At 61.9% G+C, this 43,671-nt stretch carries 46 protein-coding genes and 2 pseudogenes; 22 read left to right on the plus strand and 26 right to left on the minus strand.

Features of this window, described 5'->3' with window-relative positions:
• Positions 1-225 precede the first annotated feature (225 nt).
• A complete protein-coding gene (locus tag CCR95_RS02200; protein ID WP_201091457.1) occupies positions 226-1,050 on the minus strand; it encodes a phosphodiester glycosidase family protein in 825 nt (274 codons plus the stop codon).
• Complete coding sequence (locus tag CCR95_RS02205) at positions 1,047-1,646, minus strand: SOUL family heme-binding protein (RefSeq protein WP_201091458.1); 600 nt, start codon at positions 1,644-1,646, stop codon at positions 1,047-1,049. The genes CCR95_RS02200 and CCR95_RS02205 overlap by 4 nt, the downstream gene beginning before the upstream one ends.
• Positions 1,647-2,328: 682 nt before the next feature.
• Between CCR95_RS02205 and CCR95_RS02210 the strand changes: the two genes are divergently transcribed.
• The 4 genes from CCR95_RS02210 (at position 2,329) to CCR95_RS02225 (ending at position 5,208) form a co-directional block, all read left to right on the plus strand.
• Positions 2,329-2,907: a translesion error-prone DNA polymerase V autoproteolytic subunit gene (locus tag CCR95_RS02210; protein WP_201091459.1), complete on the plus strand. Its 579-nt coding sequence runs from the start codon at positions 2,329-2,331 to the stop codon at positions 2,905-2,907.
• Between the two features lie 531 nt (positions 2,908-3,438).
• Entirely contained in the window at positions 3,439-3,807 is a 369-nt protein-coding gene (locus CCR95_RS02215; protein WP_201091460.1) for a helix-turn-helix domain-containing protein, read from the plus strand.
• Positions 3,804-4,331: an RES family NAD+ phosphorylase gene (locus CCR95_RS02220; RefSeq protein ID WP_201091462.1), complete on the plus strand. Its 528-nt coding sequence runs from the start codon at positions 3,804-3,806 to the stop codon at positions 4,329-4,331. Before CCR95_RS02215 ends, CCR95_RS02220 begins: the two co-directional genes overlap by 4 nt.
• Before the next feature lie 31 nt (positions 4,332-4,362).
• On the plus strand, positions 4,363-5,208 hold the full coding sequence (locus CCR95_RS02225) for an OST-HTH/LOTUS domain-containing protein (protein ID WP_242523009.1): 846 nt from the start codon (positions 4,363-4,365) through the stop codon (positions 5,206-5,208).
• Positions 5,209-5,753: 545 nt separating this feature from the next.
• Here the strand turns inward: CCR95_RS02225 and CCR95_RS02230 are convergent.
• From CCR95_RS02230 to CCR95_RS02245, 4 genes are read right to left on the minus strand one after another with little or no spacing between them, the layout of a single operon-like run.
• Positions 5,754-6,017, minus strand: coding sequence for a hypothetical protein (locus CCR95_RS02230; protein ID WP_201091463.1), 264 nt, complete (start codon positions 6,015-6,017; stop codon positions 5,754-5,756).
• 43 nt (positions 6,018-6,060) lie between these two features.
• A complete protein-coding gene (locus CCR95_RS02235) occupies positions 6,061-8,148 on the minus strand; it encodes a site-specific integrase (RefSeq protein WP_201091465.1) in 2,088 nt (695 codons plus the stop codon).
• Position 8,149: 1 nt separating this feature from the next.
• The gene (locus CCR95_RS02240) at positions 8,150-9,961 is read right to left on the minus strand and encodes a hypothetical protein (RefSeq protein WP_201091467.1); all 1,812 of its coding nucleotides are present in this window, start codon (positions 9,959-9,961) and stop codon (positions 8,150-8,152) included.
• Positions 9,958-11,262: a tyrosine-type recombinase/integrase gene (locus CCR95_RS02245; protein ID WP_201091469.1), complete on the minus strand. Its 1,305-nt coding sequence runs from the start codon at positions 11,260-11,262 to the stop codon at positions 9,958-9,960. The genes CCR95_RS02240 and CCR95_RS02245 overlap by 4 nt, the downstream gene beginning before the upstream one ends.
• Before the next feature lie 172 nt (positions 11,263-11,434).
• Here CCR95_RS02245 and CCR95_RS02250 point away from each other — a divergent pair, with 172 nt between their 5' ends.
• The 4 genes from CCR95_RS02250 (at position 11,435) to CCR95_RS02265 (ending at position 14,290) form a co-directional block, all read left to right on the plus strand.
• Positions 11,435-12,700: a Y-family DNA polymerase gene (locus CCR95_RS02250; protein ID WP_201091471.1), complete on the plus strand. Its 1,266-nt coding sequence runs from the start codon at positions 11,435-11,437 to the stop codon at positions 12,698-12,700.
• A gap of 57 nt (positions 12,701-12,757) precedes the next feature.
• Positions 12,758-13,468 carry an SOS response-associated peptidase gene (locus CCR95_RS02255; RefSeq protein WP_201091473.1) on the plus strand — a complete coding sequence of 237 codons (711 nt, stop codon included), beginning with the start codon at positions 12,758-12,760 and terminating at the stop codon, positions 13,466-13,468.
• 69 nt (positions 13,469-13,537) lie between these two features.
• Positions 13,538-13,870 carry a YebG family protein gene (locus tag CCR95_RS02260; RefSeq protein WP_201091475.1) on the plus strand — a complete coding sequence of 111 codons (333 nt, stop codon included), beginning with the start codon at positions 13,538-13,540 and terminating at the stop codon, positions 13,868-13,870.
• Positions 13,871-13,873: 3 nt separating this feature from the next.
• Positions 13,874-14,290, plus strand: a complete 417-nt coding sequence (locus CCR95_RS02265) for an NINE protein (protein WP_201091476.1) — start codon at positions 13,874-13,876, stop codon at positions 14,288-14,290.
• Here the strand turns inward: CCR95_RS02265 and CCR95_RS02270 are convergent, their stop codons facing one another.
• The 3 genes from CCR95_RS02270 to CCR95_RS02280 all read right to left on the minus strand — a co-directional run bounded on the left by CCR95_RS02270 (position 14,291) and on the right by CCR95_RS02280 (position 16,050).
• The gene (locus CCR95_RS02270) at positions 14,291-14,635 is read right to left on the minus strand and encodes a phenylpyruvate tautomerase MIF-related protein (protein WP_201091477.1); all 345 of its coding nucleotides are present in this window, start codon (positions 14,633-14,635) and stop codon (positions 14,291-14,293) included. It lies immediately after the preceding gene.
• 168 nt (positions 14,636-14,803) lie between these two features.
• The gene (locus CCR95_RS02275) at positions 14,804-15,352 is read right to left on the minus strand and encodes a DUF2939 domain-containing protein (protein ID WP_201091478.1); all 549 of its coding nucleotides are present in this window, start codon (positions 15,350-15,352) and stop codon (positions 14,804-14,806) included.
• A complete protein-coding gene (locus tag CCR95_RS02280) occupies positions 15,349-16,050 on the minus strand; it encodes a 3'-5' exonuclease (RefSeq protein WP_207188492.1) in 702 nt (233 codons plus the stop codon). The genes CCR95_RS02275 and CCR95_RS02280 overlap by 4 nt, the downstream gene beginning before the upstream one ends.
• A gap of 133 nt (positions 16,051-16,183) precedes the next feature.
• Here CCR95_RS02280 and CCR95_RS02285 point away from each other — a divergent pair, with 133 nt between their 5' ends.
• From CCR95_RS02285 to CCR95_RS02330, 10 genes are all read left to right on the plus strand, one after another.
• Entirely contained in the window at positions 16,184-16,357 is a 174-nt protein-coding gene (locus CCR95_RS02285; RefSeq protein ID WP_201091479.1) for a type II toxin-antitoxin system antitoxin, read from the plus strand.
• Positions 16,358-16,433: 76 nt separating this feature from the next.
• Positions 16,434-17,765: a TerD family protein gene (locus CCR95_RS02290; protein WP_201091480.1), complete on the plus strand. Its 1,332-nt coding sequence runs from the start codon at positions 16,434-16,436 to the stop codon at positions 17,763-17,765.
• A gap of 29 nt (positions 17,766-17,794) precedes the next feature.
• Positions 17,795-18,388, plus strand: a complete 594-nt coding sequence (locus CCR95_RS02295; protein WP_201091481.1) for a DEAD/DEAH box helicase family protein — start codon at positions 17,795-17,797, stop codon at positions 18,386-18,388.
• 323 nt (positions 18,389-18,711) lie between these two features.
• Positions 18,712-19,530: a DEAD/DEAH box helicase gene (locus tag CCR95_RS02300; RefSeq protein WP_201091483.1), complete on the plus strand. Its 819-nt coding sequence runs from the start codon at positions 18,712-18,714 to the stop codon at positions 19,528-19,530.
• Between the two features lie 73 nt (positions 19,531-19,603).
• Entirely contained in the window at positions 19,604-20,155 is a 552-nt protein-coding gene (locus CCR95_RS02305; protein ID WP_201091485.1) for a hypothetical protein, read from the plus strand.
• Between the two features lie 10 nt (positions 20,156-20,165).
• Positions 20,166-20,966, plus strand: coding sequence for a restriction endonuclease (locus CCR95_RS02310; protein ID WP_201091487.1), 801 nt, complete (start codon positions 20,166-20,168; stop codon positions 20,964-20,966).
• Positions 20,960-21,346, plus strand: coding sequence for a hypothetical protein (locus CCR95_RS02315; RefSeq protein ID WP_201091489.1), 387 nt, complete (start codon positions 20,960-20,962; stop codon positions 21,344-21,346). Before CCR95_RS02310 ends, CCR95_RS02315 begins: the two co-directional genes overlap by 7 nt.
• A gap of 76 nt (positions 21,347-21,422) precedes the next feature.
• Entirely contained in the window at positions 21,423-21,638 is a 216-nt protein-coding gene (locus CCR95_RS02320) for a hypothetical protein (RefSeq protein ID WP_201091491.1), read from the plus strand.
• Positions 21,625-21,846 (plus strand): DUF2283 domain-containing protein, encoded by a 222-nt coding sequence (locus CCR95_RS02325; protein WP_338115331.1) that lies wholly within the window; start codon positions 21,625-21,627, stop codon positions 21,844-21,846. Before CCR95_RS02320 ends, CCR95_RS02325 begins: the two co-directional genes overlap by 14 nt.
• A 190-nt stretch (positions 21,847-22,036) precedes the next feature.
• Positions 22,037-22,324, plus strand: a complete 288-nt coding sequence (locus CCR95_RS02330) for a hypothetical protein (RefSeq protein WP_201091493.1) — start codon at positions 22,037-22,039, stop codon at positions 22,322-22,324.
• A gap of 176 nt (positions 22,325-22,500) precedes the next feature.
• Here CCR95_RS02330 and CCR95_RS02335 read toward each other — a convergent pair whose 3' ends face one another.
• The 4 genes from CCR95_RS02335 to CCR95_RS02350 all read right to left on the minus strand — a co-directional run bounded on the left by CCR95_RS02335 (position 22,501) and on the right by CCR95_RS02350 (position 26,909).
• The gene (locus CCR95_RS02335) at positions 22,501-22,740 is read right to left on the minus strand and encodes a hypothetical protein (protein ID WP_201091495.1); all 240 of its coding nucleotides are present in this window, start codon (positions 22,738-22,740) and stop codon (positions 22,501-22,503) included.
• A 605-nt stretch (positions 22,741-23,345) separates the two neighbouring features.
• Positions 23,346-23,663: a chaperone modulator CbpM gene (locus CCR95_RS02340; protein WP_201091497.1), complete on the minus strand. Its 318-nt coding sequence runs from the start codon at positions 23,661-23,663 to the stop codon at positions 23,346-23,348.
• A 5-nt stretch (positions 23,664-23,668) separates the two neighbouring features.
• Entirely contained in the window at positions 23,669-24,616 is a 948-nt protein-coding gene (locus tag CCR95_RS02345; RefSeq protein WP_201091500.1) for a DnaJ C-terminal domain-containing protein, read from the minus strand.
• A gap of 271 nt (positions 24,617-24,887) precedes the next feature.
• Positions 24,888-26,909: a TIGR03768 family metallophosphoesterase gene (locus CCR95_RS02350; protein WP_201091501.1), complete on the minus strand. Its 2,022-nt coding sequence runs from the start codon at positions 26,907-26,909 to the stop codon at positions 24,888-24,890.
• Between the two features lie 306 nt (positions 26,910-27,215).
• Between CCR95_RS02350 and CCR95_RS02355 the strand changes: the two genes are divergently transcribed.
• Positions 27,216-28,367: a ligand-gated ion channel gene (locus tag CCR95_RS02355; protein ID WP_201091502.1), complete on the plus strand. Its 1,152-nt coding sequence runs from the start codon at positions 27,216-27,218 to the stop codon at positions 28,365-28,367.
• Between the two features lie 520 nt (positions 28,368-28,887).
• Here CCR95_RS02355 and CCR95_RS26245 read toward each other — a convergent pair.
• From CCR95_RS26245 to CCR95_RS02395, 7 genes and pseudogenes are all read right to left on the minus strand, one after another.
• A pseudogene (locus CCR95_RS26245) lies at positions 28,888-29,972 on the minus strand (autotransporter outer membrane beta-barrel domain-containing protein).
• Between the two features lie 206 nt (positions 29,973-30,178).
• Positions 30,179-31,810 (minus strand): HD domain-containing phosphohydrolase, encoded by a 1,632-nt coding sequence (locus CCR95_RS02370; protein ID WP_242523011.1) that lies wholly within the window; start codon positions 31,808-31,810, stop codon positions 30,179-30,181.
• Between the two features lie 21 nt (positions 31,811-31,831).
• Entirely contained in the window at positions 31,832-33,172 is a 1,341-nt protein-coding gene (locus CCR95_RS02375; RefSeq protein ID WP_201091511.1) for a diguanylate cyclase domain-containing protein, read from the minus strand.
• A 2-nt stretch (positions 33,173-33,174) separates the two neighbouring features.
• Positions 33,175-33,783 (minus strand): chemotaxis protein CheB, encoded by a 609-nt coding sequence (locus tag CCR95_RS02380; RefSeq protein ID WP_201091512.1) that lies wholly within the window; start codon positions 33,781-33,783, stop codon positions 33,175-33,177.
• Between the two features lie 50 nt (positions 33,784-33,833).
• Entirely contained in the window at positions 33,834-34,652 is an 819-nt protein-coding gene (locus tag CCR95_RS02385) for an alpha/beta fold hydrolase (RefSeq protein ID WP_201091513.1), read from the minus strand.
• Positions 34,653-34,712: 60 nt separating this feature from the next.
• Complete coding sequence (locus CCR95_RS02390; RefSeq protein WP_201091514.1) at positions 34,713-36,059, minus strand: PQQ-dependent sugar dehydrogenase; 1,347 nt, start codon at positions 36,057-36,059, stop codon at positions 34,713-34,715.
• Entirely contained in the window at positions 36,059-36,217 is a 159-nt protein-coding gene (locus tag CCR95_RS02395; RefSeq protein ID WP_201091515.1) for a DUF3309 family protein, read from the minus strand. Before CCR95_RS02395 ends, CCR95_RS02390 begins: the two co-directional genes overlap by 1 nt.
• A gap of 293 nt (positions 36,218-36,510) precedes the next feature.
• On the opposite strand from CCR95_RS02395, the gene CCR95_RS02400 reads away from it, so the two are divergent.
• Entirely contained in the window at positions 36,511-37,035 is a 525-nt protein-coding gene (locus CCR95_RS02400) for a hypothetical protein (protein WP_201091516.1), read from the plus strand.
• A gap of 89 nt (positions 37,036-37,124) precedes the next feature.
• Here the strand turns inward: CCR95_RS02400 and CCR95_RS02405 are convergent, their stop codons facing one another.
• The 6 genes and pseudogenes from CCR95_RS02405 to CCR95_RS02430 all read right to left on the minus strand — a co-directional run bounded on the left by CCR95_RS02405 (position 37,125) and on the right by CCR95_RS02430 (position 42,357).
• On the minus strand, positions 37,125-37,343 hold the full coding sequence (locus CCR95_RS02405; protein WP_201091517.1) for a hypothetical protein: 219 nt from the start codon (positions 37,341-37,343) through the stop codon (positions 37,125-37,127).
• Between the two features lie 118 nt (positions 37,344-37,461).
• The gene (locus tag CCR95_RS02410; protein ID WP_201091518.1) at positions 37,462-39,489 is read right to left on the minus strand and encodes an Hsp70 family protein; all 2,028 of its coding nucleotides are present in this window, start codon (positions 39,487-39,489) and stop codon (positions 37,462-37,464) included.
• Positions 39,467-40,561, minus strand: coding sequence for a hypothetical protein (locus tag CCR95_RS02415; protein ID WP_201091524.1), 1,095 nt, complete (start codon positions 40,559-40,561; stop codon positions 39,467-39,469). Before CCR95_RS02415 ends, CCR95_RS02410 begins: the two co-directional genes overlap by 23 nt.
• 244 nt (positions 40,562-40,805) lie before the next feature.
• Complete coding sequence (locus tag CCR95_RS02420) at positions 40,806-41,555, minus strand: MBL fold metallo-hydrolase (RefSeq protein WP_201091525.1); 750 nt, start codon at positions 41,553-41,555, stop codon at positions 40,806-40,808.
• A gap of 186 nt (positions 41,556-41,741) precedes the next feature.
• A pseudogene (locus CCR95_RS25775) lies at positions 41,742-41,849 on the minus strand (TusE/DsrC/DsvC family sulfur relay protein); the annotation flags it as partial.
• A gap of 94 nt (positions 41,850-41,943) precedes the next feature.
• A complete protein-coding gene (locus CCR95_RS02430) occupies positions 41,944-42,357 on the minus strand; it encodes a DUF1523 family protein (protein WP_201091526.1) in 414 nt (137 codons plus the stop codon).
• Positions 42,358-43,002: 645 nt separating this feature from the next.
• On the opposite strand from CCR95_RS02430, the gene CCR95_RS02435 reads away from it, so the two are divergent.
• Complete coding sequence (locus tag CCR95_RS02435; protein ID WP_201091527.1) at positions 43,003-43,167, plus strand: CsbD family protein; 165 nt, start codon at positions 43,003-43,005, stop codon at positions 43,165-43,167.
• Positions 43,168-43,184: 17 nt separating this feature from the next.
• Positions 43,185-43,671 (plus strand): hypothetical protein (locus tag CCR95_RS02440; RefSeq protein ID WP_201091528.1); only part of this gene is annotated, 487 nt, incomplete at its 3' end.

The raw sequence follows: 43,671 nt of genomic DNA on the forward strand, positions 1-43,671 counted from the left end.
ACGACCTAGGTCGGCACTACAGAGGGGCTTCGGGTTCGCGGGTCTGGTGCATCAATAGCTTGAGCGCCATCGGGCGCCAAAATACGCCGAAAATCGGCCTAAGCGAGGTCGAATAGTCGAAGTCGGGCTAGACCTCCTGGATCCAGTGACCGCTTTGGGGCGCAGATCCGTCACTGGGCAAGGTGGCTCGACTGACAGGAATCCGCGTCAAGCGGTAGCTCTGTATCAACGCGAGACGATTCCCAACAGGTGACGGACCCGTTTCCAGGGCGTCAGCGTCACGGGCGCTTGGTCCGCTCCCCGCTCAAAGAAGAAACCGCTCGACGATCCCCCGTCGAGGTTGATGGCGCGATCGACCCGCCAGGGCGTCAGCGTGTCCGGCGACGCGAGAGACTCCGCCAGATCGGCGAGGGTCACCCGGTTCAGGGTCGCGCCCAGCACCCAGTGCCCGCGCCAATCGGTGGCGATGAAGGTGCGGCGGTCGGCGGCGGACGTGGACAGACCTCGCACCGTGCGGCCGTCCTCGACCAGGTAGGGTCCGGTCTGTAACAGGGCGGTGATGCCCGGATGGTCCTGGAAGCGTGACCGCCGGACGAGATGAAGACCCCGGTCATCGCTGTAGATCACCCCGCTGAGGAGTTTCGCGGTCTCGAACCGGTTGATCCGTCGTCCCTGGGCGATGACCAGCCCTAACGGCTGCCCGTTCGCGTGGAAGTAACCGCCGTTGACGCCGGCCAGGCAGGCCGCGGACCGGAACGCTTCCGCCAGTGTCGGGGTCGCGGCGTTGGTCCCGGCCCCGAGATCGATCACCGTCAGGCGGTACGCCCGCGAGGTGAAAAAGGCGAGGTGCGCGGTGACCTCCTGGCCGTCGGCGGGTCGCACCGCCACACGCTTGGCATACAGCAGCGCCGGGCCGATCGCGGACCGCTCCGCTTCTCTTACGAGCTGCCAGTCGGCGGCAACGGCATTCGCGGCCACCGTCAGCAAGACCAGGAGCAGGCTCCATGGCGACCCTGGGATGCGCGTCGGGCGCCGGGGACGTGGACTCATGGCAAACCCGGCTCCGCGACCTCCACCATCACCTCGTTGCGGCGCAGGAAGGGGAGCGAGAAGGGCGAATTGTAGCGGGCATAGATCGGGTCGCCGAGCGGCGTCAGTCCCGCGGCCCGGACGGCGGCGAGTAGCCGTTCCTCATGCTCGCGATAGCGGGACTCGGCCCAGCTCCCCGAGTAGCGCAGCACCGCCATGAGACGGGCCGGCTCCTCGCGGAGCATCACCCGCGAGTCATTCGGGCGGGGGAGTGTCGTCAGGGTGAAGCGCGCGGGCATCAGGAAGCTGATCACATAGGCGTTGCGCGTCGGATCCGTGAGTCGCTGGGTCACGGGAGCGGTCATCTCGATGCGGGTGCCGGAGCCGGGTTCCGTGCTGTCGGCCGGGCGCTGACTGACCGGCGCGGTCATGGCGATGGATTCGCGGGTCTGGTTGTTGCCGAAGATATAATCGGCCAGAATCCGGAAGGCCGTGCCGCCGACGGCGTCGAAGTCGCCGCTGACCTGGGTCTCGGCCAGCAGGGTGGGCCGATACCGTCGCAGTTCAACGACCGGTCCCTGACGGATCGTCTCATAGGCCGGTTCCTCGCTCGCCATCGTCTCGCCTCCGGGTAGGGTCAGGAGCAGCGCGACCAGGGCGGCGGGGACAGGTCATCCTGACAGTGTCGACATGAATCACCTCCATTTGGAATGCGGTTGAAGCGCGACCCGCGCGCGGGCAGACGCTGGGCGATCCACCTGGATCGCCCTGGAGCGAAAGAGATGGGGCCGTTTATCCCCGCCGACAGCCATTGTCACGAGAATCGTCTCTGTCATCCTTGCGCTGATGCCTTTTTCAACGAAGGTCATCGGCTCTGCAGGATCTGACCGCGCGACGCAACGACCTGACAGCCGATCCGCAAACCGCCTGGCTCTTGGATATCTCGAACCGTCCTGCGGCGCTGGAATCATGAGGTCGCCTGGTGGTGTACGCCGATATGAGCCCCCTGGTCTTTGGCCGCCCCTTGGCCGGGGTTGGTCTTCGGGGGTGGCGGTCGAGTAAGGCTGCCTGGTGGCGGGTCTGGTCGGGCTATTCGGACGAGTCGGCGGGTTGACTGTCGCCCGGTTTCGCGCGCGGGCCGACCTTGGCGTGGAGCAGTCGCCCCGCTGACCGTTGCCGGTGTCCCGCGCGGCCCCGCTCCGTTCGGTCGCGCGGGATGCCAGGCAGCGAGCCTTGCACGTTGCCTGACGTGACGTTTTTGATTACTGTGCGGCTTTCAATTGCTCTCCGAACCGCGCCATGTCCACTCCCATCCCTCAGTCACGCGGCGGCGCCCGCCCCGGCGCCGGCCGCAAACCGGGCAGCGGCCCGCATGGCGAGCCGACCCAGCCGATCCGCCTGCCGGTCAGCGCCATCCCCGCAGTCCGCGCCTGGCTCGCGGCGCGTCTCCCGCTCCCGGAGGACGCGCTGACCGTCTCCCCGTGCCCTGCGGCGCTCGCTCTGCCGCTGTACGGCTCGCGGATCTCCGCCGGCTTTCCCTCGCCCGCCGACGATGACCTGGAGGGCACCCTCGATCTCAACGAGCATCTGGTCCAGCATCCCGCCGCGACTTTCTTCGTGCGGGTCCAGGGCGATTCGATGATCGGCGCCGGGATTCACCACGGGGATCTGCTGGTGGTGGATCGTGCCCTGGAGGCCAAGTCGGGCTCGATCGTGGTGGCGGTGGTCGATGGCGAACTGACGGTGAAGCGCCTCAAGGTCGCAGGCGCGCGGGTGTGGCTGATGGCCGAGAACCCAGCCTTTCCGCCGCTGGAACTGCGCGACGGTCAGGCGCTGCACCTCTGGGGCGTGGTGGCTCATGCCGTGCGCTCGTTCTGAGCGCCATGTTCGCGCTGGTCGATTGCAATAATTTCTTATATGGACTTCTAGTTGTCTCAGTTTGGAAAGGTCCTGAAAATCGAAGGCTTGCGCAGCGAAACAGACGCAGGCTGTCTCGCTGGCTGGCGACAGGCAAGAAACTGGACACTCCCAGGCAGCCGATTGGCCATCACGCGCTAAAGAACGTTCGGACAACTTAGGGTGTGAGGCGCTAGACATCGGCGGGGTCGCTCGGCACCGACTCGCGCGCATGAACGATGACGGCACGGCGCGCGGCAAAGGTCTAGCGCTGGTTGCGACGTCTGCACACGGGGAGTTTTCACTTGCAGCGCTGAGCAGCAGCGGACGGAAACGACCCAGAGCGTTCAGTCAGCGGGATAAGGATACGGGACCGCAGTCGGGCATACAGCTGACACTCGAAGGGGCCGCCAGGGCGTGTCGGAACAGCTGCGGGGACGGGCGGCGACTGGAGCGATGCCTCTACTGTGCGTAGAATGTGCATTTCTGAAGAGCCACCTCAGGAGAAACGTCATGGTCGCCATCTTCGCAGACGTACTCGAATCGACCCGGGAGCCGGGTACGTCGCGGTTTTCAGCATCGGGCGTTGCCGACATCCTCGGCCTGCAACAACAGGATCTGGCCGAACTGGCGGGGGTCCATCGCAACACCCTGCGTACCCATCCGGAATCGCCAAGACTGCAATCCGTACTGCGTGACCTGATGCGCGTGTTGTCGGCCGCCACGGCGGTACAGCCGGACCCGCAACGCGCCATCTTCCTGGTTAAGAACGAGCCCATTCCCGCGTTTCGCCACAAGACCCTGTTGCAACTGATCCAGGAAGGGCGAACCGAGGACGCGATCGGCTACCTGGAGTCGATCAGTGCCGGGTTCGTCGGATGATCCTGTTCGACCTGCCCCCTGGCACCACGTTGTTCCGGGCGCATACCCCGCGGTGGGCCAGCCGACCCACCAGCGGCGCCGGGGCCGCAACCCGAGGGGGACGATTCAACCGGGAGGGCGTGGAGGCGCTGTACCTGTCGCTGGATGAGATGACCGCCTTGCGCGAGTACCAGCAGACCTCACCCTTCCTACCACCCTGCACGATGTGCTCGTACACCGTGACCCTGTACGATCTAGTCGACCTGCGCCAGCTCCACGACGGCGCGCCCTGGGACGACCTCTGGCACGACTGGCGCGAGGACTGGCGTTACCTGAAGTTCGAGCGGCACATCGAGCCCCCAACCTGGGTTCTCGCCGATCTGGTGCTGGCGCACGGATACACCGGCATCCTCTTTCCGAGCCAGGCGCATGAGGGCGGAACGAACGTGGTCGTTTACTCAGAGCGGCTCAAGGATGGCAACTCGGTCACCGTCAACGACCCCGACGGGCGACTCCCCCGCGACCTGTCCAGTTGGGCGCGATGATCTCCCTCGGGTTGCCGGTTTCCAGCCCACGATGAACGACGGGGACGTGCAGACACAACAGCGCGAGGTCCAACGTTTACTGGGCCGGTGCCTGCTGCGCCTACAGCAGTACGAGCGACTGATGAAGGCGATCGTCGCGCACAGCGACCTTTCGGGGCCAGCGCATGCGCTGGAGGAAATCCGCGCGGCGCGCGTCGATGAGGCTTTCACGAAGACGCTCGGCACCCTGGTGGGGCGGTTGTTCGGATCGTGCATCGTGGCCGAGGGGGCCAACACCGCCGCCGATGCCACGGCGAACGAGCCCGAGGACGTTCCGCATATCGCAATGCGGATGCAGTTGAGCCTGTTTCCCGAGGACTACGTCCGGACACAAAGCGACCTGAAGGAACTGGTGCAGTTGCGAAATAACCTGGTTCACCACTTCATCGACCAGCACGATCTCTGGTCGACAGACGGATGCCTGACCGCACGTGATGCCCTCGTTGCCGCTTACGAGCGCATCGACAAGAGCTATGAACAGCTTCGGGGCTGGGCCGAACACATGGATGAGGTCAGGCGCCAGGCAGCGGAGTTCGCACAGTCCGATGCGTTCTACGACTTCATGGTCAATGGCATCTTCCCGGACGGCACCGTGAACTGGCCAGCCGCAGGCATCGTCCGCGTCTTGCGCGAGGCGGCAAATGTGCTTGCCGTGGACGGTTGGACGCCCGTTGCAGCGGCTGGGAGATGGATCACGGAACGGAGTCCGGAACAGATGCCCACCAAGTACGGATGCGCCAGCTGGCGACAGGTGCTGCATGAGTCTCGGCTATTCGAGCTGCTCTACCGTAACGTGGATGGACAGCGAGCCGCCTGCTACAGGGTGCGCGCCGAGTAGTTCCATACGGGTTTCCTCATCCATCGGGAGCACTGGCGTCGCCAATGACCTGTTCCAATGGGCGAGGGCAGGCGCTGGCCAGTTAGCCGCGACCGACCGCTCAGCGCATTGCATCGGACGCTTAGGTCGGACAAGCCAGTGACCGGAACTGGCCGACTTGAGTCAGTTCGAGCGCGGTGAGCCAGTCTTGAGTGACCCACTCCAAGCGTCGCAAAGCCACGCCAGCCGACCGATCAACGCCTGGATCCAGTGCCTTCGTTGCCTGTTGCGCGATCTCGGGACGAAACTGATCGGTTTCACGGCGATGCCACCCGGCTTCATGACGACGCGGTCCAATCTCGCGAGGGCGGTGATCAATCCCAGGAATCCGCCGCTCAGTTCCTGACTGAACCCAGATTGCCGAGATTCCTTGACCGATCTACATCACGCCTGGGTGTCCAAGATCATGGTCGGTGTTTTCCACTTCACAGCCGTCGCTCGATCAATCTCGTGACTTCAATGTCCGACGTCGAGACTGTCGCCACTCGGGGCAGGCGGTAGTGGGTTCAGCGGGGCAGAGGCGCCCTGCCTCCGGGGCGCCGCCGAAACCCGATCGGAATGACGTTCTCGCCCGCTTCGATCTTCGCCCTCAACTCGGCGATGACCTGGTCCCGTTCGGCCAGCGCCACGTCCCGGTTCCGAAGGGCGAGGGTCAGCACCTGGATGTGCTGCGCGCATCGCTCGGCCACCTCCTTGTATTGCCTCGCCTTGGCGTTCCCCTCGCGGCTGAGCGCTTCGACTTCCTTCTCGAGGTGCCGCACCTTCTCCATGAGATTCGTCGGAGCCGTCTCAGCGGTCCTGTTCTGGACGCGCTCAATCTCGGCCAGAACATCCGGGAACCGGTACAACGTCGCTCGGCCAACGGCAGCCTCCCTCGCGACATTGCTCGGCGTGAGCTTCCCGTCGGTCCGTGCGGGGCGCCCCCGCACGATCCGGTCGAGGGCGTCGATCAGCTTCTGCTTCGTCTTGTCCGTCCTGCTCATCCGCATGCCCCCCCCGAGAATCGCCCTGGATAGCCTCTCCAGCCCCTTTAGCCAGCGGCGCGATGATTGCCTCGATGCGAGTCCGTTCACGTTCGAGGGCCAACTTCTGGGCGTCGTTCAGCCCTTTCGTGCGGAGCATCGCCCGCAGGTCGTCCGCCTGCGCCTGCCACGCAGGGAGGTGTCGACGGGCGATGCAGGCATTGGCACACCGGTCCGGGCTGCAGAAGCTCGTGAGCGGCTTGTTTTGCTTCTCCGGCAGAGCGAACCGCTTGCAGGCCGCTCGACTCGGGTCGAAGAAGCAGTCGCTGTACGGCCCGATGTGAAGCTCTTTCTTGTGATGGCGCAGGTAGAACAGGACGTCGTCCGGGCGCCTGTCGCCCGCTGTGCCGAGCAATTCGAGAAGCTCCTTCGCCCGCATCCCGGCAACCGCTCCATCGGCCACGTCATGCGCCAGATCGGTCATGACCTCGTCGATCAGCGCCGCCTCTTCCTTGGCGACCAGCTTGTTCCAGCTCGGCTCGCTTGCGGCGTAGCCCTGGGTCGTGGCAATCCGCGCGTGCCCGAAGAGGTTCTTCCCCGCGACGATGCCGAACGGCTGCCAGACGATCCAACGCGCCAAGGAGCGGCGGAACTGCGACGAGGTGAGTTCCCATGGGCGACCGTCGGGGCCGAGGACGGGCGCCCCATCGTCGTTGCGGACGCGGGCAAGGAGACGCCGCAGGTTGTTCGTCACGGTGTTGTTGGCGCCGAAGCGGGCGAACAGCCGCACCTGGTCGAACGCGGGGTCGGCATACGCCAACTTCATCAGCACCTCCACGGCGTCGTGAACCTCCTTGATGACAACCCACGTCCGCTCTTGGCCGCCGACCTCATCGTCGACGTCGCCTTCGGCGCTCTTGAAAGTTCGGCCGATCAGCTTGTAGGTCTTCGGTTGCCCGGCAGCATCTCGTTCGACCGTCAGCGCGTTCAGTCGCAGCGACCGCACCTCACTGTCCCTCATGCCCGACAGCCCGGCGATGATGACGAAGATCGCCGTGTAGAGGAGCACAACGTCCCCTTCGAGATCCTGCCAGTGCTCGTAATGCGCCGGCGCCTCGCCATCCCCGCCGCCGCGGAACAGGCGATGGCGCTCGACTTCCGCCCTGAGCGCCGAAAATGCCTTGCGACGATGCTGCCGCTCTCTACTGGTGGCGTTTTTCCTGTGCAAGGCCCGGGGCGCCCGGCACAGCACTTTGACGAGCGGATCGACCACGTCCGGCTGGGTCAGTTGAACGGCGAACTGGTAGAGCGGCCGCATGACCTCGTCGGGGATGATCTCGGTCCGGTTCTCGCCGGTGTTCTGGTAGTCCAGGACGCGCGTCACCGTGCGGCCATTCCACGGACTGAAGGTCAGTCCTTGGTCCACGAAATCACGACAGGTCCACAGCAGCGGGAGCGGAAGGAGCGCGCGAACGACGTACGCTTCCGATCTGGTTCCACCGCCACGGCGCTTCTCTGACCTTCGGAGCCATTCGACGTAGCGGTCGAGATCGCACTGGGTCGCCTGGTCGAAGCCGAACTTCCCTTCACGCGACAGCCACTGGACGAACGTCCCGAGGCACCGGATGTCATCTGCAACCGACTGGACCTTTGCGGCCCGAAGTCCGGCGATGAGCTTGTGCTTAAAGATGCGCGCGTAAGCGTACTCCTTCAGCGCAAGGCGGATCCCGGTGTTGGTTGAAGTGGAAGGTTGCTCTCTTTCCGCCGAGGCAATCGACTTCCAGTTGATCTTCGCCTTGGCGTTGGGTGCATGGACCTCCTGACCGAAGTCCCACACGTCGTCGATGAACGTCGAGGCCGCCGAGACTTGGGCGTCGTCTCGGACGTGCTGGGAGAAGGCGTGGCCCTTAGGAAGGACGAAGTCCGTCGTGGCGGTCATGTCAGGCGGTCCTCATCTCGGGCGGGACGTACATGCGGAGCGACGCGGCTTCGAGCTTCGCTTGTGCGACGGCGCCTTGCGAGAAGGCGGGCAGAATGTGCGAGGTGATGAGGGCGTATGGGTAGCCGAACTTCTTCTCCCATTCGGACTCTGGGATCACTCGCCGTTGTTCGAGGAAGAAGTCCAAGTACCACAGAACCTTTGGCAGCACACGGCTCGTCCAGACGGAATTGGGGCAGCCGAAGCACGCCCACACCTTGCCGCATAGTTGACCTGGCATTCCGCCCGGCGCGTCGAACATGTTCTTGCAGTTGGCGATGAGCATCTCCTGTTGACCATTCAGGATTGCTTCAGCCGCGGAGGCGTCGCAGCCGATCGTCTTCGCGGCGTCCTCGGTGGTCGCCCCATCGGGGACGACGGCTCCCGAGAAGTAGGCGTGGAACTGCTGCTGTCCCGCCACGATCGCCTGATTGTGGATCTCCTCCGTCACGCGGTTGTTGATGTAGTCAACCGTCGTGTTGTCGCGGCGGTGATCATGTCCGGCGAAGATCAGGTCGCCGTTGGCGCGCCGGTAGTCGAGCGTCTTTCGAGTGGTCCGCAGTCGGTCTGCGCGAAGTTCGAGCGGCTCCCCGTTGTCGGCGGTTAGACCATGACGCTCGGCGAAGGCGCGGACCGCCCTGGTGAAGGTCGCGGGCGATGGTGCCGCGATGAAGTCGTCGACGCTCGCTTGCGCCGTCTTCGCCACGAGCCAGAGCGAGTTGTCGCCCGTGAGTTCGGCGCATCCGCGCGTCAAATGGAGGTACATCCGGATGAGTCCGCCGGGGCTGAAGGTGCCGTTGGTGCGGACCGGCATGGTCATGGGGCCTGCGGAGCGACCCTTGACGTAGCGGAGCAGCGTCTCGTTTGGCTTCGTGGTCTCCGGCTCAAGGCCGTCCCTCTTGAGGCGCATGGCGCTCTCGGCGTTCAGCCCTGTCTTCAGGCACAGCAGTAGGTAGAACGGGACCGCGTCCTCCACGGTCGGGTAGACCGCCCGAAAGACGTCGGCTGTCGTGCACCAGCGACCGCTGCTGAGGCGCTTCATATGGCTGGCCGAGATGTACTTCCCCTCAAGCATGTTCTCGAAGCACCAGACCGCGCTGGCCAGTCCCGTCCAGCCGATGCGGCGTGGATCCTTCCCGTTCTTCCGGAGACTGTCCAGTTCGGTCGTCAGCCTGGCAATCGTTCTCCGGATGTCTTCCCGACATGCCCTTTCGATGAGGTGCGCTTCTCGGTCGGAGTACGGCGGCTTGTGCTCGACCTTGGGCGTGCTTCCCATCGCCACGAAGCTGAGGTGCTGGAGGACGTCTTGCGGATACGCGCCTGGGTTGACGTTCTCGATCTCACGGAAGAACCGTTTGATGTGAGACAGATGCGCGTAGCCCGTGTTCGACCCCTTGGCGAGGAGCGCGTCGGAGAGTTCGACGAGCACCGGGACGGTGATGTCCGCGAGCCTTCTGATGGGTGCTCCTCCCGCCGCCTCGCGCTCGTTCAGAACCTTGGCGAGCGCAGCCAAGGAGCTCCGGTAGGTCCGCAGGCTGTCAGGAGACCCACACGAGTCGACAACCTGCTGGACGCCGACCGCAAGCGTCCGGGCAAGGCTGGGGCGGTCGCCCAGCACCGATAGATCGATCCACCCGGTGCCGCGATCGGGGAAGGTGCGTTCAATCCGCAGTGCGCCGATACCCTGCGTGGGCACGCGATCTTCGGGAGGCGCCTCGGTGAAGGTGATCCGGTTGTGCCGCAGGGATGAGAGTCCGTTGGGGGGAGCGTTCATGTCGGCTCTCCTTGGTCGAGCAGTTCCTCGGTGGCCCCCAAGTCCTCGGACCACTCGCCGACGGCTAAGTCGGTCAACCTGTCATGGAGGTTGATGTAGTCGAGGTACTTGTAGGTCGTGGACAACTGCGCGTGCCCGAGGAGTTGCTGAACCTTCCGCGCTGGATCCTCGCAGATCCGCAGGTACGTCTGCTTGTCGAGGTTGTCTTTTTCCTGCGGCACCTTGTTGAACATCAGCTGGATCAGACGGGACAGCGTGTAGATGGCGAACGTATGCCGCAGGAAGTGCGGCGTGCAGTCCACGCCCGTCAAGGCTGAGGCGCGGGCAAAGAGCTTTTCCACAGCGTTGCGCGAGAGCGGGTCTCCTTCCTCGTTTAGCCAGATCTCCTCGGGCTCCACGTAGGACGGGTCGCGGTCCCCGCGACGCTCGACGTCGATCGACCGCTCATCCTCGCAGTATCTGTGGACCTCGCGGAGGATCTGCTTGGGCACGCGGATCGCCCGGCTTTTATTCCCCTTGGTCGTCTCCCGACGGAGTCGAAGGGAAACCGACTTCAACCCGGCGAATTGCGTGTGGTCCGGATCGGGAAGCTCTCCGCAGCGCATCTGTAGCGCCTCCGAGATGCGCATGCCCGTCTGCACCAGGAGCTTCGTCAAAACGATGTTCCGCGACGACGTACGAGAGCGTCGTCCTCCCAGATTGCGGAGACCCTCCACGAGGACGCGGAACTGCTCTGTGGTGACGAAGCGCACGCGCTTCTCGACATTCCGGTCGAGCATGGCGACGGCTTGCCTGGCGACCCGCACCTCGCCACCGGAGAGGATCTGCTTCCACTTGTACGGGACGGGGGTCTCGGGAATGAGCTTCTCCCATGCGGCCCACTCGTAGAACCTCGCGATGGCCGTTATTCCGAGGTTCCAGGTGCTGGCGGACACGCCACCGTTCAGGCGCCGCACACGGTAGTAGGCTCGCACGTCATCCCGACTGGCTCGGCGCCAGTCCTTACCCTGGGCGGCCAGATACCGGAACCAGAGGTTGATCTGCTCGGCGTAGACCTGGAGCGTTCCGGTGCTGCGGGCGCCATCCGCAGCGGCGAAGAGGAAGAATCCGCTGACGTCCCTGTCGTAGTTGCCCGTCTCGTCCAGGAAGAAAGGGAGGCCATCGAACAGACCAACCACCTTTTCGACCTCCTCCAGGATCCCGTCCGGCAGCCGATATAACTCCTTGTCCACCAGGAGGGGCTCTTCGCCGATCACGATCGGGGTCCTCAGCTTCGACAGGTCGGTACGAAACAGGTGCATGATCGCTCTCCCATGTCCCGTTGCCTCCCGGAGGCCGACAGGCGCCAAGCAAGATATCTACATGAGTAGGTGCGTGGCCAGAGAGGTTCAAGACAATTGAGACGCTCTTGCTATCACTCCTAACTCGCAGGGCGTCCAGGTCTCCGTTCACGGATCTACTGCGATTCACCTGATGAGACAGTCTGATGGGTCCACCAAGAATTTCTATGCCTCCTGTGAACGGCTGTTCCGCCCCGACCTAGCGGGGCGGCCCATCATTGTGCTCTCGAACAACGACGGCTGCGTGGTCGCGCGCAGCCATGAGGCCAAGGCGCTAAGGGTGGCGATGGGGGCGCCCTTCTTCCAGTTGGCGCCACCGTTGCGCCGCCAACTGGTGGTGTTCTCCTCGAACGACGCCCTCTATGGCGATCTCTCGCGCCGCGTGATGCAGGTGTTGGCCGGTTTCGCGCCGCGCATCGAGGTCTATTCGATCGACGAATGCTTTCTCGACCTGTCCGGCGTCGCGGAGCCGGTCGCCTTGGGGCAGGCGATGGCCCGCACCGTGCGCCAGTGGACCGGCATCCCGGTCTCGGTCGGGATCGCCCTGACCAAGACGCTGGCCAAGCTCGCCAATCGGTTGGCAAAGCAAGGCCAAAGCCCCGATGGTCCGGTGCTCGACTGGGCGCGCCTACCCGATCCGGCGGCGACGCTGGCCGGGATTCCGGTCGAGGACGTGTGGGGGATCGCCGACCGCTGGGGACAACGGCTGCGCGCGCTCGGCCTCGCCGATGCCCTGGCCGTGCGCGAGGCCGACCCGCGTTGGCTGCGTCAGCAGGGTGGCGTGGTGCTGGAGCGCCTCGGCTGGGAATTGCGCGGGCGGTCCTGTCTGCCGCTGGAGGTGATCGCGCCGCCGCGCCAACAGCTCCGGGTCTCGCGCACCTTCGGCGCAGCGGTGACCGCCTGGCCCGAACTGCGCGCGGCGTTGACCCGCTTCGCCAGCCGCGCGGGCGAGAAGCTGCGCGCCCAGGGCCTGGCCGCCCCGGCGCTGACGGTCTTCATTCAGACCGATCCCTTCGACACCGCGCGGCCCTTCTATACCAATGCCCTCACCCTCCCCTTCGTCGCCCCGACCCAGGACAGCGCCGCGCTGATCGCGCAGGCGCTCGCGGGCGCCGCGCGGCTGTGCCGGCGCGGGGACGCCTACCGGCGGGCGGGGGTGCTGTTGCCGGATCTGGTTCCGGTCGGGCGGGCGCCGGCGGATCTGTTCGCGGCTCCGGACACGGAGGCACGCGCGACGCGCCGGATGGCGGCCCTGGACGCCATCAACCGCCATTTCGGGCGCGAGACGCTGCGCTATGGGGGCGAACTGATCGGTACCGGCTGGCACCGGCGCGCGGGGCGCGTCTCGCCGATCTCGACGACGCGCTGGGGGGCGTTGCCGAGGGTGCAGGCGTGCTAAATTGCGCGGGTCTGACCTGAATCGTCCATCCCGTTCAGCGAGGTGTGTGGAGACAGCATGTGCGGTCGCTTTGCCCAATACCGCAGCGGTGAGGACTTGGAAGCCCAGTTTGGCGCCTCCTTCGACGGGGTGTGGCTGCCGCCGCGGTACAACATCGCCCCTGGGAGCCAGCTTCTGGCCGTGCGCGCGGACTCCGCCGGTCCGCGAACCTTCACGACGCTCCATTGGGGACTGATCCCGCCTTGGGCGAAGGATCGCAAGATCGGCTACCGCACGATCAATGCCCGCGCCGAGACGGTGGCCGAGAAGCCCTCCTTTCGCGCGGCCTTCCGGCAACGCCGTTGCCTGATCCCCTCCGATGGCTTCTACGAATGGCAGGCGACCGGTTCCGGCAAGCAACCGTATTTCATCGCCAGGCGGGATCGCCAGCCTTTCGCGTTCGCCGGGTTGTGGGAGACGTGGACCGATCTCGCGAACGGCGAGCGCATCGACAGCACCACGATCATCGTGACTGACGCCAACGCCGTGGTGAGCCCCATCCATGACCGGATGCCGGTGATTCTGTCGCCTTCGGATTATCGGCTTTGGCTGGATCCGGGGCTGACCCGCCCCGCGCCGTTGCAAGCGCTGCTCACGCCCTGCGATCCCGCGCCGATGATGGCCTATCCGGTGGCGCGACGGGTGAATCTGCCGGCCCAGGATGACGCCGGGCTGATCGAACCCTGGTCGGCAGCCGCGCCGAACGACTGGGCACCAGGCCATGACTGACGGCCATCGAGCCACGGCGCCCGAGGGTGCTCGTCGCATAAGACCCAACGGGCACAGGAGCCCAGCACCATGATCGAGATCGAATACATCGTGAAAGACCACCGAGGAGTTGAGCGTTTGCGCACTGCCGACAAGAAGGCCGCCGATGCCTATGACCGCCTTCTGGAGAACGCCGAGCGTTTGGCACAGTGGCTCCGTGCCGATCAGGTGCTGCCCAACCTGCCTGAACCGGATCTGGAGAACCTGACCATCTATCTGGCCCGCAACGCCCGCGAGGTCGAGCAGATGTTGAAGGGGAAACCGGTGGAGCGCGCGCCGGGCGCAGAACCGGAGTCGGAACCGGAACCGGCGCCCGAGAGCCTGCCCGAAAAGGTGGCGCCGCTCAAAGCGATGCGGGGCTAACGGATGCGCGAGTCGGAAACCTCGACCCACTCGCTCCTGATCGGTTATCTGCTGTGGATTTTCGGGTTCATGGGCGCGCATCGCTTCTACTACGGCAAGCCCCTTTCCGGCACGCTCTGGTTTCTGACGCTCGGTCTGCTCGGCATCGGCTGGCTGATCGACCTGTTCTTGATTCCGGGGATGCACCGGCGGGCGGAGCGACGCTTTACCCCAGGCGTCAAGGACTATGACCTGACCTGGATTCTGCTGACCTTTCTCGGGCTGTTCGGCGTCCACCGCTTCTATCTGAGCAAATGGATCACCGGCCTGATCTGGCTGCTGACCGGGGGGCTGTTCCTGATCGGCTATCTTTACGACTACTGGACGCTCAACGCGCAGATCGCGACGGTCAATGACGAACAGCGCCGGTTTCGGCCCTGATCAGAAGGTCGCGTTGTTCCAGCCGAACAGATGCCGGGGCGGGGCGGCGAATTCGATGTAGACCCGCTCCGGCGGGATGGCGAGCGAGTCGGCGAGCAGGGTACAGAGGGCGCGCGAGAACTCAGGCGTGCGCGCTTCGGGTAGATTCAGGCTCTTGAGTTCCAGATAGGCGGCCGGATCGGCGGTGCCGCCGAACAGCAGGTCGCGCCCGCTCTCCAGGATCACCATCACATAGGACTCGGGCTTGCCGAGCAATTCGGCGACCGTGCGCGAGGCGCGGGCCATCAGGGCGGGGCGAGACGCCGGGTCGATCTCGACGTTGGTCAGCAGGCGCAGCGTGGGCATGGGAGGGCTCTCATCGGTTGACAGTCGGCCTCATTCTCGTCCGTCGTGCAGAGATGCTCAAGCGGCGGGTTTCGCCCGGTCGAAGCAGGCCGGGTAGCGCGCGGGCAGATCGAGCGCAGGCGGGTCTGGGTTCAATTCGGTCATGGTCTAATGGCTTTCTGCGAGACGTCAGGCGGGATCGTCAATGGGCAGCACGAGATTCACAAGCCGCCATGACAACCCGTCACGCTGTAACACGAACCGCGTTTCCTGGCCTTCGTCGTCGGGCACCCAGACGGAGAACTGACTGAGCGAGTCATAGGAATAGCGCGCGTTCTGCAATAAATCCTCCTCCTTGGGCGGTGGCCCGGTGTCCGCTGTCACGGTTTGCTTGACGATAGATTCGGACGGTCGATCGCCTTCCATGACGTGCGCCAATCCCGCCGGGGTCACGAAGGCATCGACGATGCCATCGACCATCGTGGTCGCCAAACCCGCCGCCAGTGCGCCCAGGGGATTGTCCTTCAGTTCTCCGGCCGTGTTGTTCAGCAGGCGCGCGTTGAGCTGAGCCTTCAGATTCTGCCGCAAGGTCGGAAAATCGACCTTGGCCGAAAGCCGGTCCGCGTCCTTCTCGACAATGCCGGTCTTGATCTCGGCAATCGCGAGATACGGGCCTGCCGCCACGTAGCCAAGCAGGGCGATCATGGCAACGCCGAAGATCCAGGCGAATATCTTCATCGGTTTCTCCTGTCGTGTCTCGTGGTGTCTGGGGGTTCGGCAAGCGGCGGGCGATCCGTCCTCTCCAGGCTGCCGTCGGGCACCGCAAACCGTGCCACACAGCTTTGCAGTGCGCCCTTGGACGCTTTCTGGACCCGCCCCAGCAACGCATGCGTCACCGACTTCAGCGCAAAGCGACGCATCAACTCGCGCTCCAGATAGAGCGTCAGATGCGTGGCCATCTCGGCATCGGCCAGCGCGCGGTGAGCACGCGCCGCGTTGGGCAATCCAGCCATGGCGACCAAGCTTCCCAGCTTGTAGCTCGGCGCCTGTGGCAAGACCCGCCGGGCGACCAGCATCGAACAGACGAATGCCTGAGCGCGCGTGCGTCCAATTCTCGCCAGTTCCGCATCCCAGAACTTGCTGTCAAAAGCCGCATTGTGAGCGACCAGAGGCACCGTGCCGACAAAGTCCGCTACCTCGGCCATGACCTGCTGGGCCGGGGGCGCCTGGCGCACCATGGCAGTGCTGATGCCGGTCAGTTGGGTGATGAAGGCGGGCACGCGCACCCCGGCGTTCATCAGGCTCTGGTAGCGGTCAATGATCTGTCCGTCGCGCACCAGGACGGCGGCAATCTCGGTGGCGCGATCCCCGCGATTGGGCGAGAGGCCGGTCGTCTCGAAGTCGATGACGGCGATGGTGTCCACTTGGTTCCTCATGCGTCATCTCGGTCGGTGGGCCGATGCGTGCTGAAGGGTTGCGGTGCTGCGCTGCGCTGTGCTCGCATCTGCCTTATGTGTGCGTTATAGTCGCACCATAGATGCCGTATTGCCAACAGGGAGACTGACACCCATGACTGGCGTCAAAACGGAGAGCGTCACCTTCCGCATCCTGCCCGAGATTAAGGCCGCCCTGCGCGAACAGGCCGAGCGGGAACATCGTAGCCTTGCCAATATGTTGGAGGTGATGATTCGGGATTGGTGTCAGCAGCGTTCGCGAGGGCAGCGTCATTCAGATTGGCCGTAGCACCTGGGCAATCCACCACCGCGGTCAGAATTGAACATTCTGGCTGCGCAAGGGAGACCCATTTCAGGAGGAATCCATGTCGCTCGTACTCTCCAAAGGTGCCAATGCGCCAATCGCCAGGCTTGCGGTACTGATCGGCATTGGCTGGGAGGCTTCCGACGCTTGGGAGATCGACGCCAGCGCCTTTCTCGTCGGTGCCAACGGCAGGGTACGGGGCGATCACGACTTCATCTTCTACAACCAGACCAAAACGCCGTGCGGTAGCCTACAACTCGACAGTAACCCGCCCACGGATCAACGTCACTTCCAAGCGATGCTGGAGAATGTCCCAGAGGACGTCGCGAAGATCATCTTCATCATCACGATCGGGTCTGACGTCGACGCCAACGGTTGTCCGCACTGCGGCATGTTGGGCGGCATCTATATCCGTGTTGCGACGACAGGCGATGGGAAAGGCGACGACAAGGAAGGTGATGATGAGTTGCTGCGCTTTGATCCGTCGGACATTGGCCGCGAACGCGCATTGATGCTCGGTGAACTTTACCGCTATCAGGGCAACTGGAAGTTTCGCGCGATCGGTCAGGGCTACAATGGTGGCCTTGATGCGCTGGCGACTGAGTTGGGCGTCGACGTCCAGCAAGACGACAGCAGCGCTGATGACGATGACTACGCCGCCGATCCCACCGCCATCTCATCAGCTACGCCAGCGAATAAACCTGTCGTTGCGCTCAAACGCCGCCGGACCTCTCGCGAGATCTGGGAAGATCGCTTGGTCGCCTTCCATCGTGCGCTATGTAACTTCTTGCCACAGATCGAAGCGGCGGTCGTGAATCAGAGCAACGAAAGCAACACCCGAATGATCCTCGACCGGATGTTGCTGGATGTCTTCGGCTATTCGATGGAGGAAGTGAAAGCTGAGCAAAAAGTGCAAGGACGCAAGGCCGACTACGTCCTGGCGCTCGGCGATCAAAACGTCATCATCGGCGAAGTCAAACGCGCTGGGCTGCCGCTGCGTGATAAGCACATTTTTCAAGCCACCTCCTATGGTGCCTATTCCGGCATCCGCTGGGCATTGTTGACAAACCTCTCGACCTGGCAGCTCTACCACATCAGCGCTCAAGATGTCGTCGAGGCTAAACTGGTCTTCTCGGTCGACTTGCTGCCGTCGCTCAGTCAGGAGGACTGCGAACGCTTGATGCTGATCTCGCGCTACGGAATGTTCCGTAAAGGCTTGCTGGAGAAGCACTGGAACTCAGTCAACGCCTTGACGCGAGAGAGCCTGATCCGGGCAATTCTCACAGAAGACGTCGTCACCCGTATTCGGCGCGTGATCCGCCGCGACACGGGATGCAATTTCAGCGACGACCAGATTCAACAGGCCCTTGATGATCTGTTGATCCACGCATGACATAACGCGGCGGGCACAACACACGCATCATGACCGTCACCATCGAAAACCCGATCATCAACTCGCCATTCGAGGAGCCAGCCCGGCACTTCCACTTCAACGACGACGGCATCACCAATACCATCGTCCCCGGTCGCCGCAAGAGCGTCTATTTCGTCCCGATCCCCAAGCCGAAGACCAAAGGCAAGACGCTTGCGCTCGACCTCGGCGTCGAGACCAAGACCGAAGAAAACAAACTCATCAACGACATCCGCACGCGCGTCGCCGTCTGGCGTGCCGGTGGCTATCTCGGTGTCACCACGATGACCCGCCGCCTGCTCGACGACTGGCGCCGTCCCGACCGCGAGCGCCGGCTGTTCTTCTGTCAGATCGAGGCGCTTGAAACGCTGATCTATCTGACCGAAGTGGCGCACAGCAAAGACGCCAACCAGGGCACGCACCTTCTCGGCCGCCTGGAAGCCGCCAACCGAACCGCGACTCCCTCCGCTCGCCCGTACCTCAGCCGCCTCGCCGCCAAGATGACCACCGGCAGCGGTAAGACCGTCGTTATGGCGATGCTCATCGCCTGGCAGACGCTCAATAAGCAGGCTAATTCTACTTTGTTACCTTCAAAAAATCTTTAAGTGTTTAAATTTTATGATAATAAACAAAAATACACATAAACAATAGGGTTCTAGTGGCGCGTTGAGCGCCTATAATCACCCATAAACCGCCAACATCTATCTTCAATAGGGGCATAGTAAATGAAGATTTATTGCGCCTAATAAAAAATAACTTAAAATTCATTAATTTATGCGACAGTCAAAGTTAACAAAGTAGAACTAACAAACAGGATAAGCGTTTCACCGACGCCTTCCTCATCGTCGCCCCCGGCATCACCATCAAAGACCGCCTGCGCACGCTCCTACCCAGCGATCCGGGCAACTACTACCAGGCACTCGATCTGGTGCCGGCCACCTATCGCGACGCCCTCGGCAGCGCACGTATCGTCATCACCAACTATCACGCCTTCATGCTGCGCGAAGGCGGCGACGCCGCCGGTCTGACCAAGAAGATTCTGACAGCGCATCGGGCAAGCAGTCCCTTCCGCGAAACGCCCGGCCAGATGGCCCAGAAGCTCGGCGTCAAGGCCGTCTTCGACCTCTCCGCCACGCCCTTCTTTCTCTCTGGGTCGGGTTACCCAGAAGGCCAGCTCTTCCCCTGGGTCGTCTCCGACTTCTCGCTGATCGACGCCATCGAAAGCGGCATCGTCAAAGTGCCGTGCGTGCCGGTCGACGACAACACCGACAACCCCGACGCGCCGCTCTATCGCCGCCTCTGGCAGGCGATCGGCAAGGAACTGCCGAAAGGCCGTCGCGCGAAGAAGAACGAAGCGCCACAAGATCCGCAACTCTCCAAGGCTCTCCAAGGTGCCCTGCATCACCTCTACAGCGACTACGCGAAGGCTTATACCCTCTACGCGCAGCAAGCCGCCGCCGGTTGGGATGTGATGCCGCCGGTCTTCATCGTCGTCTGTAGCAACACTCAGGTTTCAAAGCTCGTCTTTGACTGGATCGCGGGCTACGAAAAGCCACTCGCCAACGGCCAGCGTGTCATCGTCCCCGGTAACCTGCCGATTTTCAGCAACGTCGACGGTAACGGACCGGACGCCACTTGGTCGCGCCGCCCGAGTACGCTCCTCATCGACAGCCAGCAACTCGAATCCGGCGAGGCCCTGTCCGACGACTTCAAGCTCGCTGCCGCCGCCGAGATCGAGGAATTCTAAGGCTGAGATCCGCGAGCGGTTTCCTGGCCGCGAGGTCGACAAGCTCAGCCACGAAGACATCCTGCGCGAGGTGATGAACACCGTCGGCAAGCAAGGCAAGCTCGGCGAGCACATCAAATGCGTCGTCTCCGTGTCCATGCTTACCGAAGGCTGGGACGCCAACTCTGTCACCCACATCCTCGGCGTGCGCGCCTTCGGCACCCAACTCCTCTGCGAGCAAGTCATCGGCCGCGGACTGCGCCGCATGAGCTATGAGTCCGAGCCGCGGACGGTCGACATTGACGGCGAGACCGTCACCTTCGACGCCTTCCCGGTCGAATACGCGGAGGTCTACGGCGTCCCCTTCGAGTTCCTGCCGACCGCCGGCGGTACAGACCCCAAGCCGCCGAAAGACACCAAGCTCGTCCACACCGTCGACGAGCGGACCCGCGCCCGGATCACGTTTCCGCGCCTGCTCGGCTATCGCTATGAGATCGGCGCCGAGCAACTCGCCGCCCGTTTTACCGCGAGCAGCGGCTTGACGATCAACACCGCAACGCTGCCAACCATCGTCGAGAACGCTCCGATCATCGGCGCCTCGAACATTCAGCACCTCGACGACCTCAAAAGCCCGCCGCGAGAATGAAGTCGTCTTCTTGCTTGCCAAGCTGGTTCTCGAAACCTATTTCCGCCAGGAGCCGACCGAGCATGCCGTCGGCGGCCCGGTTCAGAATGACGTCAAGCGTTGGCTGTTCCCCCAGGTTCTCGACATCGCCCGGCGCTGGCTCAACACCTGCGTCGACTGCCAAGACAACGCCTTCCCGCAACTCCTGCTCTTGACCGAACTCGCCCACAGCGCCGCCGAGCGCATCTATCAGGCGATCGTTCGCGCCGACGGCCAGAACGGCGCCGCGCCGACACTCAAGCCGATTCTCCAGCCCTACAACACCCTCGGCGACACCGACGGCATCGGCTATCGCACCGTCAAACCGACCTATCCCGCCAGCGCCAAAAGCCCGATCTCGCATGTCGTTTCGGATAGCGGTTGGGAGACGACCGTTGCCAAGGCACTTGAGCAGATGGACGAGGTGAAGGCTTACGTCAAAAACATCGCGCGCTTCGACTTCCTGATCCCCTATACCATCGCCGGCAAAGGACGTTCTTATCTCCCCGACTTCATCGCCCGCCTCGACGACGGGCACGGCGCGAATGACCTGTTGAATCTTTTGGTCGAAGTCTCTGGCCAGCAACTCGACGACAAAGACGCGAAGGTGGCGACCACCCAAAGCCTCTGGGTGCCAGCAGTCAACAACGATGGGCGATACGGGCGTTGGGGGTTCGTCGAGATCACCGACCCGCACGACACGATGAAGGCGATCAGAGCGGTGTTAAGCGCGCGGGGACAGGTCGCCGCCACGCCACTCAACGAACTCCGGTTAGAGCACCCGGCATGGTGACGACCAACCGTCCGACCGCGCTCTATCTGGATGTCTGCACCCTCTGCCGCCCGTTCGACGACCAGAATCAGTCGCGCATCCGCCGCGAGGCCGAGAGTTACTACCGTATTCTCCAGGCAATGCAGAACGGCCGCTATGCTTTGGTGTGCTCGCCGGTGCATCTGGCGGAGATCGCGGCGATCACCGATCCTCTGGAACGTAACGAAGTAAAGGCGATCCTCGTCCAGCAGGGTATGCCCTGCGCGAGTGGCGATCTGACGCCATTACGTCAGCGCGCCGAGGCGTTGGCCGCTCAAAGCATGGGCGCCGCCGATGCCGCGCACGTCGCCTTTGCCGAGGCCAACGCCACGTACTTCATCACCTGCGACGACCGCTTGTGAAGCAGTGCGCGCGTCTGGGTGTCAACCTTCAGGCACTGACGCCCACGGCTTTCTGCGAACAGGAGCAACTGACGACATGACGGCTACACCCTTGACGAACAATCACGACGACAACGCCCTCGTGGAAAAGGCGGTCACGATCTTGGTGCGCGAGCTGGGCTCCGTCGATGCGGGCCGCTTTCTGGCGATGCCGCCGCGTCAACGCATGGAGTCTGTCAAGCGCCATCAGGCGTGGCAGCAGGGGTTGAATCAAACGCGGTTCTTCGACGACGTGTTTGGTGACCAACGATGATACTGGAGGTCGATCCGGTCGCGGACGCGGCCTATTTCGAGATTTCCCCGGATGTGGAGGTGGCGACACCAAGGAAATCGAACCCGACATCAATGCTGACGACGCCGCCGACGGGCGTCTCGTCGGGATTGAAGTGCTCTCCGTCAGTACGCGCGCTAGGTTGCCGAGTGTGGATAAGGTTGTACTGACCGCCAGGATTTCTGACTGACCGCTTTCGCAAGGAGCCAACAAGAATGAGCATAATCTGCAAGAAATGCGGCTATGAACGTCTGCCCACCGACGACGCGCCCGAGTGGCAATGTCCCTCTTGCGGCGTCGCTTACGTCAAGATCCGAATGGACGCACCTCCTCCAAAGCCGCTGATCGCCAATCGGGACGACCGAGTATCAAGTCGGCCCATGGTCGAACAATCGGAGCCTTCAAGGGCGCGACCACGCGAGCCTTCACTGGCTGCTCAGCCACAAGAAGATATACAGCATCAAGATCGCTCGTCGGCCTGGCTGAAAAATACCCCGGACACCGATCCGCTGGTCATCATCACTGACGTCCGCATCCCGTTTTGGTCACTGGTCTGGCTGCTCGTCAAACTGGCGTTCGCCGCGATACCCGCCGCCATCCTGGTCGCGCTGATCTGGTTCTTGATCGCCAGCTTCATTGCGGCCCCTCCGGCCAGACCACCCACTTGAACGCGATCGACCATGCTTGCGACATCGGTTCGGATCGCTGGGGCGCTGGCGTGACCTGCGTGAGTACGAGCGCCCCAAACACACCGACTGCGAGCAGTGGTGTCAGAAAGCCGGTGCTCGTGCGTTGTGCCATCGCCACCTCCAGGTTGTGAGATTCCCGTTGAAACGGCAAGCCATTAGTACCCGACGTTTCTGCGCGTCGTGGTCGTCGTTGTGGTCGTCGGGCGCACGGGTACCGCGATCACCGTGTCAACGGTGGTCGTTTTTGCATCCGTGGGAGAAACCAGCAGGGTATCCGCGCCGGTCCGCCCGGTCTGCCCGGTGACCCCTTGAGCCCCGGCGGGTCCTTGAGGACCCGTGCAGGCGCCCAATCCAAACGCCATCGCAACGGCGGTGCAGATAATCGAAGTTTTCATGATGTTGTCTCCTGGGGTAACAGAAAAAGTCGTTGGCGGCGTTCCTGGTCAGCATGGCTGAACGGGTGACGACCGCCGCAGGGTCGATCCGAAGTCGGCTCGCTCGTTGATCTCCTGGCCGGGTTCGGATGGCAGGGAGTGGTGCGACGCTTCATCCTGATGTTGCCCACCATAGGCTGGCGGGCCAGCGCCGTCAGTACGTTAGCGAACATAGGTGAGGGAACTGGGGATCTTTCCAGTCTGGAGCGCAACCTTTAAGGCCGCTCTGTACGCTAGCGAACGGAACGCGCGCCGGACTCTGCTTATGCTCGTGGCTGACATTCAAAAACCTCCGACGCGGTTGGAGGAGACAGGCCCAACGACGGTCATGGATGTCAAGCCGAGGTGACTTTCCAGCCACCCATTGCAACACGACTACAGGATCAAAACATGAGTCATCTACTTCGATCAGCAGGGTCTCATGGCTAGCCTCAGCATCGAAGGGACGAAAATCACCCCGATCAAACGCTGATCGAAGCGGTTGAGCTGACCGCGCGCTGAGGATGCCCGCGGTCAAACTTCCTACGCCCGTTGGGGTTCCTCACCCCAACGGGGCAGCGGACCGTTCAGTCGCCACCCAGGCGCCGCAGCCGTGACCGGAGCGCGTCGATCTCATCGAGCAGATCGAGCACCAGGGCCGTGCTGGCCGCGTTCAATTCCAGATCGCGCGTGAGACGCACCGCCCTCCGGGCGCGTCTGAGCGTCGCCCCGCCAAAGTGCCAATGCTCCGCGTCTTCGCCGCTTGGTGTCAGCACGCCTTCCATGACCAATTCCAACAATGGCTCGACCTCGATCCGGCAAGCCCGGCTCAGCTCGACCAGCGTGAACTGGACCTCCTCCTCGACAATGACGCACGGCGTCACGGTCCTGTCGATCGTGTTCATCGGCATCAAGCCTCCAATCTGCCTCGCGGGTGGAAGTCGCCGAACGCCTCGGCCATCCGGCGATAGGCGTCCTGTGTCGCCGGCGTGTCGGCCGGCGGCAAGCGAATCGAGAGCACCGCATAGAGATCGCCGGGGGGAACGCCGGGAAGACCCCGGCCCTTAAGGCGTAACTGACGGCCCGGCGACGAGCCAGGCGGAACCGTTAGTTGGACGCTGCCATCAGGGGTCTGGACGGTGACACCGGTGCCGAGGGCTGCTTCCCAAGGCGCGACCGGCAGGTCGAGGTAGACGTCACGGCCGTCGACGCGAAAGACCGGGTGCGGCGCGAACGCGATCTCAAGGTACAGATCGCCCGCCGGGGCGTCACCCTGTCCGGGTCCGCCCTGGCCGGCGAGTCGCAAGTGTTGTCCATCGCGGATGCCCTTGGGAATACTGACCTCCAAGTGCCGTTCCTCGATGGTCGCCTGTCCGTTCGCATCGATCCGCGGAACGCGCAGCGAGATGCTGCGGCGCCCGCCGCGATAGGCGTCTTGCAGGTCGATCAGCACCTTGGCGTGATGGTCACCGCCCGCTCGCTGTCCCCACGCACGCGGGCCACGGGCACCGGCCGTCGGGTGCCCGAAGAGCGATTCGAAGAAATCGCTGCGGTTGAAGTCGACGCTCTCGTCACTGCCACCACCGCTGAACTCGAAGCCGCTATCCCATCCGGGTGGCGGGCGAAACTCCTGGCCGTGTTGGTAGCGGTTCGCCACATCGTCATAGGCCGCCCGCTTCTCGACGTCTTTCAACGCCTCATACGCCTCGGCCACCTCCTTGAAGCGCGCCTCGGCATCCGGCTCCTTGCTGACGTCGGGGTGATATTTGCGCGCCAGCTTGCGGTAGGCGCGCTTGATCTCATCCTGCGCGACCGTGCGCTCCAGTCCGAGCACGGCGTAATAATCCTTGAATTCCATCAAACCTCCGGCTGGTGGCTTGCGACACCCGGTCGCGTCTTGGGACGGGCCATGAGCCCACGCGGAAAGCAGTCACCGCCACTCCTGCCGCGCGAACGTCATGAGAAGGCGAGGGCTGATTCGGCGTGCGCGGGTGTCGCCAGGCGCTTGGGCTTGTTTTGCTCAATCTAGCTCGGCAGCGCCATCCCGTCTGTACGCTATCGCACGTATTCTTCGACCTCGCCATCCGCAGGAGCCGCGAGCGAGCAATCACACGCGGCTACCTGACTGTTTAAATAATGACACTTGATTTTAGTGCCTCTACCATTCTTGGACTTAAACGCTTCAACAACTCTGCATTGTATGAAGCATTGCACGGAACGCCTCTTGAACTCAGATCCAAGAATTGAATCGTTGGATCGGGCTTGTTGTTCTGCTTTCTGGATGGATCCATGCTGGCAACAGAGATGTACGGACCATCGTTAGTAAGACCGATGATGCGGTAATTAGGGTTGTTCACCGTGATATCATTCTTGGTTATTTGCTGTGCTGCAATCGCATATTCTCGCGATGTGGCGGCTGGCGTGTCAATTTGAACCGCCGGATCCACGTTGGTTGTCACAATGGAGATGGTATAGTCACGATTCAGATAAATCTCGAAGGTTCGGAACTGTTGTGGCCAGTCTCTTAATGACGACGTTTCAACCTGCCAGAAGCCTTTCCATGGGGCACCTTGAGGATCGGGAGAGACAAAGGCCTTAACGGTATTCATATGCCGATGTCCTGCCATCCACATCAGCAAATTCGGTGTGTCTTGAAGTGTCTTGATCAGCGTGCGGAGGTCGACTGCATTCTCCCAGGTCTCATAACCATCGACTTTCTCATCCCACCACTCTGTCTCCGAACCGATGGCCGAAACCCCGATGGGGACGTGGGCGGCGATAATCATAAGCTGATCATTGTCCTGCCCCGCCTGAAGCTCGGCTTGAAGCCATTCCCATCGAAGCGCATCCAGATAACCATGCCCATGAATATCCTTGGACCCGTCTTCTTCTGACTGGGTGTCGTCAAGCACAATCACCTTGAGTGGTACATCTTGTTTCGGCACGAAGCTATAACAGGCAAACCCAGGGTCGCGGGCGGAATAGCTTGGGTCGATCAGCTTGAATCCGTATCCATCCGGACTGGTTTCCGATTTGATGAACTCATCCATCCACTCCACTCTCGACAGTGAGCGGCGATCGGCGTTTGCAACGATCGTCAGCGCATTCTCGATCTCTGAGCTAGCACCTGCGCCAATAATCTCCCCATGCTGACTGGTGCCGTCTATTACGCCAGTGTAATACAAAGGGTTGTTTTCTTTGGGTTTTAAATTATCGGAGTTAATTAATACCGGAAAATTGCTGGGATTGGGAGTCAAGACGTCACCGACACGCCAGACTTCTGACTGAATATAGGCATCGCGAATGGTTTCGCCCGCATCATTGATTTCGGTGTCAACAGGAAAGGAGCCGATAAAGAAATGGTCGTGATTGCCTAGGGTTTGATACAGCGGTATTTCCGTGTCAAGCCCGGCAGCCTGGTAAGGTTTCTGATAGTCAATTGTATCCACGCCTAAACCGCTGGAACTGGGATGAATCTCCTTTCCTTCGATGACGTCAAGATACCAGCGCAACTCGTTGTACTGAGTACTGTTACAAGCATCCCCCAAAGAGATGCCGAAATCGAAAGGATTCCTTTGTCCAGCTTGGACCGTTTGATTGTGAAGGGTATTGACCGTCTGGATGGCGGCGTCAAGTACATGCGTGGTATACAGCATGACTGGCGAGTATATCGATGTGTTGTACCCTGCGAATTTTGGGTCTTCTTGCTGAAAGTAAATTAATTGATTCGGCGATTCTTTGTCGGTGATATGAATATCCGAAATAGAAAAAAAATGTAAAAGTTGTTGTGCGTGTTCAGTTGGTCTATAAATGCGAGGCATGAGGTCCAGTCTTCTTACCATTCGCAGTCCGACACCGTATGTCCAGAGTCCATATCCGAAATTAAAATAATCAGAAACCTTGTATAGGTCTGTTTCTTCAAAATTGTTTATGTTCATGGAAAACGACAGCATCCTCTGGAGCGTCGTTTGGACCACGGGGTTTATCGGATAGGTCGGTGACGGGGGCGGTTGAGTCTCGGCATCGAAGGCCAGCGCGGGAAAGGTGACAGTCGCCAATGCTGTCCATGCCGAACAGATTAAAAAATCCCGCCGCGTCATTTCAAATCCATGATTGGTGTCGATGTCATGATGAGAGTCGTTGTTTTTCATATGGAGTGCCTTTTGCCTTAGGAACGTGTTTGAAACCCGCTCATGGATAGCGGGTGCGAAGGCGATGCCAGCATCGTCTTTGAGTATGGCCAGGATTTTCGAGATCTTTATCGGCTAATCAAGTCCGTCGGATCACTGCCATGAAGTCGTTCGTGGTGAGCCCTTCGGCTTCGCTCAGGAAAGCCTTGTCGAACCATGAACGGCTTTACGCTCAGGTCGTTGGGTGCCTGACCATGTCCATTTGTGCGACCACTGGTGGGCCAAAGACATTGTCATGTCCGCCCGAGACAACATAGATCGCTCCGCATGGGCAAGTACAGCAAATTCCGCAAACGCGCTACCATTCTGCGCGGGTTAAATCATAAAAAAAAAGCACAAGAGGAAGCCGAGATGGCCTTCATGATGGAACGCACCGCGCGCGGGTTGGCGACCGCCATCCTGATGGTCTGCCTGGGTGGCGTTCCGCTGTTTTTGACCGTTGCCGGAATGACGGCTTCCGCTCAGGAACCGACCGGCGCCGCGCCGGGTTCGGGAGTTGCGGCCGCCGAGCCGGAAGCAGGGCCTGAGGTCGTGACCATCGGCGCCTATCTCAACGACGTGCAGGCGATCGATTTCAAGAACCACAATTACATGGTCGATTTCTATCTCTGGTTCCGCTGGAAGAACCCGGAGATCGACCCTTCCAGCACCCTGGAATTTGTCAATCATTCCGAATCCTGGGGCACCATCATCACCAAAGCCTACGAAAATCCGGAGATCCTGCCGGATGGTCAGCGTTACCAGATCATGCATATCGAGGGACGGATGAGCCACAAATTCAATCTGCGGCATTATCCTTTCGACCGACAGGGCATCACCATCGAGATGGAAGACGCGGTCATGGACGTGTCCGGTCTCACCTTCAAGGTCGAGCGCGTCAGCGCGAATCCGGCGCTGCGATTGCCGGGTTTCGACTATGAGGCACCGACGATGCAGGTACATGACTATCGCTATCCGACCAACTTCGGCGACACGCGGGTCGCCAACAGTGACGCTTATTCCCGTGTTCGCATCGACCTGCGGATCTCCCGGCCCACCGTCAACGCTATCGTCAAGAATGTGCTGCCGATGCTGCTGGCGACGATCTGTGCATCCTTCGTCTTTCTGCTTCATCCGAGTCTGGTGGATACGCGGTTTCAGATTGCGATCTTTTCCATTTTCACCATTGTTGCCTTGCAGATCACTCAGGGTGACGATCTGCCGACGATCGAATACCTGACCCTGCTCGACATCCTCTATCTGCTCTCCTATCTCTATTGCATCGCCATCATTGGCTTATTGGTCTATGCCACGAAGCTCAGCCGGAGCGAAACGCGCATGGACGCGGCGATCAAGCTCGATCGCTGGGGCGGAGGTTTGCTGTTTGGCGCCTATCTGATCATCAGTGGTGCGGTCATTTTCTCCGTCGTGACGACCTGACCGCCAATCGCGATAGTTTTATCCGGAATTGAAGTCGGCGGCGGGAAATACGGTTTGTCGTCGCCGACACCCCGACATCGTGAAAACGAAGATGACCCGGATCAGAGCGCGGCGGCCAGCGTCACAGTGATCGCCGAGTCTTGCCCAGCCGGGTGGTCGATTGTCGTCGAGGCGCCGATGCCAAGACTCAGGGTCTTGGTCAGGTCGGTGGTGACGCCGACGAGGAGGGTGCCATAGCCGCCGGTCTGGTTCGCCGTCTCGATTTCCAGGGCGGAGCGTCCGCCAACAAAGCCGGCGCGGTAGCTGCGTTCATCGTCGAGGTGTTCGTAATTCTACTTTGTTAACTTTGACTGTCGCATAAATTAATGAATTTTAAGTTATTTTTTATTAGGCGCAATAAATCTTCATTTACTATGCCCCTATTGAAGATAGATGTTGGCGGTTTATGGGTGATTATAGGCGCTCAACGCGCCACTAGAACCCTATTGTTTATGTGTATTTTTGTTTATTATCATAAAATTTAAACACTTAAAGATTTTTTGAAGGTAACAAAGTAGAAGTAATCATAAGTGAGCTGGGCATAGGGACGCAGAGTCACCACGCCCGACCAACGGGTTGCGGTGGCGATCTGCCAGCCGATGCGCGAGCGCAGCGACGCGCGGGTCTGATCGCCGAAGGTCATGGCCGTCACGCGGTTCGGCTCCTCGTTGAAGCCGTCGACATGGACACGCTCCCACGCCAGACCGATCAGCGGACCATGGACGAGGTTCCCGCTGACGAGGTTGTAGCCGAGCTGCACTTTCGCGCCGAACCGGTCGCCGTCGGTGTCGCCGCGTTCGCGAGTGGTGAAGGGATCGAGCGCGATGTTACGCCTGCTCTCGAAATCGAGCCAGGAGTAGGTTGCCAGAGCGTTGGCGAAAAGGCCCCGAACTTGCGCGAGCCAAAGGCCGACATCGTCCACTCATCGTAATCCACCGACCCCTGGTCATTGCCCAGATCAACGGGAGTATGTCCGTAACCCAGGGTCACACCGCCAAAGAGCTGGTCGGTGAATGCCTTCTCATAGCCCACGACCAGGCTGCCACCGTCGCCATCCGCCGACGGCACACCGGCTGACGCATCCAGATCGAACGCGGCATAGTCGCCGGTGACAAAGACTCCCTGGCCTTGATCGCCAAAGTTCTGGAGTTCCTGCATCCGGGCATCGATCGCGCGCCATTGCGCGCTGGAGCGCGTCAGGGCCACCTGCGACAGCAGGCCCATGCGGTTTGCTCCTTTCAACGAGGCAGAGACCCAGTCGGAAATCACTCGATGCATACTGGTGGATGGATGCTTGTTGTCCGCGAACAGGTGCCCATTGGCGGGCACCTGGCATTGCAGCGCATTGACCTCGTCGCAGGCCGGGTCCGTGGTGGTGTTGGTGAATCCGTACGCCGCCGGGTTGACAAGAACGGTGTCGAGGAGTCTGCCGGTATCGAAATAGAGCAGGTTCTTGCCGGCCAGCCCGGCCGTCACACGGGTTTCGAACGTGGCGATCAGGTCTTTGAGTTGAGCCGCGTCCGCTGGCGTCTGGGCGCGGCCGATCGGCGTCTGGCTGATGTCCATGATGCCCACCACGATCAATCGCTCGACGAGTCAGTCGGCAGATCTTTCCGACAGGGTACGACTGATCCAGGGGCGACGCTGTGAAGCCTGCAATAGGCTGAATCGGCGCCGCTTGGAAGTACAGATTTTGCGACCGTGCGGGATTGACCGCTGGGGCTGGCAGTGTTTGGCATCGTCCTGGGCACCCTGCCGCGCAAGGGCGCCCCCTAAACCTCAAGGTGGTATCCCTGATCGCGGAAGACGCGCAGGCAGGCATCCACTACGGATGCATCGAAGGTGAGGCCGCGATGCGTGGTGATTTCGTCCAGGGCCGCCTCAAGACCCAAGGCGGATCGGTAGGGTCGGTGCAACGCCATGGCCTCCACCACGTCGGCAACGGCGAGGATTTTGGACTCCAGCAAGAGGGCTTCTCCTGTCAGGCCCAGCGGATAGCCTGAACCATCCAACCGCTCGTGATGTTGATGAATGATGGTGGCAATCGGCCATGGGAAAGTAACCTTTTTGAGAATCTCGAACCCGATGGTTGGATGCTCCTTAACCAGTCCAAATTCCATCGCGCTCAAGCGCCGGGGCTTTGCTAGGATCTCGGCCGGAACGCTGATTTTGCCCAGATCATGAATCGTTGCCGCGAGATGAAGACCACGGATGCGATCAGCCGGCAATCCAAGTTCCCCGGCGATGTGGGTGCAGAGGCTTGCCACGCGTCGTTGATGTCCCGCAGTGTAGGCGTCGCGCTCCTCAATGGTATCGGCAATGACCTGGATGGTTTGCTCCAGGCTGACCTGCAGGTTTTGCTCATACTGTACCTTGGCCGCCGCCGTGCGCAGGGCGGCGATCCCAAAGGCCAGGTCGGCCGCCATTTCCTGCAAGAGTTTCCGTTCAGGAGCCGACCAGACATCACGCTTCTCGCCGTAGAGGACCAAACAGGCCATCATTCCGCTGGGAAGCGAAAAGGGCACGGCGATGACGGAATGGTAGCCACGCTGCAACGCCTCGGCCCGCCAGAGCGTCATCACTGGGTCAGTGGCAATATCCTCCGAGAATTGGACTTGCCCCGACCGAATCGCTCGTCCAATCGGGCCATCGCCCTGCTCTGTTGCCGCCCACGTCAGGGGGCCGACCGCTAAATAGCCATCCTCCTGACCATAGAGTGCAATCGTTTGGATGCACTGATCCGGCCCCGTGTCCGCTAACGCAATACAGGCCATCCGGTAGCCGCCGGTTTCGACGGCGATCCGACAATATTCAGCGAGTAGAATGGGTTCAGTCGTTGAACTGAGCAACGCCAAATTACTCTCGCTGAGCATTTTGAGTGCCCGCGACGTCGCGCTTAACGCGATTTCCGCCAGATGTCGCGTGGTGTTGTCACGGACATTGCATTGGATGACATCCGTCCCGGCACAGTCGTAAATGTTGCTGACATACTCGACCGACACCCGTCGGCCGTCCTTGCGCTCCAGCGGGAGATTGTCGTATCGAATATAGCGGGTCGCCTTCAGTTCGATGAACATGTCGATGCTCAGCGCGGTGTCCTTAAAGGCGCCAATCTCCCAGAGCTTCTTGCCTAGGAATTCGTCATACGAATAGCCGAGCATGTTGATCAAAAAAGGATTGACGTCCTCAATCTGCGCGGTGTCGGCATTCAGCAGCAGAATGCCATCCTGCGCGGTTTCGAACAGGCGACGATAACGCGCTTCTGACAGGCGCAGGGCGTGATCCGTTGTCGATGGGGCGATCATATTTTTCGCGAAACCCTTGTGAGGATTGCATGGCGGACGAACAGGATAAAGACCGAATGCGAGTGGCGGCCGGAACGCACTCTGGGTGCCGATCTGCATCGGGCCGTCTTTGCGACAACCTCAAGACGCTTCCAGGGACGCGAAAAAACGGAATTGATTCCGCCCTGCCAGTTTCGCAAGATACATCGCCTGATCGGCTTTTTTGAGCACGTCTTCAGGCGTGCTGGCATCCTGCGGAGACAGCGCGATCCCGATGCTGGCGGAAATCTGAACGGTTTGATCGAGAATCGAAAACGGGCTTGCCAACGCTGTCAGGATTTTGCCGGCAATCAGTTCGATCGACTGGATGTCGATCCAGTCCTCCAAAAGAAGACAGAACTCGTCACCAGCTAAGCGCGCCACCGGATCGGACTCGCGAACACACAGGCGCAGGCGATCCGCGACGAGCCGCAATAACCGATCCCCCGTCTCGTGACCAAATCGATCATTTGCCTCTTTGAACGAATCGAGGTCGATAAACAACAGAGCGGTGCGTGACCCGCTCCGCGCCGCATGCTTCATCTGTTGTTCCAGACGATCAAGAAACAAGCGTCGATTGGGCAAGTCGGTTAACGGATCATGATTGGCGGCATGCCAGATTCGATCCTCTCGTTGCTTGCGCTCGGTCATGTTGCGAGCCATCCCCACAACGGCTTCGACGCTGCCTTCCTGGTTCAGGACGGGCACCAGGAGGTAGTCGAAAAATTGACTCTCTCCGGACGGATTTTGATGATTGATCTCTCCACGCAATTCTGTTTTGGCGCGGATGACGTGCTCAATTTGGTGCTGAATCTCGCTGCCACTGCGCGGATCAACGTCGATAAACTGTTTTCCAACGATCTGGTTCGGTGGCAGCGAGAAGAATTCACTCATCGCTTTGTTGACATACGCAAACCGCGCATCGAGCGCAAAGGTAAAGCAGAGATCCGGCAAAGACGACAGGATCGAGTCGAACACGCGCGCCTGCTGCTCTTTTTCAAACGTGTAACTGGTTGCGGATTGACTGATGGACTGATCGATGGCTTCGTTAAACCGAATGAGATCCCCGATCTCCGCATCCGAGGTCGCGGTATCGAGAAGGGATTTTTGCCACCGTCGGATCACACTGGCGCGGAGTGCTCGATATTCAGCGACCGCCGCATTCAGGCTGAACCCTGACGCCAGGCGCTCCTTGCCATGCGTAATGGACGCCTTCCCTTTCGCATCGAGCAAGTCATTATGCCCCTTCGATTTTTGCTTTTCCGCCCATTCGGTCTGCGGCTCGGTGAGATCGACGGCAATCGCTTTGAGGATGTCTTTGACATGATCGCGTAACGCGATTTTGTCCATCTTCTGGTCTGGTTCAAGCAAGGATGCGGCAAACGTCTCCCACTCTTGAAGAATGGCTTCGAGATCCTGGCGGATAAACTCGGAGAGACGCATCGCTATGCTCCTCGTGGTGTGTGGGTGTGGGAATCGTCTGCAAGATAGACAATTTTTCGCGCGATCTCTTCTGGCGAGAGCACGAAATCGATACACCCGCTGGCGATGGCGGTCTCTGGCATGTCTGGCTGCGTGGCGGTTTCGAGCGTCTGCGCGATGGTGATTCCTCCCACGTCCTTGATCCCGCAGAGCGCCGCGGCGCCATCGCCATCGTAGCCTGAGACGATAACGGCGATCAGCTTGCCATCCCAATACTGGGTGAGTGAATGCAGAAAAACCGTGATTACGTCAGGCCATCCCCTCGGCTTTGAGATCGGCTTGAGACGAAACTCGTCATCGAAAATGTGCAAATCCCGCTGTGCCGGGATGATGAACACATGGTTTGGCCGAATCAGCAAGCGTTCCGTGATCAGCTCAACCGGCATCGTGGTGTAATTCGGGAGAATCTCGTGGAGACGGGTGTCGACGGTTCTCAGGTGATTCACAATGACGATTGCAGCCCCGATGTCGCTCGGCAGATGCCGGAGTAACCGGATATAGGCATCGAGACCGCCAGCCGAACCGCCCACGCACACAATCGGAAAATCGGTTTTAAAACGCTTGGCTTTCATAGGCATCAAAGGGCCACTCCATCACAGCTCACAAGGCGTCCATGCCACGGCTAAGCGAGGAACGCCAGTAGATCCGCGTTGACCTGGTCCTTGTGGGTCGAGCAGAGCCCATGCGGCGCGCCGGGATAGATCGTCAGCGTGGAGCCCTTGACGATCTGAGAGGCAAGCAGGGCCGAGGCGCCGATTGGCACGATCTGGTCATCGTCGCCGTGGATGAACAGGGTCGGCACATCGATCCGCTTGAGGTCGTCCGTGAAATCCGTCTCGGAGAATGCCTTGATGCAGTCGAGGACGCCGTTGAGACCGGCCTGCATCCCCTGGAGCCAGAAGGTGTCGCGTTGGCCTTGCGAGACCTTGGCGTCGGGCCGGTTGGCGCCGAAGAACGGCGTGGTGAGATCCTGGAAGAATTGCGCGCGGTCGGCGAGGACATTGGCGCGGATCTCGTCGAAGACCGCGATCGGCAGGCCGCCGGGATTGGCCGGGGTTTTCAGCATGAGCGGCGGTACCGCGCCGATCAGCACCACCTCGGCCAGACGTTGGGTGCCGTGACGGCCGATATAACGGGCGACTTCGCCGCCACCGGCGGAGAAGCCGACCAACACCGCATTCTTCAGGTCGAGCGTCTCGATCAGAACCGCGAGATCGTCGGCATAGGTGTCCATGTCATTGCCGTTCCAGGGCTGGCTCGATCGGCCATGGCCGCGACGGTCATGGGCAATGCAGCGATAGCCATTGGCGGCCAGGAACCGCATCTGATCTTCCCAGCTATCCGCGTTGAGGGGCCAACCGTGGCTGAAGACCACGGGCGACCCGGAGCCCCAGTCCTTGTAATGGATCTGTGTGTCATCGGAGGTGGTGAACGTGGGCATTTGGAGGTACTCCATTTCTGGGGATTGTCTGGTTACGCACATGTTATTCGGGCCGATTGTTCAGCGCTGTGCCGTCACCCGCCAAATCGCATTGCCCACATCGTCCGCCACGAGCAAGGCGCCTTGGTGGTCGAGCACGACGCCAACCGGCCGACCGAAGGCATCGCCGTCAGCACTGAGTAAACCGGTCAGTACATCGACCGGAACGCCGGATGGCTTGCCCTTCTCGAAAGGCACGAAGATCACCTTGTAGCCGCTGTGTGGCCGACGATTCCAGGAGCCATGCTGGCCGATGAACATGCCGTTGGCGAACCGCGCGGGCAGCGTGTTGCTGGCCGACGATGCCAGCCCGAGCGAGGCGGTGTGCGGTCCCAAGGCATAGTCTGGCGTGATCGCGCGGGCCACCAGTTCCGGTCGCGGCGGGGTCACACGCGCGTCGAGATGCTGGCCGAAATAGCTGTAGGGCCAGCCATAGAAGCCGCCGTCGCGCACCGATGTCAGGTAGTCGGGGACCAGATCGCTGCCGAGCTCGTCGCGCTCGTTCACCACCGTCCACAAGGCGCCACTCGTAGGCTCCCAGGCCAGACCGTTCGGGTTACGCAGGCCGGAGGCAAAGAGACGATGCGCGCCGGTCTTGAGATCCACCGCCCAGATGGCGGCGCGCCCCGTCTCCGCCTCCATGCCGTTTTCCGCCACGTTGCTGTTGGAACCGACGGTGACGTAGAGCCGGGTTCCGTCCGGGCTCGCGATCAGGTTCTTGGTCCAATGATGGTTGATCGCACCAGCCGGCAGATCGACCACCTTGACGCCGGGCGCCGTGATCCGCGTGTCGCCGACGGCATAGGGGAAACGCAGCACCGCGTCGGTGTTGGCGACATAGAGATCCTGGCCCACCAGTGCCATGCCAAACGGCGAGTTCAATCCGTCCAGCAGCACGGAGCGCTGGTCCGCCACGCCGTCACCATTGGTGTCGCGCAACCGGGTGATGCGGTTGGCGCTGGGCACGCTTGCGCCCGCGCGCTTCATCACCAGGCCCATCGCCCACCCCTTGATGCCCTGGCCGTCCTCGGGCCGGGGCGGGGCATTGGTCTCGGCCACCAGCACATCACCGTTGGGCAGCGCCAGCAGCCAGCGTGGGTGATCGAACCCGCTGGCGAACGCGGTCACCTGCAGATCGGCAGCCGCCAACGGTATGGTTCCAGGCGGCCAGCCCTTGGCGGGCGCGATGTTCACGGTGGGAATGAGGGGCGATTGCGGCGGGGGCAGCGTGGGCTGCGCCCCGGTGCCGGCCGCGACGGGCAGTTTGGCCATGTCGCCGCAGGCGGTGAGGGCCAGCGCCGCCACGCCAACCCAGGGGACGTGCCATCGCCAGCGCGCGATCCCAAGCGACGCGGGGCGCTGCGCCATCACAGCCGACCAAGCAACAGCAGCACCAGCAGGATGAGCACCACCAGCCCGAGCCCACCAGCGGGGTAGTAGCCCCAGTTCTTGCTGTGCGGCCAGGTCGGAATGGCGCCGATCAGCATCAGGATCAGCACGATAAACAGAATGCTACCCAGGCTCATGGTCTTCTCCTCAAGGTGGTGAGTGAGTCCGTGACGGCTTGGTTTGACGGACTCGATACCTGACAAAATAGACAGTTCGCCGAGACAGTTCGGTGCGCTGGCGAACACAGCGGAAAGATTTTCGCCTGCTGGGATCAGGCCGGGGAGCGGCCGACTTCAGCTTCTCATCCCGTTCGGTCGCGCACCCAGGCCATCGCGGCCCCTCTGTACGCCGTCGCACGGACGCGGCCGCTGTGATCGGATAGGCTCAAACTCCATCCGCCACACACGGTTCCGTCGCAGGAGTAAAGCACATGAGTGAATACCACCATCACGTCGCGGGCTTCTTTGCCCACCGCGACGACGTTGAACGCGTGTTGTCCTCCCTCGTCGAGCGAGGGCTGCCGCGGGAACGGGTGCAGATTTTTGAAACCGATGCGGTTCCGCCGCCCTCTGCGGCGCAAGAGGGCAGCGACGCCGTGCTCAAGGACGTGGTCGTCGACGGCGCCATCGGCACCGCGGTGGGCTCCGGTCTCGGCGCACTTGCGGGACTGGCGCTGGTGGCGACGAACGTGACGCTGTTCATCGCCAGCCCCTTGCTCGCACCGCTCATGCTGCTCGGCTGGGGCGCGAGCGTCGGCGGTGTGATGGGTGCCGTGGCCGGTGCCTCGGGCGATGCCGGAAACCAGGAACGGCGGTTTGCGGACCTGATCCGCGATGCGATCGCGAGCGACCAGATCGTGCTGGTGGCGCAGACCCAGTCGGAGCAGGAGACCGTGATCGCACAGGCCGTCATCCAGGCGGCAGTCGGCGACGATCAGGAGATCAGCACGACGTGAACCGGAGCCGCCTGCCGGTCCCCGGTGGGCGGGCAGGGACATGCCGAGGAGATGGCCATGGCCCTGTTGCCCGCGTCGTGTTGCCGTGGTCAGGATGTCTGTCCGTTGCCGATGGCGCGGAGGTCGGACACCGCTCGCATCGTTAACGCTGACGGCGGCGATGTACCGGCGGTCCAGCACATTGTCGACACGGACGAATCGTTCTGACTGGAGATCGGCACGGCAAGGAACTGCTCGTTCCCGCGCGTCCCGGCGTAGGCCATGAGCTTGAGATCGTCGGCCTCCGTCAGCGACTGTTCGAGGACCACGCCGCCCTGCTGGTTGTCGAGTGTGCGGCGCGTCTTGAAGTCCAGCGCGAGCGGTGACGCCTGGCGCGGATCTTTGCTTGATCATTTTCCTCGACTCCGCACCAAGACGGCGTCCGGCTCACCAAAGCTGGTTGATCGCCGACAGACTCGCGATGTCCTGCGCGACCCGTTCGCTGATCTGATCCTCCAAGCCTTGTCTGGCCTGCTCCGATTGGGCGGCCACCTTGTCCGCCACCTGGCCCTTGAGGTCGTCGCGCAGGCGGGCGATCTTGGTATCCGAGAGCGCACGCGCGAGGAGCCAGAGCGGAGCGCCTTCCCATTGCTCGGCCCGGCGCTTGGCCTCGCCGGTCCCGTAGCGCATCGCCAGGGCGCCGGCGATCAGGCCGATCAGTGCGCCGACCAGCAAACCGAGGGGGCCGGACATAACGAACGCGGTGCCGGCCCCGCCGCTGATGGTGGCGACCAGGACGGTCACGAGGGTCGTGGACAACGCCAGAACGACGCCCGTGATCTCGCCGTAGACATTCAGGTCCGCGAGCCGTAATCCCTCGGCCATATCCACCGGCGTTCCCGCTTGGGTGAGACTCTGATCGACGGTGAGCCGGTGTTGCCGGTACCAGTCCTGCATCAGTTCGGTGGTGTCGGCGGCGACGCCGCTGAGCACCCGGGCGAGCTGGGTCGTGACGATGGCTTCAAGTTGCGGCCGGAAGGCGGCGGCGTCCTCCGCGATCCTGGCTTTGAGGTCGGCGACCGATCCGCCCGCTTGCCGAAAGCGGCGCAGGATGGGTTCGATCCGTTCGTCGAACAGACCGACCGCGACCAGCTCGGCGATGCGGTTCGCGGCCTCGTCCATCCGCCGCTCGATCAAGGGGGCGATGCGAGTGCCGATGAACTCCGGCAGCTCGCGGCGCAGGTCGATCTGGGTCGCCGCGAGCCGTCGCTGGAGCGCCGGGACGATGGCGAGTCCCTGGGAGACGGTCACGTAGGGTCGGTCGCTCTGCACCAGACGTGGCGAGCGCTCGATCTGTCTCAGCTCGTCCACGACGATGTCGGCGACGAAGGGCCAGGCGCTGCTGCCCCCGGTCAGGATGACACAGGCCAGATCCTGGAGGCGCACCTGCTCATGGGCCAGCCCCTGGCGCAGGGTCTGGCGAAACCAATCCAGCAGGTCGAGCCCCGACGCGAAGGACTCCAGATGCGCACCGGCCTGTGGGTTCATCGCGCGCAGATACTGAGAAAAGGTCTCCGAAGGGCGGTAGTGGCGCGCGCGCGCCAGGAAGCCTTCCCAAGTCGCGTCATGGATGCGCCCATAGTCGCCCACGCTTTTGCGATAGACCGTCGTCGGGTCGAGCGCCATGGCGAGGGAGAATTTCTCCTTGACCTCGCGGCAGCGCACCGCCTGCACGAAGAATTCGGCCCGCTCGCGACGCATCGCCGCGACGGACTCGGGATTCTGCTCGATGAACCATTGGTAGAAGAGGTCGTCGAACAGACGCCCGCCCAGGTGCATGTCGCCCCAGGAGTGCAGGATTTCGCCCCGGACGACGAGCGCGAAGTCGCAGGTTCCGCCGCCGAAATCGACCACCAGCGCGCCGTTGAGCGCCTCGGCCGGGGTGATGTCCTTGCGCTGGAGATGAAAGTAGAGCGCGCCCTTGGGCTCGTCCACCGTCTTGACGTCACCGAAGCCCGCCTCCTGGGTGATCGCGCGCAACGTCTCCCTATAGGTCTCGGACGCCTCGCTCGGAACTCCGAAGATGACCTGGCGCTGCAAGGGCGCGATGTCCTTGTTCTGGCGTCGGGCGAGATCCAGCAGACCGATCAGAAAATCGCGCGCATCGTTGCGCGCCTCGGCGCTACTGACCAGATCCGGTTTGAACTGGGCGTGGATGCGGTAGTCGTCATGTTCGGTGCCCGCGTCGCCAAATTCCTCCAGCGCCACATGGCCGATCAGCGGCTCCTTGCCCGCGCGGTAGAGAATGGCGGTGGCGATGCCATCGCGACCGTCGCCGAAATCCACCCCAACCGGATCTTCTTTGTCGCCTGGGCACTTGGTGACGTAGGTATTTGAGGTGCCGAAATCGATGGCCAAAACCGGTTTGGGTTCCGCCGACAGGTGCTCGGTGCTATGAACGCTGTTTTCTGACATGACCCTTCTCCAGTACGCGGCCATTCTGGATCACCGGTTCGTCCTCGACGATGACGATGTCGCCGTCCTCGATCAGACCGAACGGCCGATACTGCTGCTCCAGCTCCGGGCTCCAGCGCAGGCGCGGGCGCTCGGCGTGGTCGGACTGTGCGAAACGCGGGGGCGTCGCCACACCCTCCAGACCCATCCGGCGCACCTCCAACAGCAGCGCCTCGGCGGCGGCTGGCAGAGCCGTGGCGTCGGCGCGGTGAAGATCCTGGATCGCCCGCGCGAGATCGGCGTCCAGCATCGCATCGGTGGGGCTGGCCACCGGCCCGGCGGACAGACAGCAGAGCAGGACCGAGGAGACATCGACCCACTGGCGGATCAGATCGTGGACCGAGTCGCGATAGGCACGGGTCTCGTATTGGGCGCCGCCACGGGTGAAGGCCAACAGGGACACCACGCCCGCGTAGATCAGGATGCGTCGCAGCAGGCCGATACCGGCCAGCCGGCCCCAGAGCGCGCCGAGTCCGAGCGAGGCGGCGCCCAGCAGGTCCGCCGTCCAGGCCACGCCGAGCAGGGTCTTGAGCGTCCGCCGCAGGGTTTTGCTCTCGGTGAGCCGGCCGACCGCGTACATGGATAGCGCCGCGCCGCCGGGGCCGCCGATGAGCATCCCCAGGCCACGCACACCCAGGGTCAGGTTCAGCAATCCGCCAAGAAGCGCCATGCCGAGCAGGCTGCCGATCGCGGCGGCGATGGCCAGCCGCTGGGCGGAGAGACCGGGTCCGGAGACGGGGAGGGGAAGATTCCAGGCGGGGCCGAGACTCAGCCAGCGGCTGCGCAACGCCTCGCGGGCGCCGGCATCGGTCGGCGCCGAGGGCAGGGAATCCAGCACCGCGTCCGCGGTCAGCGCGACAAAAACCTCATCGCGGGCGCTGGCGCTGGCCCGATCCACTCGCGCCCGATCAGGGGGCTCGGTCGATCCGAGGACGGTCAGGAAGCGCTCCGTGCCCTGCTTGGTGATCCGCTCGCGCAGGTTGTGACTTCCTGCCATCCAGGCGCGGATCGACTCTTCGAGTATGACTGACATAATGGATCCTCCACGCGGCAAGTTAGCATCCAACAGACAGCCTATGCCTTTGGGCCAGCCACATCAGTTCGGTTCCGCACAGAAAGGGGGTCAAGTTGCACCAAGTTTAAGGACTTCAGGGACGTCAATGACTGCAAAGACAACTTGACCAATCGGTCCTTAAAAACCTTGAATTCCTTGAAGTCTTTGCGCTCCTTAAAATCTTCGTAGCCTCTCAAGCTAGTGCACGCCATCCCGCAAGGGCTCAACCCTGCCGACTGTCACTGATCTGCTGGCAATACCGCTGGAGATCCTCCGGCACGTCGGCAGGGCAGGCGCCGCATTCCCGGTTTCCCGGCACTGCGTAGTCGATGAAGGTCGGATAGGCCAGATCCAGCTTGCTCATGAGCGCGACGAAGGCCGCGAGCGAGCGGTCGCCACCGAGGCGCGGGTTGCGCGTCTTCTCCTGCCCGATGCTCGACACCCGTCGTCCCTCGTAGTCGTGGGCCGGGTACACCAGCGTCTCATCGGGCAGCGAGAATAAGGTTTCGCGCACGCTGCGATAGAGCGCGGGCGCATCGCCATTCTGAAAGTCGGTTCGGCCACAGCCGTCGATCAAAAGCGCATCGCCGGTCAAGACGCGCTCGCCGACGCGATACGCGTGATGGCCGTCGGTGTGTCCGGGGGTAAAAAGCGGGTCGATCCGCAGGCCGCCGACCGCCAGCGGCGTGCCATCCCGCACGGGTTCGTCAGTGCAGGGCAAGGCGTCGAGAGCAGGATGTGCGATCCGGCTCCCGGACTCGCGCTTGAGTGTCAGCGCCGCGGTGATGTGATCGGCGTGGATGTGGGTGTCGAGTGTGTAGACCAGCTTCAGCCCAAGCTCGGCGATGGCCGCGAGATCGCGCTGCCAAGTCGGCAGCACCGGATCGATCAGGATCGCCTGACCGGTCTCCTCGCAGCCGAGGAGATAGGTGTAGGTGCTGGAAATCGGTTCGAACAGTTGTTTGAACAGCATGTCATTCTCCGGTGGGTGTCTTTGTTCTGGCCGCCTGCAAAGTGAGTTTCCGCAAGCCTCCAGTGGGCGCTCCAGCGCCACCCGAACGGCCTCCGTGCCGCCGCTCAGAAAGGCCTGGGTTGACCGCTGGAAGCGCCGACACAGTCGATCAAGTCGCCCCTGTAGGTCTCCGAGTCGCGGGAGTCTTTAGCGGGCCGTGCCAAATCCCTCATCTTCGCTATGCGCGGGAACAGGTAATCCGGCGAAGCGCATACCCTGTGTGACCGGGCCTTGCGGAAACAGGCGTCGCAGATACTTGCGGCCGCCTTGCGATCACGACCTAGCCATGCGCAAGCCTCAGGTTCCAGCGAGAGGGCTTCGAGCCGCCGGTCGTGAAGGTCCGCTTGACTCAACGTCGGTCACCGTCGGGGGAACCCGCTTTGGATGGCGCATCAAGACAGCGCTGTGGTGCGTCGATCGAGGTGACATTCGGGAACATATCCAGGAATGAGATGCGCATACCGTAGCCATTCACCGTCACGGGTTCCCGCGGGCAACCCTGCGTGATACGGCTCGCACGCGCCTGGAGATCCGCGGAATTGAACTTGAAGTACGGGGGCATGAACCCAGCGTCCTCGTTGCGGAAAATCAGCGTGTCAGAGGTGTCGGTATAGACGGTCTCGACGCGATACTGGACATTACGACCATCGCCGGTCACGCCCGTGATCTGAACGTTCCAAGAATCGGGCCCCCAGAAGAGCCAGAGAACGGCGATCACGATGGCGAGGACAACAGCGAGGCTGATTGTGAGTTTCTTTTTCATGAGGCTTCTATTCCCTAAGTCTGTCAGAGGCTTGCACTCGGCCTCGGCACACGGCGGCAGACCCGCATGCGCGCGGGAAGGGCCGCCTGACCGCCATGGCGGTGGTGCCGGTCGGTCGCATCCGACCCTGACGGATCGATCCGAACGACAGCTAGAAGCATGGGCGGGGTCTTGCGCGGGTTCCGTTCGGTAGCGTACAGAGCGGCACAAAAACAGGCGTGGATTTCACGCCCAAGCGGGATCTGGTAATCATCCCGTCCCGCAGGTTTCAGGCACGAGCCGTCGGTGGAGAAGGTTTCGGACGGGGCAAATGCCCAGTCCGGCTTGGGAGGCGGAGACTGGCGAATCCAAGCATGTCGCCCAGGACATCCAGACTCCCGCTCGTATCGGCCTCGCAGATGCGCAGCTCATCGAGCCGGCGCAGACCTTGCCTCGGTCGCCAACTGTGCTTCGTCGAATCGCCATTCATTGACAGCCTGATCGAAACAGTCATTGCCGATCGTTCGATAACGCACAAACAAAAAAGTCTGTCGCTATGTGTGTTATCGCACCGAACGCTTTGACTCGCAAATGTATTTTCCCCTGGAGGTTGAACGTCGCATTCTAGGTTCCAATCATGGCCAAATTTATTATTAGGAGAATCTTATGAAAAAAGAACGCGTCAAAGGCCGCTTCGAAGAAGCAAAAGGTAAAGTGAAGGAATTCGCCGGTCAGGCTGTCAGCAATAAAGAATTAGAGCGCAAAGGAACGATCCAGAAGAACGCCGGCAAGGTCCAGGCGGGCGTTGAGGATATTCAGAAAAACAGCTAACACGAGGCCGGTTTTCTATGCCGCGGAGTCCAGATCATAAGGTCAGTGGCACGCTCGATTATCTGTTGTCGTCAACCGTGGAGGAGATTGTCATGTTCCAGATTCTTTCGCTTCGGCTTGCGACCGTCGCCGCCCTCGGCGTCCTTCTGGTCCTGTGGGGAGATGCCCAAGCAGGACAGGCGCTGAAGGCGGACGCGGCGAGCTCGCTGGAAGTCCGAGTGCTGGAGGCGCAGGTGTCTCCCGGGCAGGGAGAGTACGACGAGGTTCTCTACCGCATGGAAGTCATCTCCGTGCTGCGCTCCACCTCCCGGGTGACGCCGGGGGACACCATCGTCGTGCGCGCCTACACCTTGAGCAAAGAGGCCATGGACCGAGGCTCTGTGGGGTCAACGGTCCCCGCCCTCCTGGCCCCGGGTTGGCTCGGAGTCGCCTATCTCAACCCCGTCCCCAAGTCACGCGGGCAGTTCGCGATCGCCGCCAACGGCGACAGCTTCGAGGATATCC

The organism is Thiocystis minor (genome assembly GCF_016653465.1).
GTDB classification, from domain to species: Bacteria; Pseudomonadota; Gammaproteobacteria; order Chromatiales; family Chromatiaceae; genus Chromatium; species Chromatium minus.

What these genes read in the sequence shown, in the direction of transcription:
- CCR95_RS02265 (WP_201091476.1), top strand. Translation starts at nt 13,874, where the DNA reads ATGCGCGAGTCGGAAACCTCGACCCACTCGCTCCTGATCGGTTATCTG.
- CCR95_RS02350 (WP_201091501.1), bottom strand. Translation starts at nt 26,909, where the DNA reads ATGAAAAACAACGACTCTCATCATGACATCGACACCAATCATGGATTT.
- CCR95_RS02235 (WP_201091465.1), bottom strand. Translation starts at nt 8,148, where the DNA reads ATGACCGCCACGACGGACTTCGTCCTTCCTAAGGGCCACGCCTTCTCC.
- CCR95_RS02400 (WP_201091516.1), top strand. Translation starts at nt 36,511, where the DNA reads ATGAGTGAATACCACCATCACGTCGCGGGCTTCTTTGCCCACCGCGAC.
- CCR95_RS02215 (WP_201091460.1), top strand. Translation starts at nt 3,439, where the DNA reads ATGGTCGCCATCTTCGCAGACGTACTCGAATCGACCCGGGAGCCGGGT.
- CCR95_RS02225 (WP_242523009.1), top strand. Translation starts at nt 4,363, where the DNA reads ATGAACGACGGGGACGTGCAGACACAACAGCGCGAGGTCCAACGTTTA.
- CCR95_RS02230 (WP_201091463.1), bottom strand. Translation starts at nt 6,017, where the DNA reads ATGGAGAAGGTGCGGCACCTCGAGAAGGAAGTCGAAGCGCTCAGCCGC.
- CCR95_RS02210 (WP_201091459.1), top strand. Translation starts at nt 2,329, where the DNA reads ATGTCCACTCCCATCCCTCAGTCACGCGGCGGCGCCCGCCCCGGCGCC.
- CCR95_RS02320 (WP_201091491.1), top strand. Translation starts at nt 21,423, where the DNA reads ATGACGGCTACACCCTTGACGAACAATCACGACGACAACGCCCTCGTG.
- CCR95_RS02380 (WP_201091512.1), bottom strand. Translation starts at nt 33,783, where the DNA reads ATGAAAGCCAAGCGTTTTAAAACCGATTTTCCGATTGTGTGCGTGGGC.
- CCR95_RS02355 (WP_201091502.1), top strand. Translation starts at nt 27,216, where the DNA reads ATGGGCAAGTACAGCAAATTCCGCAAACGCGCTACCATTCTGCGCGGG.
- CCR95_RS02205 (WP_201091458.1), bottom strand. Translation starts at nt 1,646, where the DNA reads ATGGCGAGCGAGGAACCGGCCTATGAGACGATCCGTCAGGGACCGGTC.
- CCR95_RS02200 (WP_201091457.1), bottom strand. Translation starts at nt 1,050, where the DNA reads ATGAGTCCACGTCCCCGGCGCCCGACGCGCATCCCAGGGTCGCCATGG.
- CCR95_RS02275 (WP_201091478.1), bottom strand. Translation starts at nt 15,352, where the DNA reads ATGAAGATATTCGCCTGGATCTTCGGCGTTGCCATGATCGCCCTGCTT.
- CCR95_RS02290 (WP_201091480.1), top strand. Translation starts at nt 16,434, where the DNA reads ATGTCGCTCGTACTCTCCAAAGGTGCCAATGCGCCAATCGCCAGGCTT.
- CCR95_RS02280 (WP_207188492.1), bottom strand. Translation starts at nt 16,050, where the DNA reads ATGAGGAACCAAGTGGACACCATCGCCGTCATCGACTTCGAGACGACC.
- CCR95_RS02295 (WP_201091481.1), top strand. Translation starts at nt 17,795, where the DNA reads ATGACCGTCACCATCGAAAACCCGATCATCAACTCGCCATTCGAGGAG.
- CCR95_RS02395 (WP_201091515.1), bottom strand. Translation starts at nt 36,217, where the DNA reads ATGAGCCTGGGTAGCATTCTGTTTATCGTGCTGATCCTGATGCTGATC.
- CCR95_RS02245 (WP_201091469.1), bottom strand. Translation starts at nt 11,262, where the DNA reads ATGCACCTGTTTCGTACCGACCTGTCGAAGCTGAGGACCCCGATCGTG.
- CCR95_RS02250 (WP_201091471.1), top strand. Translation starts at nt 11,435, where the DNA reads ATGAGACAGTCTGATGGGTCCACCAAGAATTTCTATGCCTCCTGTGAA.
- CCR95_RS02315 (WP_201091489.1), top strand. Translation starts at nt 20,960, where the DNA reads ATGGTGACGACCAACCGTCCGACCGCGCTCTATCTGGATGTCTGCACC.
- CCR95_RS02305 (WP_201091485.1), top strand. Translation starts at nt 19,604, where the DNA reads ATGAACACCGTCGGCAAGCAAGGCAAGCTCGGCGAGCACATCAAATGC.
- CCR95_RS02410 (WP_201091518.1), bottom strand. Translation starts at nt 39,489, where the DNA reads ATGTCAGAAAACAGCGTTCATAGCACCGAGCACCTGTCGGCGGAACCC.
- CCR95_RS02335 (WP_201091495.1), bottom strand. Translation starts at nt 22,740, where the DNA reads ATGAAAACTTCGATTATCTGCACCGCCGTTGCGATGGCGTTTGGATTG.
- CCR95_RS02415 (WP_201091524.1), bottom strand. Translation starts at nt 40,561, where the DNA reads ATGTCAGTCATACTCGAAGAGTCGATCCGCGCCTGGATGGCAGGAAGT.
- CCR95_RS02375 (WP_201091511.1), bottom strand. Translation starts at nt 33,172, where the DNA reads ATGCGTCTCTCCGAGTTTATCCGCCAGGATCTCGAAGCCATTCTTCAA.
- CCR95_RS02270 (WP_201091477.1), bottom strand. Translation starts at nt 14,635, where the DNA reads ATGCCCACGCTGCGCCTGCTGACCAACGTCGAGATCGACCCGGCGTCT.
- CCR95_RS02285 (WP_201091479.1), top strand. Translation starts at nt 16,184, where the DNA reads ATGACTGGCGTCAAAACGGAGAGCGTCACCTTCCGCATCCTGCCCGAG.
- CCR95_RS02240 (WP_201091467.1), bottom strand. Translation starts at nt 9,961, where the DNA reads ATGAACGCTCCCCCCAACGGACTCTCATCCCTGCGGCACAACCGGATC.
- CCR95_RS02330 (WP_201091493.1), top strand. Translation starts at nt 22,037, where the DNA reads ATGGTCGAACAATCGGAGCCTTCAAGGGCGCGACCACGCGAGCCTTCA.
- CCR95_RS02370 (WP_242523011.1), bottom strand. Translation starts at nt 31,810, where the DNA reads ATGCAGATCGGCACCCAGAGTGCGTTCCGGCCGCCACTCGCATTCGGT.
- CCR95_RS02220 (WP_201091462.1), top strand. Translation starts at nt 3,804, where the DNA reads ATGATCCTGTTCGACCTGCCCCCTGGCACCACGTTGTTCCGGGCGCAT.
- CCR95_RS02255 (WP_201091473.1), top strand. Translation starts at nt 12,758, where the DNA reads ATGTGCGGTCGCTTTGCCCAATACCGCAGCGGTGAGGACTTGGAAGCC.
- CCR95_RS02435 (WP_201091527.1), top strand. Translation starts at nt 43,003, where the DNA reads ATGAAAAAAGAACGCGTCAAAGGCCGCTTCGAAGAAGCAAAAGGTAAA.
- CCR95_RS02430 (WP_201091526.1), bottom strand. Translation starts at nt 42,357, where the DNA reads ATGAAAAAGAAACTCACAATCAGCCTCGCTGTTGTCCTCGCCATCGTG.
- CCR95_RS02345 (WP_201091500.1), bottom strand. Translation starts at nt 24,616, where the DNA reads ATGGAATTCAAGGATTATTACGCCGTGCTCGGACTGGAGCGCACGGTC.
- CCR95_RS02385 (WP_201091513.1), bottom strand. Translation starts at nt 34,652, where the DNA reads ATGCCCACGTTCACCACCTCCGATGACACACAGATCCATTACAAGGAC.
- CCR95_RS02420 (WP_201091525.1), bottom strand. Translation starts at nt 41,555, where the DNA reads ATGCTGTTCAAACAACTGTTCGAACCGATTTCCAGCACCTACACCTAT.
- CCR95_RS02260 (WP_201091475.1), top strand. Translation starts at nt 13,538, where the DNA reads ATGATCGAGATCGAATACATCGTGAAAGACCACCGAGGAGTTGAGCGT.
- CCR95_RS02390 (WP_201091514.1), bottom strand. Translation starts at nt 36,059, where the DNA reads ATGGCGCAGCGCCCCGCGTCGCTTGGGATCGCGCGCTGGCGATGGCAC.
- CCR95_RS02340 (WP_201091497.1), bottom strand. Translation starts at nt 23,663, where the DNA reads ATGAACACGATCGACAGGACCGTGACGCCGTGCGTCATTGTCGAGGAG.